Genomic DNA, 57,303 nt, shown 5'->3' with positions numbered 1-57,303 from the left:
CATAATAAAGAAAATAGATTTCAGGCATTAGTCCTACCTGCTCAACAACACTTCTTGAAAACATCATGGCAGCCCCATGTAAATAAGGAGTAACAACAATACTCTGAAATTCAGGGCCATCTGTGAGCTTGTTCCCTATTGCTCTATTTCTACCTGTTAAGGATAGAGGGGTATAACCTGCAAATTGAATCAAGTTAGTACCATAGTAAATAATTTTAGGTGAGACCGCCCCTACATTTGGCTTTAAATAAAATACAGAAATTAGATTTTCAATCAGTCCATTCTGGATTTCAGTATCATTATTCACGAAAAATAAGTAATCACCTTCTGATTTCTCAACGCCTAAATTATTCCCTCCTGCAAAGCCAAGGTTTTTGTCTGATCTTACTACTGTAACTTCTGGAAACTTAGAAATAATTAAATTCCGTGGATCTTCTTTTGAGGCATTATCTACTACAATAACCTCAATGTTTGGATAATTCAGATCAACAATTGATTTTAAAAGATCCAAAGTATATTGAAGAGAATTAAAATTAATTGTAATTATAGAAACTAATGGTGATTCATTTATTTTCATCAACTGAATAAATAGAGTTATCTATATCCTTTTTACTGTGCTTAGTATGTATAAAAGTCTTATCAGCTCCTTTTAGCTTAAAAAGTAGCAAAAACATGTTTAAAAATGCACCAGGAAGTGAGAGGATCGCTTTGGCAAATTTTCTATCAAAAAACTTAATAGGTAAAATTGTGACTAATGTTAGAAAATAAGCAATAAATAAAATCAATATATTTTGAAAGTTCAGTATCTCATTCCAATTCAAAAAGTAGGCTATAAAAGTAAGTATAAAAAGAACACCTAAATTTAGAACTCTTGGTAGGAATAAATTATGTAGAATTGCTATATTGAAATAATCAAAATTACCAGAAAACAAATTTTTTAATCCTTTACCAAAAAACTTTACAAGATATATATATTGGCTTGCCAACCATCTTTTACGTTGGTTTTTAAAATTGCCTGAATCGGATATTTTTTCATCAAATATTATTGCGTCATCCAAATATTGAATTTTGTTTCCACTTTCTATAACATTTAATTGAAGTACTTTATCAAATCCACCAATCGCTTTAATCTGATTTAGTGCATTTTTAATCTCAGTAGTTGAAAAAGCCATTCCAGAACCGATCAAAGAAGCAGATAGGTTCAATGCATTCGGACCTTTTCTGAAAATATGATTATTAATAATCTCACTTGCTGCATCTAAAACAGCATAGTTTGAGTCCATATTTTTAGCCACTCTTCTACCTTGAATTACCTTTAAACCATTTTGGAAGGCATTGTTTATTTTTACTAAAAAGTTTTTAGATAAAATATTGTCTGCATCACTTATTAATACTAGATCGTAATCATTTTCATCTATAAAACCCAAACAATAATTTAATGATTTTGCCTTAGTGCTTATCTTAAAAGTAACTGGAACAACTTCAACACCTAATTCTTTTAACATCTTATGAGTTCTTTCCTGAAGCTGATCTGCAATAACAAAAACCGTATATCTTTCAGAGGGGTAATTAAGTTGCTGCATTTCATGGCAAACACTAACAATAACATCATCTTCTTTATAGGCTGGAATTAAAATAGCAATTTTGGCGTTTAAATTGCTATTTTTAAAATTCTTCGATTTATAAAAATGACCTGCTATAGAAAATATTGCTGTATAAACTACTGTAACACTAAAAAAGGCTACAATTATATACGAAGTCACTAATAATATCATCCTAAACTCTGGCTTCTTGTACTAATGCGGGAAAGGTTTTGAATAATAAACCAAGATCACTTTTAAAAGAATTATTCTTTGCATAATCAATATCCAAAGAAATCCTTTCCTCCTCAGACATTTCAGCTTTTCCTCTCTTGGATACTTGCCACAATCCTGTTATCCCTGCTGCTGCCATAAATCTTAATGCACATTGGTCTTTTGTCAGCTGCTGAGCCTCATATAAAGGAAGAGGTCTATTTCCTACTATGGACATATCTCCCTTCAATACATTGATTAATTGCGGGAGCTCATCTAAGCTCGTGTCTCTAAGAAATTTTCCAAATTTAGTAATTCTGGGATCTCCTTTAATTTTAAAGAAAACAGGGTTTGTACCATTATCATCTTTATTTTCATATTGGTTTAAATGCATCAGCTTACTTAATTCTTGGTCTGCTCCAGCGGACATTGATCTAAATTTTAAAAAGTTGAATATTTTATATCCAACCCCAGCTCGTTTTGATATGTAAAAAACGGGGCCCTTTGATTCTAATTTTATTATTAAAGCTATCAAAATCATAAATGGACTAAGGAAAAATAATAAAATAGATGACACTAAAATGTCAAAAATCCGCTTTTCAGTTGATATTTTATATTCAATATTTTGTTCTTTATTGGAAGCATCGTCTTTTGTTAACTTTTTAAAAAGTTTTAAAAAATCAATCCAATAATTTAACTTTTCAGGATTAAACTCTTTGGGAAAACAATCATCAGCACCAAATCTTAATAGTTTTTTCTTATTATCAGCATCTATTTTACTAGAAACAATTATTAATGGAATAATACAGCCAGACTCCTTAATTAAATGAGCCAAAGAACCCAAATTTTCAAAGAAAATACCATCAATATACTCACTAAAAAAGACAATGGCATCTGGCGCCTCTGATGTATTAATATCTTCAAGTCTTTTAATTAAACTTAATACATTAAATCGCTCTACCTGGTTAAAAACTTCCAATGTCGAGGAATCAAAATCCTCAGTGCTTACACAAAATATCTTTTTATTGAAAAGGTTTGGCTTTTTTATCCACACTTCTTCAAAATTAGGGCTAAGAGCTTGATTGATAGGTTCCATATATTTAATTTTCAATCTTATTTTGTAAAACTTCGTCTAAAATTTGATATAATTGGGAAGGATCAAATGGTTTCTCTAAAAATCCTTTTGCTCCCGCATCTATACAACGTTTCTTAAATAATTTATCTGTCCTGCTACTTATTATTATGAAAGGAATTTCAGCAAAAATCCCACTTTGCGACAAACTACTTAGAAAGTCAAATCCATTCATTTTAGGTAATTTAAAATCAGATAAAATTACAGAAGGTATATTTCCTTCAGACAACCATTTCATCCCTGACAACCCATCTAATTTAAATACCAGATTATATTTATTTTTTAACAATACATCCAATAATAATCTCATTGGCTCATCATCTTCTGCAATCAAAATTGTATGTTTCATTGAATGTATCTTTTAAACTATACTATAATGACATTAAGTGATGGCATTTTAACTTCTTGGTAATCTATTAATATAAAATTGTTTTATTTTAAGAGTCTAAAAGTAAGAATTATTCGCATTTTATCACAAATATTAGCTTTATTTTTTTTATATAAATCGTTAAAACCATACATTAATTAGTTAAATAACTGAATATGAAGGACTAAATAAATTTAAAATATTCTAATTAATTAATTTACTTACATGGTTTCCAGCATATTTCTTAGTGGCGAAGCAATTTTAATTTGATCAGGGATTAACTATATTATTAATGTAAGAAAATCTATGGTTTTGAAAAACTTATGAAAATAGATGATAGATATAATTTTATAAAACGACTTATTATACTTCTAAACGGTTTTGATTAAATGAAGACAAAATTCTAAAATAACCATTGCAAACAATAAGGGTAGATTATTTTACCCGTTACTTAAAGTGCGAAATAGATCTAAATTATTTTATTTAATGACATTTAAACTATTAAGAAACCCTTTCTATTCCATGTTGAAAAAAGACATATTAAAAGAGGAATGAAATATATTGAAATACATGATTTGTTCAATACTATTGACGAGGAAAGTGCCAGGCAAATAGCACTCCAGATTTTGAAACAAAAAGAAAAAAAGATAAAAAAGAAATTGGAAGAAGCTAAATAGGTTTATTTATATCGTATTCTTCAAAGGGAGTGATCATTTTATGCATTGCGATGTCATAACGGTCAATAAACAAATCCCCCTCCAATAATGGCCCTAGGTTAATACCCACAAATTCAGTTTTAGGATTACATTTTGCCAAAAAACGATCATAATAACCCTTCCCATACCCAATCCTGTGACCGCTTTTGGTCCCTGCTATCATTGGCACTAAAACACATTCAATTTTATCAATCGGATAGATCTCTCCATCTTTTGGTTCTGGTATCCCCCATTTGTTCTCCAAAAACGTTGTGCTTTGAGTGATTTTCATATGTTGCATAATGGGATTATGCAAATCAGACACACCTGTTATTACATCTACTTCCGGCTTTTCAGTCCATAAGTACTGTACAAATGGAAAAACATCAGGCTCTTTGTTTTTTTTGATGGGAATAAAAGTATGGATGCTCTTTACAAGATTATTTTCTAAAAACTTAATCAAACGATGATATAACATCTGATTTCGCCTCTCGTATTCTGCCTGGCTTAAGAATTTCCTCTTCTCTAAATAGACTTTTCGTAAAGTATTTTTATCCATCCCATTTCATTATATGGAATTGTAAGTTAAATGGATCAAATGCTTTTATCAACTTCTTAATGAATTTCTCATCTGCTTGGTAAAAAGGTAAAAAGTTTTCTTTTCTCTCCTGCAATCCATTGCCAGGAAACAGAAAATCTTTAATCTCATCAATTTGACGCATTTTGTCTGCATGCTTTCTCTTCTCGGCCGACATCATCTTCTTTTCTATCTTATCAATAGAATTTTTGACCTTTTCTGTTTCGGCTTCGGTCATTTGCGATAGACTCTTATCTATGGCTCCAGCAGATTGCTTAATCTTGGAAAGCAATAATTTCAATTGTTGGCGCTCATCATTCAAATTCAGCTTTAGGGCTGTGATTTTTTTGGCAATTTGCTTTTTTAATTCCTCTCGCTCGGTAAATAAATCCGTCCCATTCAATTTTAACTTCTTGACTTTATGGCGAATCCTGTTGGGAATAATCATGCCAAAATTACGCGGTAATAGGATGGGGAAGGGTATTTTAAAAGTGTCAAAAACCGGTTTTAATTGCATCCAATACGCTACCTCGGCTGGGCCCCCAGTATAAGCTAAATTTGGCAATATGTATTCTTGATATAGCGGTCTTAAAATCACATTTGGACTGAATCGCTCAGGATGATTTTCAATTTCCGCTTTCATCTCCTCTTCTGTAAATTGAATACCTGTTTCTAAAACTTTAAAAATGTCATTTTCCTTTACAATTCTTTCTCTGATGTTATCTTTCAAATAAAAGAAATTGATTTCTCTTGGAAATGACTGTGTTTTATATCCGGTATTATCTAAAGACTTAGAACATTCTTCTACCAAGTCATTGGCAGTATGATTGAAAACATCGTCTTGGATAACCGCCTTAAATTCAGATTTCAGCTTAGGATTATCAGCATCCAAAACTATTAAACCTTTCTTTCCATAGAGCTCATTTACATATGTCCTTACGGCATCCGATAAATTCTCAGACTCATTATAAGCATTATAAAAAATACTGTTTTTACCACCTAACTCTTCCGTCAATGCCTCTAGCCCTTCGGTTTTCATTCTACCTACTGCTCCAGTTTGTTCAGTATTCCATTTATATTTCTGTCCATCAAGCTGTACAGACCTAATTTCGTCCAAATCATGATCTTCTGAAGCCATCCAATAAATAGGTACAAAATTATACTCAGGATACTTATCCTTTAACTGCTTACAAGCATTGATAACGGTAATAATCTTAAAATGAAAATAAAGCGGACCGGTAAATATATTGAGCTGGTGTCCTGTGGTGAGTGTAAAGGTTTTTTCATCTCCCAGTCTTTCAATATTCTTTTGAACTGCCTCTTCAATTTTGGAAACTTTAGCATATTGAGACTGCAAAACTTCCACAAGTTTCTCCCTATTAATTTTATGTTCTGCCTTTTCATTAATTTGTTCTTGAAAAGCTTCAAGATGGGGAAAGCGATGGTAGAATTTCTTTAGCTTTTCTTTTTGCTGAATAAAATCATTAAAAATAGGTGCAAAAAGACCTGTCTCAGAAAAATCAATACATTCTACCTTCATATTATTTAGGTTACAAAATTATATCTAACAAATATTGATGTTTGGTACTCACCATAAGGTCAATTATTCAGTATTCCCATTAATTAGTAATCATCACTATTATTTCAAATTACCATATAAGTCGAACTCTGTAGCATCTGTAATTTCCACCTCTACAAAATCACCAATTCTGGCATAGCTTTCTGTGGCATCAATCAAAACTTCATTATCCACTTCAGGAGAGTCCTGCTCAGTTCTGCCAATGAAAAAACCACCCTCTTTTCTATCTACCAAGACCTTAAAGGTTTTACCAATTTTTTTCTCATTTAATTCCTGAGAAATTTGAGTTTGTAATTCCATTACGGCATCCGCTCTTTCTTGTTTGATTTCATCCGGAACATCATCTTCAAAACTGAAGGCATGTGTATTTTCTTCATGGGAATATGGGAAAATCCCTAATCGGTCAAATCGAGTATTTCGAACAAAATCCATCATTTCCTGAAAATCCTCTTCAGTTTCACCTGGATGGCCAGCTATCAAGGTTGTTCTTAATGCAATGCCCGGAACTTTCGCTCGAATTTTTTCAATTAAAGCTTCTTGTTTCTCACGGGTGGTTCCTCTGCGCATCATTTTCAGCATTTTAGTTGAGCCGTGCTGAAGAGGCATATCCAAATAATTGCAAATATTATCTCGTTCTGCCATCACATCCAATATATCTTCAGGGAAACCTGTCGGAAAAGCATAATGCAATCGAATCCACTCTATACCTTCGACATCAGAAAGTTGTTTCAACAATTCGGCAAGATTTCTTTTTTTATAAATATCAAGTCCGTAATAGGTCGAATCTTGAGCTATAAGCAAGATTTCTTTAGTGCCATTTCTGGCCATATTTTTGGCTTCTTTCACCAATTCCTCGATTGGGCGGGAAACATGCTTTCCGCGCATTATGGGAATAGCACAAAATGAACATGGCCTATCACAACCCTCAGCAATTTTCATGTATGCAAAATGATTGGCCGTGGTGGTTATCCTTTCTCCTACTAATTCATGCTTATAATCAGCATTGAATTTTTTCAATAGCATAGGCAATTCCATAGTACCAAAAAAAGCATCTACCTGTGGAATTTCTTTTTCTAAGTCATCTTTATATCGTTGAGAAAGACAGCCCGTTACATACAGTTTTTCAATCAGACCTTCTTCCTTGGCATCAGCATATCTCAAAATAGTGTCTATTGATTCTTGCTTGGCATTATCAATAAATCCGCAAGTATTCACCACTATGATATTTGAATCATCTTTATCTGATTCATGCGTTACATCAATCTGATTTCCTCTCAACTGAGTGATCATCACTTCGGAATCCACCAAGTTTTTGGAACATCCCAAGGTTACTACATTAACTTTGTCCTTCTTTAATCCTTTCGTCTTCAAAATTTTCTCCTCTTTAAAAATTAATCTTTAAATAACTCACCCTGAATTATTGCTTTGGCATTAAAATTGAGATTGCCGTTATGTTAACTCAGCGTGAGACACTATTTAAAGACGCAAAGTTAATCAAATATTACAGGAATTGTTTCAGATGTGATGAATTACCATCAATTCTATGATAACTGGTTTAGCTTGTCAGAATATATAATATCTTTGCATCCCAATGGAATCAATGATTAAAAAAAGTATAGTATTAATTCTCTTAATAACTATTATTGCATGTGAAGTGGACAGCAATTGTGGAGCCAATAACGTTGACAATAATGTTAACTATGTAACATTTAGAACCCTAACTTTAAATGCTAATTTAGAGGAACAAAATGTTGGGGTTGTATTTGATAGCATTACGAGCCCACAGGCGAATGAATTCTTTTTTTTAGCAGACACTTTAAGCAGTTTTCAACTACCCCTAAGTCCTGCAGAAGACCAAACAGAATTCTATTTTTACTATGGCTCTAGAGCTGATACCATACACTTTAACTATACTAGAAGAAATAGAGTAGATTCACCTGAATGTGGATTTGAAATAAGCTACACAGGCTTAGATACTGCTTTTCAAACCTTTGATTCTTTAATTATTGTTAATGATACTTTAAAAAGGACAGTAAATGCGCCTAATATTAAGTTGTTTTTTCTTCAGTCTCCTTAGTTTTTCGCTCTTTGGGCAAGTTCCCGACAGCAGTGATGATGTTGATTCAGTTGAGCAAAGAGTGGTGGAACCAGAGCGCCCCAAAGTGCCTAAATCCTTTTTTATTCCAACTGGAATTAGGATAGGGACAGATTTGGTTGCCTTAGGCGTAAATGTATTTGGGAATAACCGACAGCGATATGAATTTCAAGGAGACATTGATTTCCACAGAATTTATTTGACCGGATCCTATGGTGTTAGTCAATATTTGATCAGAGCCAATAATTTTAATTATGGTAACTCAGGCAATTATTATAGAATAGGTTTAGAAGCCGACTTTCTGAAATTTGATCCTGATCATAACACTTTGACTTTTGGTTTAAGATACGCCAGGGCCAACTATTCTGAAACATTGTTAACTAGTATAATTGATCCGGTATATGGACAGTATGACCAAAACTTGAACAATGAAAATGCGAGTGCCCGTTGGTTTGAAATGACCACTGGCCTTAGAGTTATGGTCTTAAAAAATCTTTATATGGGCTATAATTTTCGAATTCAATTAAACAGGAAGCTATTCAATACCGATCAATTTAGTTCCTATGACATTCCGGGTTTTGGAAGAGCTGAGTTTAAGAACAGATGGACATTCAATTATTATATAGCCTACAGAATAGCTTGGAAAGAAAAGCAAGTGATGGAAAAAAGTCGTTAAACCCGCTTAAAGAAAGAATCCACAAATTCCATTTTGTTGAACACTTGTAAATCTTCCACTTTTTCGCCTACACCAATATATTTAACGGGTATTTTAAATTCCTCGGAAATACCTATTACCACTCCACCTTTGGCCGTACCATCTAATTTTGTGATGGCCAAGGCAGTCACTTCCGTGGCTTTTGTAAATTCCCTTGCTTGAATCATGGCATTTTGACCTGTGGAACCATCCAATACCAACAATACTTCATGAGGAGCTTCATTGACAAATTTTTGAATCACCCTTTTAATTTTGGATAACTCATTCATCAAATTCACCTTGGTATGTAATCTACCCGCTGTATCAATAATCACGATATCAGCTTCTTCTTCCACTCCTTGTTTTACGGCATCAAAAGCCACTGAAGCAGGGTCGGTATTCATACCATGAGAAACAACAGGCACATCAATTCGAGCTCCCCACATTTTCAACTGATCAACTGCCGCAGCACGGAAAGTATCGGCCGCTCCTAAAATCACTTTTTTGCCCTGCTTTTTATATTGTGCTGCCAATTTGCCAATTGTAGTGGTTTTCCCAACACCATTTACCCCCACTACCAATAATACATAAGGTTTTTTTATATTTTCAGGAAGGGAGAAATCTTTTAAATCCTCAGTATTATTTTCAGAAAGCAGTCCGGCTATTTCTTCTCTTAGGATTTTATCGAGTTCGCTTGTTCCCAAATATTTTTCGCGGGCCACTCTCTCTTCAATGCGATCAATAATTTTTACCGTAGTATTGACCCCCAAATCAGAACTGATGAGAATTTCCTCCAGTTCGTCCAGTACATCCTCATCAACTTGGGATTTACCTACAACTGTTCGCCCAAGTTTGGTAAAAAAACTTTCCTTGGTTTTTTCCAAGCCCTTATCGAGCGACTCTTTTTTTTCTTTAGAGAAAATCTTGAAAATACTCATTCTAATATGGTTTAAAGGTAATGGTAATTAGAGGCTTACAATAATACGAAATAAAAGCACTAAAGTCATTGAGAAACAGAAAGAAGAGAAGTGTATAAACAAAAAAAGTCCCAAAAGAGGGACTTAAATCAATTTAAACCTTAAAAACTACAAATTATTTTTTAAGTGCCTCTTTGGCCATATCCAAAGGTACCATCTCTTCACGGAAAGAATATCCTCCGTTTTTTGATTTCACTGCTTTGATTATTTTAGCATAACCTTTAGCGTCTTTATCTTTTAAACTTGCTACAACTTTCTTAGCCATGATTACTTAATTTCTTTGTGAACAGTATATTTCTTCAAAATTGGATTATACTTTTTCAACTCCAATCTTTCTGTTGTGTTTTTTCTGTTTTTGGTCGTGATATAACGAGAAGTACCCGGAGCGCCAGTTTCTTTGTGCTCTGTACATTCTAAAATCACCTGAACTCTATTTCCTTTCTTAGCCATTGTGCTTTATATTTTTAGCAATAGAAAATTATACTAATACATTACCGTTTTCACGTGCTTTCTTCAATACAGAAGTAAGACCATTTTTATTAATGGTTCTGATTGCGCTTGCAGATACTTTTAAAGTAATCCACTTGTCTTCCTCAGGAAGATAAAACCTTTTCTTTTGCAAATTTGGCAAAAACCTTCTTTTGGTTTTATTATTTGAGTGTGAAACATTGTTTCCCACCTGAGGTCTCTTTCCGGTAATTTGACAAACTCGTGCCATATCTATTTAAATTAATTTTGTTGTCGATTTCAAATTGGTCTGCAAATATCGGCAATATTTTGATAATCACAAACCTTAGTGGAAAAATACCGCCTTATTTTTTTGGTTTTCCAAGGGATTGCCGTCCTGTTTTGTTAGATTTACATTTTAAGAGAGTGCAATTTACTAATTTTTAAACATTAAAGCTATGATTGAAGAAATCAAAAACAGTCAACAAGCCATTGACATGGAAAATAAGCACGGAGCTCATAATTACCATCCGCTACCTGCCGTTTTGGCCAAAGGCGATGGGGTTTTCCTTTGGGATGTAGAAGGAAAAAAATATTATGACTTTTTATCTTCATACAGTGCAGTTAATCAAGGACACAGCCACCCTAGAATATTAGAAACCCTTAAAAAGCAAGCGGAAACACTGACTTTAACCTCTAGGGCTTTTTATAATAATATATTAGGGCCTTTTGAAAAATATATCACAGAGTACTTCGGTTTTGATAAAGTATTGCCCATGAACTCAGGCGCGGAGGCAGTAGAAACTGCCTTGAAGATTGCCAGAAAATGGGCTACTGAGAAAAATGGTGTTGCTCCAAATGCCGGTAAAGTAATAGTGGCAGAGCAAAATTTCCACGGAAGGACTACAACCATTATTTCTTTCTCAAGTGATGCCAATGCCAAAAAGAACTTTGGCCCTTATAACCCGGGTTTTATAAAAATCCCTTATAATGATACTGAGGCTTTGGATAAAATTTTAGAAGGAGAAGATGATGTGGTCGGATTCTTGGTTGAGCCAATTCAAGGAGAAGCCGGAGTCTATAGACCTGACAATGACTATTTAAGAAAATGTAAAGAAATTTGTCAAAAACACAATGTTTTATTTATAGCCGATGAAATTCAAACAGGTATTGCCAGAACAGGAAGTTTATTGGCTGTTTGTGGCGATTGTACTTGCGAAGGACATTGTGAAAAGCAATCTACTTATGTAGAACCTGATATTTTAATTTTAGGAAAAGCCTTATCTGGTGGTTTTTATCCTGTTTCAGCTGTGCTGGCCAATGATCATATTATGGAAGTCTTAACTCCAGGCACCCATGGTTCCACTTTTGGTGGAAACCCACTAGGTGCAGCTGTTGCACTAACTGCATTGGAGGTAGTAAAAGATGAGAAACTGGCACAGAATGCAAGGAAACTAGGACAGCTATTCAGAGATAGAATGCAAAAATTTGTTGATTCATCTGACATGGTCAATCTTGTGAGAGGTAAAGGCCTATTAAACGCCATCGTGATTAACGATTCGCCTGACAGTACTACTGCTTGGGATATCTGCATGGCATTAAAAGAAAATGGGTTATTGGCAAAACCGACTCATGGCAACATCATCCGATTCGCTCCTCCTTTGGTAATAACTGAAGAGCAGTTGAATGAATGCTGTGATATTATTGAGAAAACGATTACAGAGTTTAAGAAAAAGTAAACTTTAAAATTCATACTGATAAAAATGGCCCGGATGAAGATTCGGGCTTTTTTTTTGATCATGTCTAAATTAAGACCACTGATGTATATTTTTATACTTTCAAAAAAACTAAGATTATTATAATTCATTTCCGTTATTTCAAAAGCTAAATACCCCCTTTTTTTATTTAGAGAATTTAGATACTTACATAACAACCTAGTTAAGGTTAGGCCTGACACTAAAAATCCTTACGCTTTATACACTATTCCGTATTTTTTGTTGGTTCTAATCCAGTCATCTGCTGAAAAACCCAAATCTTGCTTAATACTTTTTGTCCCTATTTTTCTGAAGTAATCTTCAAATCCGGATGGAGCATAACCAAAAAGCATCACTACATCTTCATTAGTCTTATTCAAGAATCCATGCCAAGTTTTTTTTGGAACATAAATAAAATCACCTGATTGACCTATTCCTTTATTATCCCCTAAAGTGACTTCCACTTCCCCTTTTTGCACAAACAAAAACTCCTCTTCATTTAAATGCTTATGAATTGGAATTCCGTCACCTGGAGTTATGATTTCGGAAAGTAAGGAAATAGATGGATCGTATTCTGGCGATTTGGAGACTTTGATCATCACTTTGGCTTTTCGGTCATTGCCAATGTAGAACACCTCCCCTTCATTTGCTTTTATAATCATGCCATTAGGCATGTTTATATGCGATAAATTAGCAAAACCCTCATTGTTTCCAGCTAAACACAAAACTGAAAACATACTTAATTTTTTAAGGAATGCTCTCCGATTATTGATGCTTTCTGTTTCCATATAATCTTTAAGACATTTTTTTTTACAAAGTTAAAGGCACATACTTTACACCAAGACATTGTTTAATCTATTTTTTGTTCCTTTTCTCTGTTGTCATTTTCATTAAAGTTTCCTAAAAATAAGATTAATTAAACTGAAAGTAGTAATCATTTTTTTACTAAAGAACTGGTTAAATGAGTTTTTTGCAATGTTATTGCTACTTTTAGTTTTCCAGGTCAACCGTACTGTTCGCGGGTTCTGTTGACATGTATAGAATTGTAATTGGCTTTTTTGTGCTTCTAAGTTTCTTCAAGATACTCGCATATTTGGAAAGGCCTTCAATAGATTCTGTTCTGTTGTATATTTGTCCATCTACTGCATAGGAATAAGTGATTTTATATTCATCAATAACCACTTCTGTACCTAGTTTGGTTTGCTTAATAGTCTCAATAGGCTGGTATTTGATTAATTGTCCTTTTGTCTGAGCGTCAAAGCCAGAAAGTCGCTTATCGTCTGCTATTTTAGGATAAAAGAAAGTAAAGAATAAAAGAGCAGAAACTAATAGAATTACAATTATCCTTCCAATTACGTTTTTAAAGTCCCACAGATGATAAAATTTTACTTTCTTGGTCATTTGTACAATTTTGAAGAGCCTATTAGCTATAACACCTAGCTAAAATGCGTTTGCTACACTTAACTGACGAATCACTAAACTAGCGAAGCCAAACCATAACTACAATTATTGAAAAAGAAGAAGAAATCCATCCTGAATGTTTTACCTAATTCTAAATGAATTTATCAGTTTGGTTTTGTGACGCTATTCCTCTTCACCATGCTAGAAGCAGTAAGAATATGTATTTTTAGGTTATTATAAGTTTAGTTGTTAATCAACAAACGTTTCTTTAATAATTCCTTTAACTTCTTTTATCTCGGGTTTTGATAGCCTTCCTAAAGTTTTAAGAATTCTTTGTTTATATATAGTTCTTATCTGATCGAGTACAATCCAACCAATTTTGTTGTCGTGTTTTATTTCCACTCGTGTGGGATAGCTCTTCGAACTTGTAGTCATGGGAGCAATCACTATTGTCCTCAGGTATTTATTCATCTCATTTGGAGAAATTACTACGCAGGGCCTAGTCTTCTAAATTTCACTTCCGATTGTAGGATTCAAATTGACTAAAACAATCTCGTACTGATTTATTTCCATTCATTTAGATTTTCATCCTCGAACACATCATTAAATAGTAAATCGTCATACTTATTCTCAGACATTTCCTTAAATGCTTTCTCCCACCCTTTCCGAGGTGTTGAGAGAGGTTTTATAATAATTTGTCCTTTTTCTAATATCAGATCAACCTTATCTTTAATATTATATTTCTCTAAAATAGTTTTACTAAATCTTATTCCTTTGGAATTCCCTATCTGTACAACTGAAACCTCCATAATTTTTATTCTTTTTCGTAATTACGAAGTTAATACTTTAATCTAATGACAAGAAATTAAGAGTGGGTTATTTTTCTAATGTTAGGGTAGAATACGCAAGGACATTTGGCCTGACATGTATATAATCAAAATTCCGTTTAAATACCTTATGTTTTAAAATGCATTGAATTCAATGAACATTCAAAGAATTCTCAAGAGCCTTAATATCACTACAAAAACTCTTTTAAATCCGCCAATTTGATATTGCCTTCATAATATGCTTTACCAAATATTACGGCAAAAACGCCCATATCATTCAGTTTGCGTATGTCATCTATATTGCGCACACCTCCACTGGCCAAAACGCAGATATCAGGAAATTCATCCAATATACTTTGATATAAGTCAAATGCCGGCCCTGCTAAAGAGCCTTCCTTACTAATATCAGTGGTTTTCACATACTTTAATCCCCTATCGTAGAAATATCTGATATGCTCTATAATATCAATATCTGTATTTTGCATCCACCCTTTATAGGCAATTTTACCATTTAAAGCATCTGCTCCCAAAGTGATTTTTTCCCTGCCGTATGATACAATCCATGAGGCAAAAAGCTCTTTTCTTTCCACAGCAATACTTGCTGCGGTGATATAATCCGCTCCGTATTCATAGGCCTTGCTAATATCACCATCCGTATTGATACCACCCGTAAAATCCAACTCCAAATCAGTATAACCATGAATGGCCTCCAAAATATGATAGTTGACAGGTGAACCACGATGTGCACCGTCCAAATCTACAATATGCACCACCTTGATTCCATTATCTTCCAACTTGCGGGCAACATCTATGGGCGAATCATCATACACTTTTGCTCCTGCAATATTAGCGCCTTCTACCCTAATAATTTTACCGTCTCTAATGGCTATGGATGGAATAATTTGAATCATAGTTAAAATGTTTTTATGAGTGTGATATTATAAAAAGTTGGCGATTTTTCAAGCCTTTGCCCTATTATTATTGCATTAAGCTTTAAAGGGCTTTGAAATTACAGTTTAAAACGGAATTTACAAAAGAAACAGCAAGAGAAATATTCAGTCGTATTAATTTAAAATCTTACAATAGGCTGATTAAAAGCTAATTTTTTGATCATTTATTCTTAATTTTAAGCACTTTATGACCTATTACGAAAAACAAATACACCACAGAATTAGCCGTTTTGTGCCTGAAAATTCCGTTGATATGGCCTTCAACCTTTGGAAGGAAAAACCTTTTCGATTTGTGATAGCTAAAGCCAGAAATTCCAAACTTGGGGATTTTAGAAAAAAACCCAATGAAGATTGGGCTATCATTACCGTTAATGAAAACCTCAACCCTTATTCTTTTCTCATTACTTATGTGCACGAAGTGGCACATCACTGGGTTTATGAAAAACATAAAGGCAGGGTTTCACCACATGGCAAGGAATGGAAAAATGCCTTTAAGGATTTGATGTTGCCTTTTCAGATTCCTGAAATTTTTCCTGAGCCTATATTGAAAGCTTTGAATGTTTATATGCTTAACCCTAAAGCAGCCTCACTTTCTGATATTCGTTTGGCTAAAGCTTTAAAAACTTTTGATCCTGTGAATCCTGATGAAATAAGTCTTCTAGAGCTTAAACTTGGACAAAAATTCTTGCTTGAAAACCGCCTTTTTGAAAAACATGAAACGCGAAGAACTAGGGTTAGGTGTAAAGAGGTGAGGTCTGGCAAATACTATTTGGTGCATAAAATGGCCATGATTATTCCTGAATAAGATTTCAAAAATCTAGTCTCCTCATCACATGCTCTTCTACTCTTTCACAAAAAACCTGTGGTTTGAGTGTTCTCCAATTCAAATGCTCAAATTGTCCTCCGCAATTAATATAGGTATCCACATTGAATTGTGCCCACTCCTCTAAAACGAAATCACGGAAATTCACACCTACTATCCAGCCATCTTCCACTTCATCAAACCACTCTTCATAATATTCATCATCCGAACCATGAAAATTGAGAATATTTTCACCTATCAAAATGAATTTATTGATCCCCTGCAATATCATGTGCTCAATAATATTTCGTTTCAAATGCATTATGTCATTGTGCAAGGTATCATTCCATTCGCCTATCATTTCTATTACCGCAATTCCGTCATCATAATTAGCATAAAGAATTTTGATATAAAGTGTTTCCGAACCAATAGCATCCCAAGCAGGGTCAATATAATAGCCATAAATGGTATCGGTAAAAAGTTCATAATTGTACTCTTTCCCATAGAATGGCGATAGCTCATCAGCTGAGGAGTCATAATATTTTAGCCAGTTATAGTAAGGCTCAATGTGATGCATGCTAAATATTAAATTTTAAAGGTAAGTATTATGAATGCTATTCCAGTTCAAAAAGTTTTTGAAATCAGGATTTATTTTACTTTTCAATGATTAAGAACAAAATTAGGTATATACAATCTAAATAGTTTATCCAGTATCTGCAAGATTTTGTATATTGATGGAAATTTTTTTGACATGAACAGACTGATTTACTTTTTACCGCTCCTGCTTTTATTAAGCTGTGACTTTGAGTCCGAAGTGGCAGACAGAAGCAATGCCCAATGGCAGAATATCGAAAAAGATTTACAAACGGCTTTGATTATGGCCCATGATGGGGATACTATTGATATACCTGAAGGCTATTTTAAATTTACCAAAAGCTTATTGTTGGATGAAAAATCCAATATCGTTTTCAAAGGGGCTGGAATTGATAAAACTATTTTATCCTTCAAAAATCAGAAAGAAGGGGCCGAGGGGATTAAAATAGCAGATTGCCAAAATATTACACTGCTAGATTTCACAATAGAAGACGCTTCCGGAGATAACATAAAAGTAACCGATACGGACGGCATCACATTCAAAAGAATAAAGGCACAATGGACGGGGAAAGTGAGTGAGAAAAATGGAGCTTATGCCCTTTATCCTGTGCTTTGCAAAAACGTTTTGATTGAAAATTGTATCGCCATTGGCTCCTCCGATGCAGGGATTTATGTGGGGCAGTCAGATTCGGTTATTATCCGGAATAATGAAGCCTATCAAAATGTGGCGGGTATAGAAAGTGAGAACTCTAATTTTGTTGAGATATATGAGAATATCGCTATTAATAACACAGGTGGAATTTTAGTCTTTAATTTACCTGGATTGACCCAGTATGGAGAAGACATAAAGGTTTATAAAAATGTTGTAAAAGAAAACAACCACCGTAATTTCGCACCTGAAGGAAATATTGTGGGTGTAGTACCTCCGGGAACGGGCATAATGGTGCTGGCCACAAGAAATGTAGATATTTATGATAATGATATCATCGACAATCGTTCTGCTGGAGTGGCAGTAGTCAGCTATGAACTAGTGGCTACAATTAGTGAAGAAGAAACAGCAGAGGCCAAGGAAGAACAGGCAGGTTCCGCACAAAGAGTCAATAGCAATTATGATTTGGACGAAAATTACAATCCTTTTCCTTGGGGTGTGAAAATCAGACAAAATAATATCCGTAACGATAAATGGTTTGCTACTTTTCAGCATGATTTTGGTAAATTATTTAATTTTAAATATCCTTTCAATCCGCCCGATATCGTATTTGATGGTTTTATGGCAAAAGGAAAAACTGCTAAAGATATATTATGCATAGACCAAAAAGATGTGCATTTTGTCAATTTGGATGCTCCCAATGATTTGGAAAACATGAATGAAGACTTAGATGAATTTGCTTGTAATTAAAATGAAAGGTTCTTTCTATATTATACTCGGCATCTTCTTTCTGCTTTCTTGTAGTACTAAAGAAACGCAAAAACAAGATACCCAAGCAAGCACCCCGTCTTCATTTAGCTTTACTTCCAATAAAGACTTAGGGAAAGATAAGCTCTCTGATTATAATTTTTTCAAAGGAGATTTAGCTGATTTAGCAGCCAATGAAAATGTACACCCCTATAAATTGAATTCAGCGCTTTTCTCAGATTACGCACATAAAGCCCGATTTGTGCAAATCCCTAAAGGCAAAAGTGCTAATTATCACTCCACGGAAGTAATGGAATTTCCAGTCGGTAGTGTTTTAATCAAGAATTTCTATTACCCAAATGATTTTTCAAAGCCTGATAGCGAAAGAAGAATTCTGGAAACCAGGTTATTGATTCATGAAGAAAAAGGCTGGAAGGCCTTGCCTTATGTTTGGAATGATGAACAAACAGAGGCCTTTTTGGAAGTTGCCGGGGCTACCAAAAGCGTGAGTTGGAGAGATACTGATGGCAAGACACAAAAAATCAATTACAGCATTCCAAATATGAACCAATGCAGAAGCTGCCATTTAAAAGATGGGGAAATAATGCCTATAGGGCCTTCTGCTAGACAATTAAATGGGGATTATGAATATGCTGAAAAAGGTGAAATGAATCAATTGGAATATTGGAAAGCCCATGGTTTACTGTCAAATTTACCTAATGAAAATATACCTCAGTTAGTGAATTATAAAAATGAAAATGCCCCATTAGCAGATCGAGCTAGAGCATATCTTGAAATCAATTGTGGTCATTGTCACCGACCAGAAGGACCGGCCAAAAATTCAGCTTTGCATTTAATGGCATCAGTAAAAAATCCTGCCGCTTGGGGAGTAGGCAAAACACCCATTGCCGCGGGAAAAGGTTCTGGTGGATTGAAATATGATATAGTTCCAGGGAAAGCAGACCAATCAATCCTTACTTACAGAATGGAATCGACCGATCCGGGTATTATGATGCCAGAATTAGGCAGGAAAATGGTTCATAAAGAGGGTTTAGCTTTGGTGAAGGATTGGATTAATGAGATGGAATGATTAAGTGTTGACAAGACAATTAAAAATAGTGTAATCTTTTGTAGGTTATTGAATGGTCTAATGTTAAAACATTAAAAAGAGAAAAAGCATAAAAACTTAAATAAATTTCTATGCTTTTTTCTTAAAATAAGATATTCAAAATTTTATCTACAATAACTTTTACTCCACAGTTACAGACTTAGCTAAGTTCCTTGGCTGATCCACATTACATCCTCTCATGACTGCTATGTGGTATGAAAGCAATTGCAGAGGAATAGTAGAAACCATTGGCATTAATACTTCATGCGTGCCCGGCACCTCGATAGTGTGATCTACCATGCCTGGGATTAATGAGTCACCTTCTGAAACCACAGCAATCACTTTACCCTTTCTGGCTTTGACCTCCTGAATATTGGAGACAATTTTATCGTATGAGCTATCACGGGTTGCAATCACTACAACTGGCATCTCTTCGTCAATTAAGGCTATTGGGCCATGCTTCATTTCTGCCGCAGGATATCCTTCTGCATGAATGTATGAAATCTCTTTTAACTTTAAAGCCCCTTCTAGTGCAACTGGAAAATTGTACCCCCTTCCCAAGTATAAGAAATTACGGGCATCTTTATAAATCTCTGCTATCTTCTTGACTTGCTCATCAGTTTTTAAGGCTTTTTCTACTTTTTTAGGAATGTTTTCAAGATCTACTAATATTTCTCTATAGCGTTGTTCTGCAATTGTTCCTTTTCTCAGAGCGGTTTTTAAAGCAATCATGGTTAAAACCGTCAATTGAGCCGTAAAAGCTTTTGTGCTGGCAACCCCAATCTCTGGACCCGCATGTGTATAAACGCCTTCATGTGAAACTCTAGAAATTGAAGAACCAACCACATTACAAACCCCTAACACAATAGCTCCTTTAGATTTTGCCAATTCCATGGCCGCTAAAGTATCAGCTGTCTCTCCCGATTGGGAAATCGCAAAAACAATATCCCCTTCACGGATCACAGGGTTTCTATACCGGAACTCTGAAGCATACTCTACTTCAACTGGTATCCTGCAAAACTCTTCAAAAATATATTCTGCTACCAATCCGGCATGCCAAGAAGTACCACAGGCAACAATTACAATTCTTTCAGCATTAATCAGTGCATTTGAGTAATCTCTGATACCGCCTAAAACCAATTTAGCTTCATTCGCAATTAACCTACCCCTGAAACAGTCTTTTATTGATTTGGGCTGTTCAAATATCTCTTTCAACATAAAATGTTCAAAACCACCTTTCTCGATAGCTTCCAATTCCATATCTACTTTTTGTATATATGGAGTCATTTTTACGTCTTTTGTGTCTCTAATGCTAATTTTGTTGTCTTTGATTAGGGCAATTTCATAATCATTAACATAGATCACTTCATTGGTATATTCAACGATAGGTGTAGCATCAGAAGCTAAGAAAAATTCATCTTTCCCAACTCCAATAACAAGTGGACTTCCTTTTCTAGCGGCAATCAATTGATCAGGATGATTCACAGACATGATGACAATGGCATAGGCACCAATTACTTTTGTTAAAGCCAGTCTGACAGCCTCTTCCAATGTACCATCATTGTTTTTATATATATCCTCTATAAAATTAATGAAAACTTCAGAATCAGTCTCACTTTTGAAAGTATAGCCTTTATTCTCAAGTTCTGTCTTAAGAGATGAATAATTTTCGATTATACCATTATGAATAATCGCTAGATCTCCGCTTTGAGAGTAATGAGGATGTGCATTTTCATCACTAGGCGCACCATGCGTTGCCCATCTTGTATGACCAATACCTATAGTACTTTTAGTATTTTTGTCTTTCAAATGAGCTTCTAATTCTGAAACCTTACCTTGTTTTTTATAAACATTGAGCTTGTCATCATTCATCAGTGCAATACCTGCACTGTCATAACCTCTATATTCTAATCTCTTTAATCCCTTAATGATGATCTCAGATGCATTCTGATGACCTACATATGCTACAATTCCACACATATTGTAAATTATTTAAAAGTGGTATAATATATCTTTAATTTAACATTTTCCTTATCAACTAAGAAATTGTCGAAGTTGCCAATATTGATCTTGGGCACCTCATTAAAAGGTGTTTGATTTCTTCTTATGAATTGACCAGTAAATAAAAAGTCATAGTCTTCATTCCATAGATCAGGATTATTATAAATTTCCTGTAAGAAAAAACTTATGTCTGCCTTTATCTCTTTCTTATCTTCATCAAAGTTCATCACAACTGGTGAGCTAGCTTGATTAGGGTTTGCCGGTGCCCCATTAGAAGTAAAATTAGACTGAAAGGCCCAGAAATCTTCTCCTTTTTTAGCTATGTTGCCATCATTTTCCAATATATATGGAATTATGTTTCCGGCTGGTCTTATTTGAGAAGATTCATTCTCAGAAACATTAAATTCATTATTACTGATGACCAATTCTGCTTTATTAATCTGCAGGAATTCTACTGTGTCAATAAAATTCAGATAACTGTCTAAATTCAATCTTGGCGATATTCCCATTAAGTTGTTAAAATAGGCTTTTGAAGGATCCGACAATTCAAAAGATTTCTTACCCGAATAATCCGATGGCACTAATGACCCTGGGTTATAATCAACATGCGTATAACTAGAGCCAGATATATCAAACTTTACACTTTTTAATGTGTCCAAAGAAGGAGCACTATAGATAACCTCTATGAAAGATTCCCCACTAGCCAGACTAATCGCTTGTAAATTATTCACTCCCGATTCAACTTCAATCTTAAATCCTCTTAAAGCATTATAAATACCAACTGAATTTAAGTCTTCATTCCTAACCCTGTTGAGTATATTATTACCTAAACTATTATTTAGTTGCACATAATCAGGTATAGTATCAACAGGATTTACAATTATTTCTTGATCTAATGAAACCTTGCTTTGCACTGGTATTTCATCATAAATAGTGTAAAGCTCACCGTTGATAGTCAAGGTATCGCTAAGTTGAGATACAATAAAATTTTGAGGTTGATTAAAATCATCCCCATGATAATAATTGAATCCTAGCTTAAGCCTAGTTTCTACTGCTGTTGCATTAGCTGGCAAACTATCTCTAATAAAATCATTTTCAAGCAATGCCCCAAAATAAGCCTCGGCTGTAAACTCACCTATCTCAGGACTGTTTTGATGGCCAACAAAAATCTGGCCTCGTGAACCTTGAACTCCATTTGTGCTGACAATTAGAGAATCGAAAGCCGTATGATTCATCTCTAAAGGAATTTCCACATACCGGATTTCGGTATTGTTTCCTCCAGGTACTAAATCACCTTCTACTTCAATAGGCTCTTCACATGAGGCGAAAAAAAAGGCCAGCAGGAATGCTGGCCCTGATAATATTTTGACAGCGAAATTAGCCTGCCAATTCTGTATATAGGTTGAAATAGGATTCTTCAAAATCCTCTCCTTTTTCAATGGTGTCAACTTTCTTTTCTTTTTCGAATGTTGAAAATAATTCATCAAGGTTTCCTTTAAACTCATCACCTGCTTTAATAACTGCGTCTGCATATTCTGCACCGATTTTTATGAACCCTTCATAATCGGCTGATTCTAGATTGGACAACATGCTGTCATCAATATCGAGCATTTTTACCTTGTCCACCAAATCTGTCCCAAATTTATGAGAGAATTCTGTATTATACACAGTAAATACAGATTTTGCATCTTTAAATATTGGGTCGTTCTTATAAGTGGTCTTTAAGTACATTGGAATCAAGCTGGTCATCCAGTCATTACAATGCACTACATCAGGCGCCCAGCCTAGTTTCTTAACTGTTTCCAACGCTCCCTTGCAGAAAAATATTGCTCTTTCATCATTGTCAGGATAGAATTTATTCTCCTTATCATGAAAAACAAATTTGCGCTGGAAGTAATCTTCATTGTCGATAAAATACACCTGAAGTTTGGCATTTGGAATTGAAGCCACCTTAATAATTAAAGGTTTTTCTTCTTCTCCTACCGAGATATTGATACCTGAAAGGCGTACTACCTCGTGTAATCTGTTCTTCCGCTCGTTAATTAATCCGAAGCGGGGTACTAAAATACGAATCTCCATACCTCTTTCCTGCATGGCTTGAGGGAGCTTTCGTACAAATTCTGCTACTTCTGATGTTTTTAAAAATGGATTGATTTCATTGGCTACGTAAAGAATTCGAAGCTTTGACATATGCTTATTGGATTTGATTAATTCATAAACGAAGCACAAAAATACAAAAAAATACTCACTTTCCATTATTTTTTTGATTAAACAGCTAGATTTGTTCCAAAACTTTCTAATTTAGCGCATTTTTTATGATAACAACGGGCTCAATCGCTGAAATTCAAGCTATTATATCCGATTTTAAGTCAGCCAATAAAAAAATTGGATTTGTCCCCACCATGGGCGCCTTACACCAAGGGCATTTGAGCTTAGTTGCTGAAGCAAAAAAGAAGGCTGATATAGTAGTTTGTAGCATTTATGTCAACCCTACCCAATTTAATAACCCAGACGATCTTAAAAAATATCCTAGAAATATTGATACTGACAAAGGATTATTGGATAAAAATGGCTGTGATGTGCTTTTCTTTCCCTCAGATGAAGTGATGTATGCCGGTAGAAATACCATTAGTTTTGATTTTGGTAAATTAGATAAAGTGATGGAGGGGAAGTTTCGCCCCAATCATTTTAGCGGTGTGGCTTTGATTGTATCCAAACTCTTTAATATAATAATGCCAGACTTTGCGTTTTTTGGACAAAAGGATTTACAGCAATTGACCATTATTAAAAAATTGGTGGAAGAACTGTTTTTCAATCTGAAAGTTATCACAGTCCCTATTAAAAGAGAGCCTCATGGATTGGCTATGTCCTCAAGAAACGAACGCTTAAGTAAACAAGAAAGAGAAGATGCCAAAATATTTTATAATGCATTAACCGAAGCAAAAACTCTTCTATCAAAAAACCACTCTGCACAAGAAGTCCAATTAAAAGTAGAATCTCTTTTTAGTGACCATCCAGCACGATTAGAATACTTTGAAATCGTCAGTGACAAGGATTTACTTCCAAAAACGGAGAACTACTTAGCCCCGGATACCGTTCTGTGCATTGCAGGGTTTATAGGAAATGTGAGATTAATAGATAATATGTATTTAAATGTAAACTCATAATTAATTTCACAGCCATTTATTATTTGGCACTGAAAATCAACTAGATAAAAAATTATCTTATGCATTTGCCTAATAGGCTCTATTTAATTTCATAACTTTGCACCCAATTTTAAGAGTATAGTATGTTAATTGAAGTTTGTAAGTCTAAAATTCACAGAGTAAAGGTTACTCAAGCAGAATTACACTATGTTGGTAGCATCACCATTGATGAGGATTTAATGGAAGCCTCCAACCTAATAGAAAATGAGAAAGTACAAATCGTCAATATCAATAATGGTGAACGATTGGAAACTTATGTCATTAAAGGAGAACGTGGGTCTGGCATGGTATGTCTCAATGGACCTGCCGCAAGAAAAGTGCAAGTAGGCGATATCATCATCATCATTGGATATGCTTATATGGATTTTGAAGAAGCAAAATCTTTCAAACCATCTTTGATATTTCCAGATGCCCATAATAAACTTAGCTAATCATTGAGAAAAGGACTTCAATCATTTCTTAAATATACCATCTCGCTAGCCATAGCCATCTTTCTTTTTTGGTATCTATATAAAGACGTGGATTTCAGTGAAATGATGGCAAGTTTCAGAAAGGCCAATCTGAATTGGATATACCTATCTATTGCCCTCGCCATGTTTAGTCATTTTTTAAGAGCTTGGCGTTGGAATATGTTATTAGAACCATTGGGTTATCAACTCAAAACCTCAAGAACATTTTTAGCCGTTATGGTTGGCTACTTAGCTAATTTTGTGGTGCCCAGAATGGGTGAAGTATCTAGATGTGGCGTGCTCAAAAAAACAGATGAGGTATCTATGAGCCAAGGTTTTGGAAGTGTGGTGACCGAGCGCATTTTTGACATGATCTGCCTCCTAATTATAATCGCATTGACTTTGGCTATTGAATTCCGCAGACTAAATGATTTCTTCTTAAATCTGTTTTTAGATAAAGCCGATGGTTTAGAGAAAAATTTCTTAACACTTTTAGCGATTGGGATCACTTTTTTAATTGGAGGCATTATCATATTTATACTGCTAAAAAGAAATCAAGCATTTCTTAGAAGAAACAAGTACTACAATAAACTTACGGCATTTTTAAGACAGCTTGTAGAAGGAATTACCTCTGTCAAAAAATTAAAAAGTCCTGCCTTGTTTTGGGTAGCCACCATAGGAATATGGGTTTGTTATTTCTTCATGACCTATGTAGTCTTTTTTAGTATGGAACCCACCCACCATTTGGGCTTTTCGGCAGGATTAATATTGCTCGTTTTGGGCGGAATTGGAATGGCAACTCCTGTACAGGGTGGAATAGGTGCCTTTCATTATTTAATAAGTGCCGGCTTACTGTTATATGGAGTGGCAGAAAAGGACGGGATAATTTTTGCCTTTGTCTTACATACTACCAATTCTATAGCGATTATGGCCGTAGGTTCAATATCTTTGTTTTTAAGTATGATTATCCCTAAGAGAAATTCAAACCAAGCTTATGCCAACAGCTGATAAAATATATTCATTGGACTCCTTAATTGACAAAAGGAAAGAATGGAAGGACCAGAAAGTGGTCTTTACCAATGGATGTTTTGATATTTTGCATTTAGGGCATGTTGACTATTTAGAAAAAGCTGCTGCTAAGGGCGACAAACTTATTGTGGCACTGAATACTGATGCTTCAGTTAGCAAATTAAAAGGGCCAACTAGACCCGTAAATAATGAAAACGCTAGGGGCAGGATCATTGCAGCATTAGCTTTTGTAGATGCTGTTATTTTTTTCTCGGATGACATCCCATTATCCTTAATAAAACAACTTAAACCTGATATTTTAGTAAAGGGAAGCGACTACAAAATTAGCAACATTGTTGGAGCCAATATCGTAATTGAAAACGGTGGAAAAGTAGAAACTATCGACCTGGTGGAAGGATACTCAACCACTAATATTATTAATAAAATAAACCAATAATAAAATGTTCTTAATAGTAATAATCATTGGATTTGCCATCATTAGTTATGCTGTGCAATCCCGCTTGAAGAGTAAATTCAAGAAGTATTCAAAAATAGCTTTGAGTTCTGGAATATCAGGTAGAGAAGCCGCAGAAAAAATGTTGAAGGATAATGGAATCTATGATGTGAAGGTAATGTCTGTTGAAGGACAGCTGACCGATCACTACAATCCAGCCAATAAAACAGTGAATTTGAGCTCAGAAGTTTATAATAATCGTTCCGCAGCAGCGGTTGCAGTAGCTACCCACGAAGTAGGTCATGCTGTACAGCATGCAAAAGCTTATGCATTCTTAGAATTGCGTTCTGCGCTTGTGCCTTTGCAAAATGTTAGTGCTAAAATCATCAACTTTGTCTTTATTGCAATGTTCTTTGGAGCTGTGTTTTTTCAACAAATATTTAGTTATGAATTAGCAATGATGGTCATCATCGGATGCTATACAGTTTTTACTCTTTTCGCTTTTATCACTTTACCAGTAGAATATGATGCCAGTAAAAGAGGTTTAGCTTGGATGACAACTTCAGGTGTAACCACTCCACAAGAGCATGATATGGCAAAAGATTCGTTAAAATGGGCGGCACGAACTTATTTAGTGGCAGCAATAGCTTCATTAGTTACGTTGCTATACTATGTGATGATGTTCTTGGGTAGCAGAGATTAAATGGATTTTTCCTATATTTGCAAAACTTTTGCGGAAACATTCTGTTTTTGCACAGAAACGACTAAAACATAATTTATAGATGGATTTTCAACTCACGGAAGAGCAGTTGGCCGTTCAGGCCGCTGCAAGAGATTTTGCACAAAACGAATTATTACCTGGAGTTATCGAAAGAGATACTCACGAAAAATTTCCTGCCGAGCAGATCAAGAAAATGGGGGAACTAGGATTCATGGGAATGATGGTGGATCCTAAATACAATGGTGGCGGTATGGATACTATCTCCTATGTATTGGCCATGGAGGAAATTTCCAAGATTGATAGTTCTGCTTCTGTTGCCATGTCTGTAAATAATTCCCTAGTTTGCTGGGGATTAGAAAAATATGGAACCGAAGAACAAAAAGAGAAATATCTTAAAAGATTGGCCACTGGCGAAATATTAGGAGCTTTTTGCCTATCGGAACCAGAAGCAGGTTCTGATGCTACTTCTCAAAGAACAACTGCCGAAGACAAAGGTGATTATTATTTGGTGAATGGTACTAAAAACTGGATCACCAATGGAAATAGTGCTTCTGTATATTTGGTAATTGCTCAGACTGATAAAGAAAAAGGTCATAAAGGAATCAACGCTTTAATAGTTGAAAGAGAAACCGAAGGCTTTGTAGTAGGTAAGAAAGAGGAAAAATTGGGTATTAGAGGTTCTGATACGCATTCTTTGATGTTCCAAGATATGAAAGTGCCCAAAGAAAACAGAATTGGTGAAGATGGATTTGGGTTTAATTTCGCTATGTCAACATTAAATGGTGGAAGAATTGGAATTGCTGCTCAGGCCTTAGGAATCGCATCAGGCGCTTATGAATTGGCTTTAAAATATTCTAAAGAAAGGAAAGCATTTGGTAAAGAAATCAGCCAGCACCAAGCCATTGCCTTCAAATTAGCTGACATGGCTACTCAAATCGAAACTGCTAGGTTGTTGTGTTTGAAAGCGGCATGGCTTAAAGACCAAAAACAAGATTTCTCCCAAGCAAGTGCCATGGCAAAGTTATATGCTTCGCAAGTGGCAATGGACACGACTGTTGAAGCTGTTCAAGTTCATGGTGGTTATGGTTTCGTTAAGGAGTATCATGTTGAGCGTTTAATGAGAGATGCAAAAATTACTCAGATCTACGAAGGAACATCTGAAATACAGAAAATCGTGATCTCAAGAAATATACTTAAATAAGCAGATTGCTGTATAAAAGCAAGTCTTCTATTAAAGACTTAATCTTAAAATAATTCAATAATTTACTCGTTAATACGCACAACCTTACATCTTAAATAGGGTTGTGCGTTTTTTGTTTGTTTTGATATAAAGCTATTATTCATTAGATTTATACAATTATTCAATTACATACTTTTACTTTTTATAGTTAATCCATTCATAAAACAAGAAAATGGAAGATTACAACAAAATCATTGAGTCTTTAGGCGTTAAGTTCGTCAAAGCAAAGAATATTAAAATTCAAAAGCCTGTAACCGTTAATAACCTCTATGAAGTAGAGAACAAAGTTATTTGGGTCAACAAAGGGGAAGTGCTGTTAGGTGAAGAAAAATTATTGGCAAAGGAAGGTGATTTTGCTTTTATTCCCGGTGGAAAAGTACATCAAATCACTTACGGCAGGGGAAGCCAAATTGAATCTATTACCAATGATAAATTTATATCAGGTAAATCAGAATATTTCACTCCAATAACTTATGATGAATTAAAGGTAGAAGGTGGTGATAGCTTTAGCTATATATCATTTGAAGCTAAGGTTTTTGATTCTGTAAACTTTTTTGCCTCTTTGGACATCCCTCCATTCATTTTTAGTAATGATACCATTAAATCATTGCATGATAGGGTATTCAAAGAACTTAATACTGATGAGCCAGGAGCTGATCGTATGGTAAAAGTTCTTACTGAATATTTACTAGTAGAATTATTTAGACACATTGTTCGCAATAAGTTATTTGTTGAGCAATTGGCTACCAACAGTACCTATTTCAAGGATCCTCGCTTAATTGATATCTTCAATTACATTAATGAGCATTTAGGAGGTGATTTATCCAACAAAAAACTTGCTGAGGTTGCCAATGTATCAGAGGATTATGTAGGGCAATATTTCAAAATGTTGACGGGTATTAATCCACAAGATTATATTGAGTATCAACGAATGGAAGAGGCCGTTACCTTATTGAGAACTTCCAAAAAGAGCATCAGAGATATAGGACATGAAGTGGGTTACAAAGATACAGCATACTTCTGCCGAAGATTTAAAATGATGTTCGGAATTCCAGCAGGAAAAATGAGGAGAAGAGAATCTCTAATGAACGTTTAATTGCCGATTAAGCATAATCTTTGCTTCAGTCATTTCTATCAATAATTGTGGGTTTTGCTCTATGGCATTACCCACAACTACCACATCTGCGCCTGACTTCCAGGCGTTTTTTGCTTTAGAGACAGAATTAATTCCACCCCCAATTATTAGCGGAACATCAATGGCTCTTTTCACAGAAGCAATCATCTTTTCACTGATCATCTTATCGGCCCCACTACCGGCATCCATATAAATAAGCTGTAATCCTAGCAATTCACCCGCAATGGCTGTACTAACTGCAATATCATGCTTATCGTAAGGAATGGGGTTAGTATTACTCATATAGGAAACAGAAGTCCTATTTCCCCCATCAATCAGCATATAGCCTGTAGGCCAAACTTCCATATTGCTTCTTTTCAGAATAGGTGCAGATAAGACATGCTGGCCAATCAACAAATCAGGATTTCTTCCTGATATTAAAGATAAATACAAAATCGCATCTGACTGCAAATCGATATATTGATTATTGCCCGGAAAAAGAATAACGGGAATATCTGTAGCCGATTTAATATCAGTAATACAACTGCTTAAAAAATCTGATACAATCAAACTACCTCCCACAAAAAAGAAATCCACTTCGTTTTCGATGGCCATATTGACTAATCGTTGCAAAGAGGCTCTATCATGGACTTTATCGGGGTCAATTAATAAAGCAAAGCATTTTTGGCCATTTGCTTTATGATTTATCAGTTGATTAAGCTTCTCTTTCTTGATCATCAGATTTTTTATTTTCCAACTGACTTAAAAAGTCTAATATTTTCTCCCTGGCAATGGCTACTAAAATTCCGCCAACTTCTGCTTTAAGGGCATCCATTATACCACTATGGCTATCATCTCTTTTAATAATAATTCGTGGTGAATCCTCATAATCCCCTTCATCTTCACCCACCTCTTTATAAACTTTAGTATTTCGGCTTTTCTTACTGCCTGTTATTAATTTCACTGCCTGATATGCCAAAAATATCCCACCTGCTATCATTAAAGCATTCTTACCAAATTTTTCGGCTTTACCTGAATATTCACTTAACTGTTCTGATAAATCTTGTTCGTATTTTTTACTTTTCTCTAAAAGTTTTTCTTGATTGCTCATGAATCTTGAATTTTAAAATTAAAATTACTCTTCTTTAATGGGTTTGTTGATAGCTTTACCAAAAATCTTTTTTAGCGCTTTACTATCCTTCAATAAATAGAAAATAATAGTTAACAAAAAATAAAATAAAGCCACTATACCAAAACCATACACATGACTATCCAAAATCTCTGTCAGATAAAATGCTAAGGTTAAACTAGCAAATAGAATTAGCAAAGTTACGGACGCCACCACAAACAGAATTGGCAAAACTTTGGCTAATTTCTCCGCTACTTTTTCTTCGATTTCCTCTCTTATTATTGCTATGCGTACCTCTAGCAAATTTTGTAATGATTCTATAATTTTATCTAGTCCCAAAAGCTCTAATAGTTTACTTTTTTTCACAACTTTACCTATTAATTGATTCCTAAGTTATATAAATTTCAGTTCATGTTAAGTTTACACGGTAAAATAATTATAAAGATTAATGCAATTAATAGCAGATAGCGGTTCAAGTAAGACAGATTGGCGTTTGTTAAATGATGACAATTCTATTGAACAATTGAAAACAAGTGGGATAAATCCTTATTTGATAAGCAAAAAAGAGCTTTTATTAAGTCTAAAAGAAGATTTTGACGGGAAAACTTTTCAACCGATCAAAGAAATTCACTATTACGGGGCTGGTTGTGGAAATGCTAAGAACAAAGAAAAAATAAAATCGGTATTTTCAAAATTCTTTAACTGCAATAACGTTTTTGTGGAAGATGATATGTTGGCGGCCGCAAGGGCTAGTTGTGGAAATGAGCCTGGTATTGCCTGCATTTTAGGCACAGGCGCAAATGCTTGCCAATTTGATGGCCAAGAGATTGAGGATAGAATGATATCATTTGGTTATGCTTTGGGAGATGAAGGAAGTGGTAATTACATTGGTAAATTGACACTGAAAGCGTATTTGGAGGATGAAATGCCAGACATACTCGCTAAAAAATTTAAAGCAAACTATCCTGAAATCAATTTGGAATACGCTCTGGAACAAATTTATCAGAATCCTTATCCCAATAGGTTTTTCGCTCAATTTTTCCAATTTGCATTAAACCATCAAAAAGAGCGGTACTTTTTTGAGATGATATCCGAAGCCTTTCAGTTGTTTCTGGAAAAATCCGTGATGAAATTTAAGGACCATCAAGATTTGCCCATTCATTTTGTGGGTGGAGTAGGCTATAATGCCAACTCCATTATGAGAATGGTTTTAAGCAAAAATAATTTAAAGGCAGGGAATTTTATGGAAAATCCTATTGCAGGATTGACCCTTTATCATAAAAATCAGCATTCATGAGCATTACAGAATCAGAATCAAACTTTAATAATCTGGAAAATCTTTCTATAGCAGAATTGCTTCATGGTATCAATCAGGAAGATCAGTCTGTGGCCTTTTCAGTACAAAAAGCACTTCCACAGATTCAAAAAGCATTACAGGTAATTGTTCAAAAAATGCAGGCTGGCGGAAGATTATTTTATATTGGGGCAGGAACAAGTGGGAGGCTAGGCATATTGGATGCTTCCGAATGTCCGCCAACATTTGGGGTTAGTCATGATAAAGTAATTGGCTTAATTGCAGGTGGGGACAGTGCCATAAGAAAAGCAGTGGAATTTGCGGAGGATGACAAAACTCAGGCCTGGAAAGATTTACAGGAGTATAATATCTCTAATAAAGATTTTCTAATAGGAATAGCTGCTTCGGGAAGAACTCCATACGTTATTGGGGGATTGAAAACAGCACAGGAAAAAGGAATTAAAACTGCCTGCATCACATGCAATCCTAATTCTGAAGTGGTAAAAGTATCTGAATACCCGATTGAAGTTCCAGTTGGCCCCGAGTTTGTGACTGGAAGCACCAGAATGAAAGCAGGCACTGCACAAAAAATGGTGCTAAATATGATTTCCACCACTGCCATGATTCAATTAGGGCATGTTAAAGGAAATAGAATGGTGGATATGCAACTAAGCAATGATAAATTGGTAGAAAGAGGCACAAAAATGATTATGCATGAACTTCAGCTTGATTTTGATAAAGCTAAAAATTTATTGTTAAAATATGGTTCTGTAAGAAAAGCTGTGGAGGCAGGAAAAAAATGAATATATTGACATCTCAATTGAAGAGTTGAAAAAAACCAATAATTTGTCAGTTTCCAATAAAACCCAAGGTATGAAATCATTTATTATAACAATACTATTTTTAATCACATTCCATTTGTCACATGCTCAGGTCAAATTAAACCATATAGCAGTTTATGTGGAAAATTTATCTGAAAGCAAGTCTTTCTATTCCGATATTATTGGATTGGAAGAAATTGAAGAACCCTTTAAAGACGGATTGCATGTTTGGTATAAATTGGGAGTGTCGCAGCTGCATCTGATTGAAGGTGAGTGGAAAGAACCTACCATCAATAAAAATAACCATTTATGTTTTAGCATAGAGGATATGGAAGGTTTTATCAAAAATTTAAAGGCAAAGAAAATTCACTTTGAAAACTGGATTGGTGAAGCTGGTAAAATCACCCAAAGGGTAGATGGCGTGCAACAGATCTATTTCCAAGACCCTAATGGTTATTGGGTGGAAGTGAATGATGATTATTGAATAGCGCTAAAATTGACAGGAATGTAAAGTGAATTTTCAAAAATCCATTACCTCTTTTAGGTATTTTTACCTAAAAGCACTGGAGTTCTCAAGTATTTATAAAGTTTTGGTGAAAACACCAAAACAGGATTTTATATTACTGACTTTATGATAATTTTGAATGCATAAACCTTATAAGTATGAAAACTTTATGTTTAGTGATTTCAGTCTTTTTAATGACCGCATTCAACTCGCAAGAGTCCAATAAATTAAGTGGTGGTTGGCAAATCACTACAAATAAAGGCCTAAGCGGTCAATGGATAATGGCCGAAAAGCATTTTGCCGTAACCTTCTATAAGGGCAATGATTTCAAATACACTTACGGAGGAAGTTGGAAACTCACCAATAATAATCAAATCGAAATTACTTACGAATTCCATACCGATGACAAAGAGAAAGTTGGTCAAAAAGAAAAGTTTGATTACACTTTAAAAAGGAAGAAGCTAGAAATTGGAGATTTAACATGGAAAAGAACAGACGAAAACAAACCAGGAGAATTGGCGGGCGCATGGTTAATTACCGGTAGAGAACGTAATGGAGAAATGAACACGATGACCCCGGGAGCTAGAAAAACCATGAAAATCTTATCGGGTACTTATTTCCAATGGATAGCCTACAATAGTGAAACTGGTGATTTCATGGGAACAGGTGGAGGAGATTATACTACCAAGAATGGAAAATATACCGAAATTATCAAATTTTTCTCCAGAGACAACAGTAGAGTGGGTGCGGAATTAGCGTTCAATTATGAATTAAAAAATGAAGAATGGCATCACAGCAGAAAAAGCAGCAAAGGTGATCCTATTTATGAGATATGGAGTGATAGGGTGGATTTGGGAATTTGAAAACAGAAATATTTTAATAAATATAGAGAGGGGATGACTCAGGATATGATAGATGTTCGAAATTGAAAAAGAACATAGAAGGTTATTGGGAATTCTTGTCCGGTAATGATTTATCTGGTTCAGTTAGTGCCTTTTTAGCACGATGTCGAAGTTTGGCTCTTTCAATGGTCTTTTCTCGGTAATCAGCATCCAAATGATATTTTTCACGGGACATAGTTTTTCTCTTTTTTCTAAATTCTTCATTTTCCCTATACTTCTTTTCAAGCCTTTCAAGCACTTTTTCTTTATTTCTTTGATACCAAGTTTTCTTCATTACTATTATATTTTCTGTTTACATCTCAATTCAATATGCTGAAAATTCTTGAAAATTGTATGGAATGTAAAAATTTTTGAATACTTAGATTAAATTTTGTCTTAATATATTATGGTAATTAATTTAAAACCCAATCCCATTATTATTATGCAATTGATATTGGTGTTCTTCCAAATAATAGATTTCAGACAGGTTCATTGGGTTATGGACTTCTTTTTCGACTCCTAGATGAGCCAGTAAAGCTTTTGATTTTGGGATGCTTAATTTGTTGAATTCATACATTAATTTCAATCTTCCTTTTCGCATTAAAGCCGGGTCTATCTGGTGCAGTTCCGTATTAAAGGTGGCAATAATTTTAATGCCCAATCCATCTCCTAAAATTCCATCTGTTAGATTCAGTAACATGGAAATGGCTGACGTTCTAGCATTATTATCGGTTTTTAGTAATTCTTCCGAATCTTCAATCACCAATATGATATTTCTATTATCCAGAAGGAAATCAGTAAGGGCAAAATCATCTAAATTGAGCGCGACTTTTGGAGGCAGGAATACCATCCTTTTATTGACCTGATGTATAAGATATTTGATGTAGGAACTTTTTCCTGTTCCAGGGGCTCCATAAAGCAAATATAGGCCCGATCCATTCTCATCCGAGAGCTCTCTTTTCAATTGTTCATCTACGGCATCAAAACCATCATTATAATGTAAAGACAAATCGACTTCCTGTTTTTTAATTTCAAGATCTTTAGGCATTAGTCCCATTTTACTTTGAACAATCATGGAAATTCCCGATTTCTCCTTCTTTACAAATTTCTTCATCCCTTCAATTAGTGTAGCCTTCATTTTAGCTCCTTTACCATAAGCCATTTGCATCATGTCTGAAGCAATTTCCAAAACTATTTCATCTTTGAAAACATAAATAGCAGAAAGCATTTCCTCACTTTCCTTTTCAGAAAATTTTTCACGTTTATGCTTGCTGATAATCTCATCGGAAAAATCTGATTCCAGCCATTCGCTAATTTTATTGATGTCCACATCATACATTTCAAAAGTGCTGGGTACTTCTTCAAATCGACTGAAAAATATTTGTCCGGCATTAATATCACCCTGAAAATCAAATGGAGACAAAGTCCATTGAATAGATTGTTGGTTTTGATGGATGCTCTTCATTCTAAAAAAATTTTATAATTACTAAATGCCAAATTAGGGGTTATAGCCTAGTATTCAAACTAATTCATATTTCAATTGAGCTTCATTTCAAAAGCCATGAACGGTTGATTATGAAATAAATATTATATAATTTAATGGAATTATTATACTTAGTAAATCAAGACCTTACAAAATGAAAACACAAAAAGAACAACATCTAAATTATTTATCAAGCAAGAGTCCCTTTAAAATTGATTGTAAAGTCACCATTTTTAGTGAAGAAGAACTTAGTATTTTAAGAAATTTTGGACATTGGTTTAAAGCCTTAGCGGAAGGCGAATTAGAGCCATTTACTGAAAAACAAAAACTTTTTATTGAAGCAGCAAACGGACAAAGGGAGCCTTTTTCATTAGAGGAAAAAGCTTGGGTAAGATATACCAAAAGGAAAGAAATAGAAGAAAAATACGGTCATGTATTGAATTCAAGACCAGAATTGGAAACTGATCCTTTTTATTCCAGAGAGGGCGCCAAACATCTAAGAAGAAGCCAAATGAGCACCATGGGGAAAAATCATTGGGGTTGATCATTTGAAATATAACTTAGAATCTGTAATTCTTACTAAGAACTATACCTCTTAAAATTCTCAGCCTGTTCAAAAATCTCCTGATACACTTCATCACGATCTACAGGAGGGTAATCATTTTCACCAAGCAAGACCACTAAATTAGCTTTAAGCTCCGCTTTAATATCTTCCCTTTTGTTCCAGTCGGTGTACTTAGCTTTATCATCCACTAAGGCCTTTACGTTTTCTGATAGAGGGATAAGCTTTTCATCAGGATATTCAAAGTCATATTTGTTGGCCAGCTGCTTTAAGATGTCGTAGAATGCTTTGGCTTCAAAACTAATCCCTAATTCATCACCAGAAGCGAAGGCTGCTTTCATATCCATGATCATATTGGTGAATTGCTCCGCAATATCATCGTAAACCTGACCTTGATAGTCATTTAGCTCTTTACGTTCATTGTACTGATCTACTAGCGACTGGAATTTCTTACTAAAATCAATTCCCTTAGCACGATTAGTTTTCTTAAACTCTTCAATGGCTTTTTTAAGCAATTGCTGTAAAAGCTTTATCTTAGTATTCGGCAGTTTTACACCATTGATTTTATCTAAATAATCTTCGTCAAATAAATTTATTTGATGGGTCGGTTCATCTCCTAATTGGTAAATTTCCTCTACACCATCACTTTTGATCGCCTGCCTGATTAATTCCCTTACCTTTTCATTCATCTGAGCAGTATCAGGCGCATTTCCTTTGGTTAACTTATGGATGATGGAACGAACTGCTAAATAGAAATGAATTTGATCTCTTCTGTCTTCTCCCAATTCCTCAGAACCTACGCAAACATCATAAGCGGCTTTCAGTCTTTTGACCAATTCCATAAAGCGCTTTTCCTGCTGATTAGTTTGCATAGCAAAATCAGCTGCTCTCTTGAGGCAATCTAATCTTTCAGTAGGATTTCCCTGATAATATAAACTAGCATCAAAATGATGGAACATTTTTTCCAACACATTTAAATAATCCTTAACAGCTATGATACTTTGATCAATGTCCTCGAAACTATCTCCTTCTAATTTGGAATACATAGCTAAAGCCTGATTCATCTTGGATTTTATGCCAATATAATCTACTACCAAGCCTTTGTTTTTGTCTTCGTAATTGCGGTTTACTCGAGAGATAGTTTGTATTAAGGAATGCTTTTGTATGGGCTTATCAATATAAATAGTATCCAGAAAAGGAACATCAAATCCTGTTAACCACATATCCACCACTAAGGCAATCTTGAAATTCGATTTTGCTTCTTTGAATTGTCGGTCTAATTCTGATTTGTACTCTTTCGTTCCTAGCAAATCATAGAGATCATCATCGTCTTCCTTATTTCGAGTCATCACCATTTTTACTTTTTCAATGGCTTTAATCTCTTTTTCCTCTCCTTTTTCCAGTTCTGCTCCTGGGGCTGCTGTTCTGATTTCTCCCCAATCAGGTCGTAAGCTGATGAGTTCATTGTAAAAAGCATAGGCGATTTTCCGACTGCTGCAAACGAACATAGCTTTACCCAAGACAGTAGATCCTTCTTCCACTCGTTTTTCATAATGCTGTACAAAATCTTCCGCTACTGCTTTTATTCGGTCTGAATCCCCAATTATGGCATTCATTTTAGCATTCGCTTTTTTGGATTCCTCTACCTGATATTCATTGGCTCCTGCCTCTGCCGCTTCATCATAATACTTTTCAATCTCTTGGAGTTTTTCATTATCCAAAAGCACTTTGGCAGCTCGACCTTCATACACAATGCGAACTGTAATTTCATCGGTGACTGACTCCCTCATGGTGTAGGCATCCACCACAGGGCCAAATACATCGATTGTAGCATCGATTGGAGTTCCTGTGAAGCCAACATAAGTGGCATTCGGTAAAGAATCATGCAGGTACTTTGCAAAGCCATAGCTTTTTTTTGCTCCTTTTTCTGTAATCTTAATCTTTTGATCTAAGTTGACCTGAGAACGGTGTGCTTCATCTGAAATACAAATGACATTATCTCTTTCAGTAAGCAATTGGGTATCTTCTGTAAACTTGTGAATGGTAGTCAAAAACACGCCACCACTGCTTCGACCTTGCAATAATTCCCGCAAATGTGCTCTACTTGTGACGGATTCAATGCTATTATCACCTACAAAAGTTTTAGCTCCTGTAAATTGCTTGGACAATTGATCATCCAAATCCGTTCGGTCGGTAATCACTACTATGGTCGGACTGGAAAGAGCTGTACTTCGCATCAGCAAGCGAGTTAGAAAAAGCATAATATAGCTTTTACCACATCCAGTAGCGCCAAAGTAGGTGCCGCCTTTTCCATCACCTAGAGGTCGTTTTTGCTTTTTAATACTTTCAAAAAGTTTTCGAGCAGCATAGTATTGCGGATATCGGCATAATATCTTTTCCTGCTTATGGGATTGATCCGGAATGAGAATAAAATTTCTAATGATATCTTTAAGCCTATCCCTTTCAAACATCCCTAATATTAAAGATTTCATAGAATCAATCCCCTGCATTTCTTCCTGCTCTTCTCCTGTAATTTTACGCCAGGCATAAAAGAATTCTTCTTTAGCGAAAAAAGAACCAGCTTTTGAATTAACGCCATCACTAATGACACAAAAGGCATTGTATTTAAATAGCTCTGGAATATTTCTTCGATAGGTAACAGTCAGTTGCCTGTATGCATTATGAATGGTAACGTCTTCTTGAATGGCTGTTTTAAATTCAAAAACCACCAAAGGCAATCCGTTGATATAAAGAATCATATCAGGAATGCGCATTTCAGATCCCTGAATGGCTAATTGGTTGACTACTTTGTAGCTGTTATTTTCATCATCTTCATGATCAATGAATTCGATAAATAAGTCTTTCTGCTTGTAATCCTCTCTTTTAAAAATAAACCCATTACTCAGCTTTCGCATGAAAGTTTTATTACTTTCATAGAGGTCTGCAGCTGGCAATTTTTTTATTTCTCGAATGATACGCTCTATTTCAATAAGCGTAATACCCTCTTTTTCGTATCTCTTAGCTAAATACTGAGTCAAATCATCTCGAATGAGAACATCTTCTTCCACCACATGGCCATATTGAATCCTGGGCTCTTGAGCTAATTGCGTAGCTTTAGCCTGTCTTAGATCAGACCCATTATGATAGGCATAATCCAGCTTCTGGAATTCATCAATAAAACTTGCTTCAAGTTGGGCTTCGGTGAACTTCATATTTTATTGGTTAATACCCATTTACCTCTAGTTCCTCCTTGTCTTATAATCATGCCTTTTTCCTTTAAATTATCAATATGAGCCTGTGCAGCAGAAACATTGATCCCTAGTTTTTCAGCAAGAGCCCTTTTTGTCAATTTACTATCTTGTCTTATTAGTTCTAGCACTTCTTTCTGGCGATCTGTTAATTCTATTAGACCACTTATTGGACCACCACCAAGTGAGGACTCAGTTTTACCAATTTCTTTAGGGAATGACATTCTTATAAAGTTCTCACTAATTTTAAAACAATCTTTTGGATAAACCTGAAGTATTCTTGGTATTCCTGAACCAAGCTGTTCTACCATATCCAAATCCTTGAAAATCCGTATTTGACCATTTTGGAGTGGCATATAACTAGACATAAAAATTTTATAGAAGGAAATAGCTACTGACATTATCTTTTCTTTTTCAATTCATTAGTATTTTTATCAAGATGCTTTATAAAATCTTTCTCCACTTTAGAAAGTTCACCTTTAGTTCTCTCTTTAAATTTTTCATACTCCAGATGCGCTTTTTCCATTGCATCTTGATGGCTAATGGAATCAGCATGATCTAAAATATCATTTCCGGTCATTGTCAGAAAATCATCCAAGCGGGCAGTCCAATCTTTCATATACATTGGTTTTCTATTCAAGGCCTGAAGTTCTGCCAATTCCAAATAGGCCGTCACCATCCTATTGAGTATATCCAATTCTTTTTCCGTTAGATAGTTCTTCGCAATCTCGGTTTCTTGTTTAGTAGGCTTTTCTCCCTTAAAGTTGGTTAAGCCGAGATTATCTTTTTCAGCATCAATCCTTTTATATACAATCTCAGCAGCAGTTTGGCCATGGGCTGCCCAATGCATTTTGTTTTGAACTGTTTTAAAAAAAGCCTGTGAAGTTTCAGTTGATGGGTCATAATCAATACTGGTAGCATAAATATCAAGCACTTTCCGCCAAAACACCTTTTCTGAAGAACGGATATCGCGGATTCGGGCAAGTAGTTCATCAAAGTAATTACCTCCACCTGCTTCTTTTAGCAATTCATCATTCATGGTAAACCCTTTCACAATGTACTCTTTGATGCGAGCGGTTGCCCATTTACGAAACTGCACCCCTCTATGGGATTTCACCCTATAGCCAACCGAAATAATAACATCCAAATTGTAGAAATTGGTGGGTTTGGTAGAAAAATCGGAAATTCCGATTTTTCTCATTGATGTTTCCTGTTCTAGCTCTCCTTCTTTAAATATATTAAGGATATGTTCATTAATGGTCGACTTTCCTTTCTGGAATAGTTCCGCCATCTGATCAATAGTCAACCAAACAGTCTCATTTTCCAAACGGGTTTGTATTTTGGTTTGCCCGTCTTCTGTTTGATAAATGATGAGTTCGCTCTTAGTCATTTCTTAGCTGAAATCTATTTTATATATTTCACCTCCCTCCAAAATAAAGGACTGGTGTAATAGTTTAATAACTTAAATATGCTGTTTAAACTTCACTAAAGCAAAAGAAATAGACTTTTTGATTAAGCGAAATGTCCAGTTTTTTAATTAAAAAACTGGACATTTTATCAATGAAACGTTATATGAGATATGGTTGTTGAATTCTGGAATTCAACAACCAATACTATCTTTTAATTTTCTAATTCATCAATGGAAGAATTTTCAACTCCTTGCCTCTGTTCATTCAAAGTTTTCAATTTAATTTCCAACTCATCAAAAAGCTCAGCGAACTTATCATTCTTAATAAACCCTTCGACTGTATTTTGCAAATCAGTTATTTGATCATTATTTAAGTTATAGGTTTTTCCGCATAAAAAGACCCAACCTTCTTTTTCATTTCTTTTATTATAACCCTCTATTGAAGGGTATTGACGAATAATTTCAAGAATTTCTGAATGATTGTAAAAATCCATATATTCAGAAGTGAGGAAAATATTCACCCAAATTTCTTTTTGTCCAGCCAATAACTTATCAAAGTAAACGGAGAAGTATATTTTATCAACTCCTTCTTTCTGTATCTCCCTATACTTATAGAACTGTTTAGTATTTAATGTGGCAGACTTAACCTCCAAATTAGGTTGGTTATCCCACGCATTTACAATCTGAGTTTTGATATGATCTTTGGCCTGATCATTAAATTTGACGGTATCTAATATTTTGTCTTGATTTTCAATATAAAATTTAAAATCATCTGAGGAAAGCAATTTTGTACTCATATTTTCAATGTTTTGGTATAAGTCCTTAAGGAAAGTGAAATATTTTTCTGAAGCTTCCATGAGGTGGTTACCAATATTGGACATCACAGCTTTTAAAAAATCCAAGTGAAGAACATTTACAAAGTTTTGATGCAGATTCCCACTTTGTTTTCCTAAGGTCAACAATACACCTACTATATTTTTTGTCTTTACTTCTTTGGTAGCAGTATTCCAATAATCATCCAGATTATTGGCCAAGTGATGGTAAATCTTATTTTCGATTAAGATAGCTTGTTCATCATTATATAGAAACAGGTCTATTCTCCCTTTCTCTTCTGTCCCGTATTCCGTTTCAATCACAAATTCCTGAAAATCATCTAAAAAATTCTCCACTTGCTGCATTTGCTCTTTTATACATTCAATAAAAGAGTTGATAAACAAATGCCCTAAACCATACTCTTCATGTGGATCAAAATAAAAAGCATAGATATTAGAAATCACATTTTCGTAATGCGGCTGACGGGCTATTTCCAAAAAGGTTTTTGGTTGCTTTTTTACAGAAGGGATTTCGTTATTATTTAAGAACTCTTCTAATTCTGTTATTTTAAATTTATGAGGTTCGGCCATCTTATCTAATTATTTTCTAAAATATAGTCACGCATAACAATTATAGAATTTTTTAATTCTCTAGGGTCAGGTACACCATTATCAGCTCTATGATGAATTTGATTTCTAATAAAAGTATGAATTGAAACCTCATTTGGATACGTCAACCATGGAAACGTTTTACTTTCACCTAAAACATCTTGAAAAAAAATTTGATCAAACTGCTTTATTCCTGTATCTGGTGCTTGTTCATTTTTTAGATGCTCGTTTAATTCATTATGATACTCCTCAGTTATTTCTCCAAATGCACTGAAATTAACTTCATTTAAAGATGGATAGGACAAACACGTAGGTTCAATATCAGATATTTGTTTCTGTCCGTTATCACTTGAAATTAATCTTAAGTCACCAAATTGTAAGGACTTTACTATTATAGAACTGTGGCTGGTTAAAAATATTTGAGTATTCTCAGTATTTGACAACTCTAATAAGGCATTAACCAATTGACGTTGATGCTCATAATGTTGTGAAGTTTCGGGTTCTTCTATTGCATAAATAATACTAGGAATATCTGCTTGTTCTCTTCTGTGTTCTGCTTCTGCCCTAAAAAAGTTAATGAGAACTAGTCTCTTTACTCCACTACCTCTTTTGTTTATAGGGATATCATCATCCCCTGTAATAGAAACATTTTTAAAAACATCATTCCATTTTAATGCTTCATCATCTGGTATCTTAGGGTCTAAACTATCTGCAATCTCTGGGTTCATTTCTCTTAGCTTTTCCAGAGTTTTATTTGAGACTTCTGATAATTTCTCTTTAACTTCTTCGGATACCTCCCTTAATTTATTTTGTAATTGAGTATCTGAAAGGATTTGTTTAACCGCCTCTTTTAATGGGTCTTGGACTTCATTATCACCATCACTATTTTTTCGATCTGACTGAAATAACGAGTATAGAGGCAGTTTTAATCTAAGCTTATCCCATATTGTTTTTGTTTCACCTTTTGATACATCTAATAATATTTCTTCCAATGCTAGTTCATCCTGAAAATGTGTCCAGATTGCCGCTCTCATAATGGCATTTTTAGAGCGGTTTTCACACTCTATATTTTCTCCATCTAAGATTCGCCTTAAATCAGCTGGTTTAGCTGAAAACAAATCACTACATAAAGAATGAGTAGGGTGATTAACTTTAATGAATACCTTTTCTTTACCAGCATTTTTGTATCTCTTAATAATCTCTAAATCTCCATCATTATTAAGAAGATACTCATTAGCTAAGACAGTTGGGTTTGTTTCATCGATTATAATAGAAGCAGGTAAATTCTCAAAAATCGCTGTAAAAACAGTTTCATCATCTCCTCCATCCAATGCTGCTTTATTAACGTCATCCTTATCAAATTTTATGGTTCCTTTTGCCTCATTGAAAAAAATATCCATAGCTTTTAAAACGGTAGATTTTCCAATATCATTTTTTCCGACAAAAACTGTTAAATCATCCAAAGAAATCTCTACTTCGTCATTGTAGCCTCGAAAATTTTTGATTTTAAATTGCTTTAGTCTCATTTTTTAGGTTTTGATTAAAATACAACTTTTTAAATATATGAAAATTTTGAAAAGATCACCTCCTTTTATAAGTTTCTAATTCCCATTGGGCTAAATTTTGACCATTGGCTTCCTGCTTAGCTGCAGAAATGATGTGTAAGTATTCCTTTTTTGAATCTAGTTCTGTCCAATTTGTAAAAGGAACTATTTTGAGTGATTGGATGATGATTCTATCAACAGGAAAATGAGGTGGTTCTTTGATAAAACCAGCACACCAAAGGTATTTTAAGTACAGGTTTAATAATTTTTGAGCGATTCCAAATCGGAACTTGTTATCCGTTAGCTCTATTCCATGTTGATCCGCAATCGATTTAGCTTTGTTTCTTACTTTATCGATATAATCAATATGGTCATCTTCAATAATACTGCCATTTCGATATTGATCAGAAAGCTCATTTAGATACTCAAATAACTCTTTTCTAAAATGACTTTTCCGTCTGTCAGTAGCATGTTGGTAAACATTGGCTCTCTGAAAAGCTGCTCCTACCGACAGTATCCAGAATTCAGTTCTAAGATATTGTTCTTTTTCATCTATCATCTCTTAAATATCTTCAACTATTTCCTCAACTTCTGGAACTTTCAATTCTCCCGAAATCAGTTTTGGAAGCAAAGTATCCCTAATTTTAGAAAGACTTAATAACTCCCTTGAATTTAACTCGATTTTTTCGTCTTGACTTGAAGCTATTTTATGAAAAGCAGATATTATAGATTCAATATTTCCGAAAGCCTCAAGACTCTTTAACTGCTTTTGATTAATACTTCCAAATACAGTTCCTCCTGATTCATAGCTGTCCAAAATAGCTTTCTTATGCTTCATGAAGTAATAAGTATAAGATTTTGACGATGATTTATGTCGGATTGCACATAAGCCTCTTCCAATTGAACAATCATTCAAAGCAATATTTACATCACCCACAGGAGCACGAACACTCATTAAAGTATCGCCTTTACTTGCAAAGCGTTTTGGTTCAGAGCAATAGATTCGATCAGTAGGATATCGGAAACCAAAATCTGCTTTGCCTTGAAAAAACCTTATTCCTTCGCCATTTTCATTGTAAGTGGAACCTGGAGGCGATTGGCCCATCGTAACATTAAATTCATTTCCAATATTACTGATTTCCCACCCCTCAGGCACCCAACCCAACTCCTCAGTAAATACAAATCGATCTGGAAACAAATCAGCGATTTCTTGAGGCAGGGCTTTTCTTTTGTCACCCAAAGCTTTGCGCTTTTCTGCATTGGCTTGTAGAGGCTCTGGTATTTCATGACCAGCTGCTAAAGCTTTGTCGAGCACAGGATCAAAATCTACAAACCAACTTTTGAATAGAGCTTGAGCCATTTCCTCCAAAGTCTCATTCATTTTACGGTTAAGCTCGATTTTATCATCTAAAGTACCAAGGATATGGGCAATTGCTTTTTGTTCTTTAAACAGAGGTAATTTAATATTTAAAGATTTCAAATCATTAATAGTGATTTGAGATTGAGCTGAACCAGTGTCAAGATATTTTAAGTTATTTCTTAAAAATAGATAATAAAAATACTTCTTAGAAATATCAGATTTTTCAAAGTGTATCTTAATAGACAAATTTGTTAAATAGCTTTTTTCTTTTACTAATTTAACGTTTCCTGTACCACCCACGCCCCTTGCCACTACAATTACATCGCCTGATTTTACATTAAATTCAGGATATGTTGAATGGTATCTATAGCCAGAATAAATAGGATAGTCTCCTTTCCCAATTTTTTCTTTCTTTGGCATTTTCCCGTAGGATAACGAAGATATGTCACCCAGTTTATATATCTTCCTTTCACTCGCCATATCCCAACATCTTTAAATTCTCTCGAATAGCTTCATCCAGCTTTTCTCCTTCTTCCATTTGAGAAAACAGCTGTTTTGATAGGCTTTCCATTTTTTCTTCAAAGGGTACGCCATCATCTATCACATCTGCCATGCCTACATATCGACCAGGCGTTAAAACGTAATCGTTTTTGGCTATTTCTTTTAGAGTAGCGGATTTACAGTAGCCCGCTATGTCTTCATAGGCGAGAGATTCCGGATAATCTTCGTTCCTCAGATTTCCGGAATGACGAGGGGAAAGGGAACGCCACGCATGATAGGTTTGTGCGATTTTTTGAATATCCTCAGATGTCAGTTCTTTATGGACTCTATCCATCATAGTACCCATTTCCCTTGCATCGATAAAAAGGGTTTCTCCGCTGCGATCTCTAAAGCCTCTTTTGGTGTCAGCTTTTTTGTTTTTGGTCATAAACCATAAACATACGGGAATTTGAGTAGTGTAAAAGAGTTGTCCGGGCAAGGCGATCATACAATCCACCAAATCATTTTCAATCATGCTTTTTCGCAATTCACCTTCGCCAGAAGTATTGGAACTCATAGAGCCATTGGCCAATACAAAGCCTGCAGTTCCGTTTTCGGAAAGTTTAGAAAGCATATGCATAATCCATGCATAGTTGGCATTGCCAACAGGTGGCACTTCATAGCCTTTCCATCGGGCATCATCGGTCAATTCATTTTTATCACGCCATGCACTTTGGTTAAAAGGTGGATTGGCCATGATATAATCAGCTTTTAAATCAGGATGCTGATCATTGAAAAAAGTATCAGCTGGCACATCTCCCAAATTGGCAGAGATGCCACGAATGGCCAGGTTCATTTTTGCCAGTTTGTAGGTGGTAGCTGTATATTCCTGTCCATAAACAGAGATGTCTTTTTTATCACCATTATGGCTTTCCACAAATTTGATGGACTGCACAAACATCCCACCTGAACCACAGCATGGATCGTAAATCTTGCCTTTATAAGGTTCCAGCATTTCAGCAATCAGGTTTACAATGCTTTTAGGCGTATAAAACTCTCCGCCACCTTTTCCTTCTGCAGAAGCGAATTTCCCTAAGAAGTATTCGTAAATACGCCCAATTACATCTTCTTTTTCATCCAGTAGGGTATCAATATTATTGACCGTATCTAATAAGGCAGAAAGCTTAGCAGCATCCATTCCTAGCCGTGAGAAATAATTGTCGGGCAAAGCTCCTTTTAAGGAGGGGTTGTTGCGTTCCACATTATGCAAAGCGGAATCAATTTTCAAAGCAATATCATCCTGCTTGGCATTCTCCATAATATAAGACCAACGAGCTTCCTCAGATAGAAAGAAGACATTCTGCATATTGTAGAACTCCTTCATTTCGAGATATTTTTCTTTGCCTTCTGCTATGAGTTCTTGCTTTCTCTTCTCGAATTTATCAGAAGTAAATTTCAAGAAGATAAGTCCTAATACTACATGTTTGTATTCTGAGGATTCTACCTTTCCCCTTAATTTATTGGCAGATTCCCAAAGTGATTCTTCTATGGATTTTTGATTTTTTACTGCAGCTTTCTTAGCCATGGATTAGATTATTGTTTATTCAGCAAAGATGCCGAAAATTTTGATTTCAGTTGATTAAAAAAATAGATCAGTCAATGGTATTTGTGCCATTAACTGTTTGATACAATAATATTACTGTTTTAGGATATGAAATCAAAATTTTATCAGGAGAGGAAGGTGATGTAGGAAGCTTTTGTAGTCTCGGCAGGAATCGAATGCCGATTACCTCGGCACAGGCTCTGCATCTAAAATTTAGGAAACTTTGTGGTCTCGGCAGGAATCGAACCTGCATCTAAAGTTTAGGAAACTTCTATTCTATCCATTGAACTACGAGACCAATGTTGCTTAAAAATAAAGCTGTAAAGCTAAATTAGTAATAAGTGTTTTTCAAGTAATTTGGGAAAATTGTGAAATGCTTGGCCTCTACCAACTTTCTCAATTTATTCTTTAGCTCCTCAATATTATCCTTATTGGTGGCCGAAATGAAAACCACGTCATTTTGCTCTTTATTCCAATAAGTGTTTTTCAAGTTTTTGATTTTTTCCTCCACACTCAACTCTTCTTCCTCTTCCAATAAATCTACCTTATTAAAAACCAATAAGGTAGGCTTATCACTTGCGTCTATATCCGCTAAAGTTTGATTCACCACACTAATGTGGTCATCTAAAGTCGGATGGCTAACATCCACTACATGAATCAATATATCTGCCTCACTAATTTCATCCAAAGTAGATTTAAAAGATTCAATTAAGTGGGTAGGTAATTTTCTTATAAACCCTACTGTATCGGATAAAAGAAAAGGAATATCTTCAAAATTAACTTTACGGACAGTGGAATCCACAGTGGCAAACAATTTATTCTCAGCTAGAATATCAGATTTTGAAAGTCGGGTCATTAAAGTGGATTTCCCCACATTGGTATAGCCCACTATAGCTACCCTTACGATTTTCCCACGGGATTTCCTTTGAGTTCTACTTTGCTTTTCAATTTTGGCCAGCTTTTCCTTCAACTTGGTAATAGTGTTGCGGATCATCCTTTTATCAGTTTCGATCTCTTTCTCACCAGCACCACCACGTGTTGCAGTTCCACCTCGCTGTCTTTCCAAGTGAGTCCACATACGAGTTAAACGAGGCAATAAGTATTGATTTCTGGCTAATTCTACCTGGGTTTTAGCTTGTGCAGTTTGCGCTCTGCTCAAGAAGATATCTAAAATCAATAAACTTCTATCATAAATTTTAACGTCTAATTCCTTCTCTAAATTTCTGAGTTGAGAAGGGGTCAAATCATCATCAAATACCACCCAATCCGCATTTTCCGCTTTCACATAAGCACTGATCTCCTCTAATTTACCTTTCCCTACAAAGCTGCGCACATCAGGCTTTTCCAATCTTTGAGTAAACCTCTTGATGGTGTTGGCGCCTAAAGTAGAAGTCAGGAAAGCCAATTCATCTAGATACTCATTGACTTTCTCTTCGTTTTGATTTTGCGTGATAATGGCCACCAAAACGGCTTTTTTCTCATTATTTTCTTCTGCAGAATTATTTTGCATATATTTTTTTCGAGTTCTTATTTATGATTACGCATAAAATAAATTATTGATATTATTTTTAACGCACTCATTTTTGATGACCCTTTATTCTATTTTAATTCATCTAAATAAAGGGCGACTGCTTCTATTTCAGATGCTGAAAGTTCGTTTTCATAAGCCGGCATAACACCTTTTCCTTTTTTAATCCACGCTACCCTTTCAGATAAATTAAGTTTGCTTTCCGTTAAATCAGGAGATTTAAAAAGCCCTTTCTTACCATCTTTTCCATGACATTTTTTACATTCTGACAAATAAACCTCTTTTCCGGTCTTGAGTATATCGGAGGTTTCGCCCTCTATGACTACTTCCTGAGCATTTTGAGCCGGACTATCATCCGCCACAGCCACAGTTTCTTCTTTTGAGAAAGTTAAACTTCCCACCTCAGAAACTCCATAAATATAAAAAGTCAATAATAATGCGATTATAGCCATAGCTTTATTTTCTTTCTTAAACGCAACTATTCCTATGGGGATAATGATCAATACTATCACCAATTTCACCCATAAATAAGTGGGAGCTGCAGCCCCATATAATGATAATAAATAACCTCCGGTTGCCAACATTAAGACCCCAAGAATAGGATCTATCATTTTAAATTTCCTGACCTTGGCCAGAAGCTCATTTTTATTAATCAATAATAATACAGTCTTAAATAATAAGAATAATAAAAATAAAGTGACCACTAAAACGTGGGTGTGAAGCATTCCAATTTCCATATCTATTGTTTTTTGTACAAAAATAAGAAAGGCTATGGGAATAATTTAATTTTGTCCATTATATTTGAATTTTATAGGTATTTTAAAGTAAAATAGTGCAAACTAATCTGTATTAAACTATTACCTGTCGAAATCTCCCCACCTAAAAAGAACCATAACTGTTATTATTAGTAAATTTGTTAGAATGAAAGTTGCTATCACTTTAAATACCTCATGGAACATCTACAACTTCAGGATGTCACTCGTTCAAGCTTTAATTAAAGACGGACATGAGGTAGTGGCCATTGCTCCCCATGATGAATATACCGTGAAACTTGTAGAAGCAGGTTGTGAGTTTGAGGATGTGACCATGGACAGTCGTGGTGCAAACCCGGTTCGAGACACAGGATTAACATTCGAATTACTTAATATTTATAAAAGGGTCAGGCCCGATATCATTTTACATTATACTATTAAGCCAAATATCTATGGAACCCTTGCCGCTGCAATTTTAGGCATTCCGGTAATTAACAATGTAAGCGGTTTAGGTACTATATTTTTAAATGACGATTGGATTTCTAAAATTGCTTTAAGCCTTTATAGGTTCTCATTTAGATTTCCTAAAAAAGTATTTTTCCAGAATCATGAAGACTATCAACTTTTCATGGATAAGAGATTGATTCAAAGAAATATTTGTGAGGTAATACCTGGCTCAGGAATTGATTTAGATGAATTCACTCCTCACCCTCCTCAAGAAAAGATTGAAGGGGAAGCATTCGAATTCCTGATGATTTCCAGATTAATTATCGATAAAGGAATCAGGGAGTATGTTGCAGCCGCGGCTATTTTACAAGAAAGGGGAATGAATGCAAAATTCAATTTATTGGGGAAATTAGATGAATTACATTCAAGAGGAATCTCTTCAGAAGAATTGAATGACTGGATAGCCGAAGGCTATATCAATTATTTGGGCAGCACAGATGATGTTCGCCCATTTATCAATAAGGCAGATTGTGTGGTCTTGCCAAGTTATAGAGAAGGAACCCCAAGAACTTTATTGGAAGCGGCTGCCAGTGCTAAACCTATAGTGGCCTCTAATGTGCCGGGCTGTAACAATATAGTGGATCACAGATTAAACGGCATTCTTTGTAAAGTAAAGGACGAAGAAGATTTAGCTCTGAAAATGAAGGAAATATATTATATGGCTCCTGAACTTCGTCATGAAATGGGTTTAAGAGGAAGAGAAATAGTGGAAAGAAGGTTTGACCATAAATTAGTGATTGAGCGATATTTAAAGGCCATTGATCAAAATGGCAATCTAAAACCCGAACTTAAGCCTGTTTATGTAAATAATTAAGAAGCAATTCCATTATATTATTGTCTTTTGCTTAATTGGTTATATTTTTACACTTAGTGAATAAAACTATCAGAAATTTCTACCTGTACCCAATTTGTATTCTTGCACTTGCGCTTGTTATGAGCGGATGTAAGGTGTACAAACAGAATATTATTCTCCAATCTGAATCAGATATTAAATCCGAGAATTTCAAAGAAGAGGTCTCAAAAATTGAGGGCGCTTACAAAATCCAAGCCGGAGATAAAATCAATATTGAAGTATATACCAACAAAGGTGAAAGAGTAATTGACCCCAATTTAGAACTGAATGCTATTACTGGTGGAGGCGGAGCTGGCGGTGGCCGATTTATGCCAGACAAAGAATTCGAAGTGCTGCCGAATGGAACTGCCATTTTACCACTTCTAGGTGAAACCAAAATTGAAGGCTATTCAATTGCAGGGCTTCAAGAAAAATTAAAAGAAGAATATTCAGAATACTATATTCAGCCTTACGTGCGGGTCAGACCCTTAAATAGAAGGGTTGTGGTTTTAGGTGCAATGGGCGGACAGGTTATTCCACTTGAAAATGAAAAAATGACTGTTTTGGAAATACTGGCACTTTCGGGTGGATTAAATAGAGATTCCAAAGGAAGAAATATCCGTTTGATAAGAGGCCCTTTGGACGATCCTTCAGTTCAAGTAATCAATTTGGCCACCATTGAGGGTATGCAAAAAGCCAATCTTCAAGTTTTACCGAATGACATTATTTATGTGGAGCCAATTAGAAGGATATTTACTGAATCGGTAAGGGATATTGCACCAGTAATTGGGGTTGTCACCAATGTGGTGACATTATTTATTGTGATTGAAAACTTAAGGTAGGCAAGAGCAATGAGCGACCAAAAAACACGATATCAAAGAAATCTGGAAGGAAAGACTTCTCATAAACCCCAGAACCAAGAGACTGAAGTAGTAGATTTTTTCAAGTTAAAAACCATCCTCAAAAAGAATTTACCTTGGGCTTTTTTGCTCATTGCTATAGCTGTTTTCGTGGCTTTCCTATATGTTCGATACACCAATGTTAAATTTCAATCCTATGCCGAATTAAAACTTAATAAAAGAAGTGAAGCCAGTGTTTTTGGTTTTAATCCATTAAAAGAGGAAAGCTCCAATCTCAATACCTTATCAGGAGAAGTAGAATTGATACGTTCTAAACTCTTTTTAAAACAGGTTATTGACAAATTGCCATTGGACGTTTCTTACCATGTAATTGGCAGGTTCAAAAATGAAGAAAGGTACAGATTTACTCCTTTTACAGTAACCTATGAGGAATCATGCGCTGCTTATGGTCAGAAATTTTATGTGGATATAATCAATAAAGAAACTTTTAAAATATCGACTAGCCCAGATGGAGAGAATTGGACTACCCACAAATTTGGAAAATATTTCACGCTAAATGGATGTAGCTACAAGCTTGAAACTACCTCCCATTTTTTCAGTACGGAAAAATTATTTTTCAGTATTTCCACACCGGAAAGTTTGATTAATTATGTTGAATCCAACCTTTCGGTAGCGCCAGAGAATTTGAATGCAAACACTATAAAAATCACTTTTGCCGATTACAATCCCTACAAAGTGCAAGCCATAGTTGAAAAAATTAGTGAACTCTATACAGAATACAGCAAAGAACAAAAAAACAGGGCTAACCAGCTTAAAATTGAGTTTTTAAATAAGCAATTAGGTCAAACAGAAAATGAACTATCTAATTATGAAACTTATATCGAAGACTTTACAATAAAAAACAAAACGGTCAATCCATCTGAAGATGTTAACAGATTGATTTCAGAAATGGTGAAAATGGATTCCATTTTATATGGAATCAATTATCAATTAGGTGAGGTTAAAAATATCCAGTCCCAACTTGAAAAAGATACGCTAAGCTTTGATAAAATCAATCACTTAGTATTGCCTGCCAATATGCAACCCTTGTTCGAAGAATTCTCAGAACTCAATCAAGAATACCAATTAGCCAAAACCCGATATAAAATGGAAAGTCAGGTTTTGCAACAACGGAAAATAGAAATCAATACTTTAAAAGACAGGATCAATAATTACCTGAGCAATAAATTGGAAATCCTGCAAGAAAGAAAAGAGAATATTTTATATAGAAAACGTGAAATTGAAAGAAAATTCAGCGAACTACCTGCCAAAACAAATGAACTTAACCAGAAAATGAGATTTTACTCCTTATATGAGGAACTTTATCTCTCTTTAATGCAAAAGAAAACAGAATTTGAAATTGCACAAGCAGGTACACTTTCCGAAGTTGATATTTTAACACCGGCCAACTTACCCAAAAGTCCAATCGGACCTTCTACCAATTTGATATACATAGGTTCCTTTGCTGTTGGATTTATATTGAGCTTTATTTTTATTGGCTTTAGATACCTGATTTATGATGAAATCAATAGTATTCACGAACTTGAAAGGCTAACGAATATTCCAATTATTGCAAAAATTAGCAGGTTAAAGCGCTATGTGGCGAAGAAAAGTGGTGTAATCGTTTCTGAAAAACCAAGATCGCAAATTAGTGAGGCTTTTAGAACCCTTAGAACCAGCCTGGATTTTATTGGGATTAAAGATGGTAAAAAAGTAATCTCCATTAGCTCAACTACCAGCGGGGAAGGGAAAACATTTATTTCCGTTAATTTGGCCGCTATTCTTGCCATGTCTAGTAAAAAGGTAATTATTTTAGATTTGGACATGAGAAAGCCAAGGGCTCAATACGCTTTCAACCTAGATCAAAATGAAATGGGAGTCAGCTCTATTCTAAGTGGTGGTATTCATTGGAAAGAATGTATCAATAATACCAAAACGGAGAATTTACATTTCATCCCATCGGGGATAATCCCACCAAACCCGGCTGAATTATTGGAAAGCAATTATTTTGACCAATTACTAAAGGAATTAAAGGCAGAATATGATATTATTCTCTTAGATACTCCTCCTATTGGTTTGGTATCTGATGGAATTATTGCCCTTAAAAAATCTGACCATTCTTTATTTGTGATAAGAGCTGATTATTCCAAAAGATCATTTATTGATGATTTACATAGAAGTCTAAATCTCAACAATATCCAGAATATCTCTATCATATTTAATTCTGTAAGGAAAGAGAACAAAGGCTATGGATATTATCAAGATTACTATAACGACAATAACAGCAAATCCATCTCTACGCTGAAAAGGCTTTTCAATATTTGATGAGGCAAAAAACGGTTTTAATTACAGGTGCTACCGGTTTATTGGGGAAGCAAATTTTACTCGAATTATTAGCGCGAAACTATAAGATTTTCGCTATCAAAAGGGCTGCTTCGATTATTCCAATTAACTCAGAAAATATTCATTGGTTTGAAATAAAATCATTTGAAGACAACTTATTCCAACAAATTCCAGCGCAAATTGATTTTGTGATTCACGCTGGGGCTTTGGTTTCCTATAAAAAATCAGATAGAGAAAGAATTTTCGAAATCAATACCGATTGGACAACCCAATTAGCTTCCCATGCCATGGAAGCAGGAGTCAAAAAATTTATCTTTATAAGCAGTATTGCCGCTTTAGGGAAGAAATCCACTGACCATTTTATTGATGAATATACACCAATATCAGAAAGTGAATTTCTGACCAATTACGGAAAAAGCAAAAGGAAGGCAGAAGAGAGTCTATGGAAACTTTCGAAAGAAGGTTTGCCTATCATTATTTTTAATCCTTCGGTTATCATTGGCCCTGCAAAGCGCTACCAAAGCAGTGCGCAACTTTTTGCTTATGTCAGTGATCAAAAGCCTTTCTACACAAAAGGATTGATCAATTATATTGATGTAAGGGATGTAGCGAAAATTATAGTCGAAAGCATAGGGAATAAAATTATAAATGAGCAATATATTCTCAATAATTCAGCCATTAGTTATCATGAATTTTTTAAAACAATTGCTAAACAGCTAAATCTTAAAGCTCCAAGCATTGGAGTTCCTAAATTCCTGGTGATTTTTGGAGCCATAATGGAAAATATGATGAGTAAAATTAGCGGGAAACCGGTTACACTTACTATGGAAACCGCTAAAATGGCAGGGAATCAAAATATTTATAAGGCCGAAAAAGCTAAGCATACATTTAATATCACTTATAAGTCATTAGAAGAGTCTGTTGAATGGACGGTAAGTGAAATGCAAAAATTTCGGGAATTATAAACTTTAAAAATTAATTCAACGTTGCTTGATTTTCACTTATTAATAAGTAAATTTATTTAATACTACTTTGAAATATTTACCACATATGTCAAAGTTTGTGCATGCCTGAGTAGAAAGGTGTTCACAGATTTGAAAGCCCTAAAAATTTTAAAAGGGAAACAAAGCGGTAAATATTATGAGAAAGTAGCAAAAACCACTTATTCAGTATTTATGAGCGAATTTTTCAGAAACAGAAAAGACGAAGAAAAAGAGTTGATTAAAAAATTCGAGAATCATATTCAGGGCAAAGATTTCCACTTTTTTGATGTGGAGGAACTTGAAAAAGTGGTTGAATTGTATTTGGACAATGACAAATTCATGAAGGCGCTTAAAGCCAGTGAATTTGCTGTAGAACAATTTCCCTTTTCAGTTGAGCTTTTGATTCTCAATGCACATGTTTTGGCCAGTAACAGCAAATACGATAGCGCTTTGCAAATCTTGGAACGAGCCGAAAATATTCAACCCAATGATGTTGATTTATTGTTGACCAAAGCTAATGTACTCACCATTTCCAATCGAAATAAGGAAGCCATTGAATGTTTGGAAAAAGCTTTGACTTTTGCGGAAGAAAAAGATGAAGTTTTATTTCAAATGGGCATGGCTTATCAGCAATTGGGCAAATACGAAGAGGCTATTAAAAATTATAAAGGGGTTTTAGAGGAAAATATTGACCATGAAAGTGCCATTTATGAATTGGCCTACTGTTTGGATGTAACCGACCAACTGGAGGGAAGCATTGCCTACTATGAGAAATTCATTGATGCTGATCCTTATTCTTACCATGCTTGGTATAATTTGGGTGTAGTGCTCCATAAATTGGGCAAATACGAAAAAGCTATAGAAGCTTATGAATTTGCAGTCGCAATAGATGAGAATTTTGCTTCTGCTTATTTTAATATGGGGAATACCTATTCTGCTTTAGAGAAAAACAATAAATCTTTAGATGCATTTTCCCAAACTTTAAGAATTGAGGGGCCTAGTGCTGAAGTATTTTGCAGAATGGCGGAAATATATGATAAATTAGGTCAAGCTGATCTGGCCGTAAAATATTTTCATAAAGCTGTGAAATTTGATTCACTTTATGATGAAGCTTATTTTGGCATGGCACTTTGCCTTATTCAACAGGAAAAATGGATAGAAGCAGTACACTATTCCAAAAAAGCTATAAAAATTAATAAACATGAATCTAAATACTGGCAAGCACTTGCCAATGCGGAATATCAATTAGGAAATCAAAACTCAGCTGTAGATGCTTATGAAGAAGCAGTAGCCCTTGATCCAGAGGAAGTTAGTCTATTTTTAGATTGGTCTTTTATCTATTACGAATCAGGGGAATTAGAAGTAGCCATCAATATCATTAAGGAAGGAATGGAGGATAATCCTGATGCTCCAGAGCTTTATTATAGAATGACGGCTTACCTAATTGAATACGGTAAATACAAAGAAGCCTTTATCTTTCTGGAAAATGCATTAGTTTTGGACTTTGAAATGCATACGGTGCTTTATGAATTCTTCCCAAGGGTAGAAACTCAGAAAGCATTGTTCAAAATAATAGACCAATTCAGAAAAGATAACCATTAAAACATGAACTACGAATTAAAAGACATCCCTGAAAGACCAGCCAAACCAAGAGATGTAGGATTTACCATGGCCATGGACAAAGGCCTTAGCTTAAGAGAGGTGGAAGACTTTATCGATAGCAGTGGTGAATATACCGATATAGTGAAATTAGGATGGGCTACTTCTTATATAACCACCAACTTGAAAGATAAATTAGCGCTTTACAAAGAAGCCGGTATCCCTACCTACTTTGGCGGAACCTTATTTGAGGCTTTTGTAATCCGTGATCAATTTGAGGATTACCGCAAATTATTGGATAAATATGACATGCCATTTGCAGAAGTTTCAGATGGTTCTATTGAATTACCTCATGATTTGAAATGTGAATATATAAGCAAACTTTCAGATCAAGTGACGGTGCTTTCAGAGGTAGGCTCAAAGGATGCTGAGAAAATTATTCCACCATACCAATGGATAGAGCTCATGCAAACCGAATTGGATGCTGGCGCTTGGAAAGTGATAGGTGAATCAAGAGAAGCTGGGAATGTAGGCCTATTCCGTGCAAGCGGTGAGGTTCGCTCTGGTTTAGTACAGGAAATTTTGACTAAAATTCCTTTTGAAAAGATAATCTGGGAAGCACCTCAAAAAGCTCAGCAAGTTTATTTCATTAAATTAGTAGGTGCCAATGTAAACCTAGGAAATATTGCCCCTAATGAAATAATCCCTTTAGAAACCATTCGTTTAGGTTTGAGAGGTGA

Annotated in this window: 59 protein-coding genes, 1 tRNA gene and 1 pseudogene (2 of these 61 only partly in view); 25 read left to right on the top strand and 36 right to left on the bottom strand. The window is 34.9% G+C overall.

Going from position 1 to position 57,303, the window contains the following annotated elements; all coding sequences use genetic code 11:
• The 4 genes in view from ACFE0M_RS04420 to ACFE0M_RS04405 are tightly spaced (at most 4 nt apart) and all read right to left on the bottom strand, a layout consistent with a single transcriptional unit that may run on beyond the window.
• A protein-coding gene (locus ACFE0M_RS04420) for a glycosyltransferase family 2 protein (protein WP_434544533.1) crosses the window boundary here: on the bottom strand, positions 1-577 show its 5' portion. Its footprint begins 311 nt before the window's first position; only the first 577 of its 888 coding nucleotides appear in the window; the start codon lies at positions 575-577; its stop codon lies beyond the left edge, outside the window.
• Complete coding sequence (locus ACFE0M_RS04415) at positions 564-1,775, bottom strand: glycosyltransferase (RefSeq protein ID WP_434544532.1); 1,212 nt, start codon at positions 1,773-1,775, stop codon at positions 564-566. Before ACFE0M_RS04415 ends, ACFE0M_RS04420 begins: the two co-directional genes overlap by 14 nt.
• A gap of 1 nt (position 1,776) precedes the next feature.
• Positions 1,777-2,889 carry a sugar transferase gene (locus ACFE0M_RS04410; protein ID WP_434544531.1) on the bottom strand — a complete coding sequence of 371 codons (1,113 nt, stop codon included), beginning with the start codon at positions 2,887-2,889 and terminating at the stop codon, positions 1,777-1,779.
• Positions 2,890-2,893: 4 nt separating this feature from the next.
• The gene (locus ACFE0M_RS04405) at positions 2,894-3,274 is read right to left on the bottom strand and encodes a response regulator (protein ID WP_434544530.1); all 381 of its coding nucleotides are present in this window, start codon (positions 3,272-3,274) and stop codon (positions 2,894-2,896) included.
• A 569-nt stretch (positions 3,275-3,843) separates the two neighbouring features.
• On the opposite strand from ACFE0M_RS04405, the gene ACFE0M_RS04400 reads away from it, so the two are divergent.
• Positions 3,844-3,969 (top strand): hypothetical protein, encoded by a 126-nt coding sequence (locus ACFE0M_RS04400; RefSeq protein WP_434544529.1) that lies wholly within the window; start codon positions 3,844-3,846, stop codon positions 3,967-3,969.
• Here the strand turns inward: ACFE0M_RS04400 and ACFE0M_RS04395 are convergent.
• The 3 genes from ACFE0M_RS04395 to rimO all read right to left on the bottom strand — a co-directional run bounded on the left by ACFE0M_RS04395 (position 3,962) and on the right by rimO (position 7,514).
• Positions 3,962-4,546: a 5-formyltetrahydrofolate cyclo-ligase gene (locus tag ACFE0M_RS04395; RefSeq protein ID WP_434544528.1), complete on the bottom strand. Its 585-nt coding sequence runs from the start codon at positions 4,544-4,546 to the stop codon at positions 3,962-3,964. The two genes, ACFE0M_RS04400 and ACFE0M_RS04395, sit on opposite strands and share 8 nt — an antisense overlap.
• Positions 4,539-6,104, bottom strand: a complete 1,566-nt coding sequence (bshC, locus tag ACFE0M_RS04390) for a bacillithiol biosynthesis cysteine-adding enzyme BshC (RefSeq protein WP_434544526.1) — start codon at positions 6,102-6,104, stop codon at positions 4,539-4,541. The genes ACFE0M_RS04395 and bshC overlap by 8 nt, the downstream gene beginning before the upstream one ends.
• A 99-nt stretch (positions 6,105-6,203) precedes the next feature.
• Positions 6,204-7,514 carry a 30S ribosomal protein S12 methylthiotransferase RimO gene (gene rimO, locus ACFE0M_RS04385; RefSeq protein ID WP_434544525.1) on the bottom strand — a complete coding sequence of 437 codons (1,311 nt, stop codon included), beginning with the start codon at positions 7,512-7,514 and terminating at the stop codon, positions 6,204-6,206.
• Between the two features lie 229 nt (positions 7,515-7,743).
• On the opposite strand from rimO, the gene ACFE0M_RS04380 reads away from it, so the two are divergent.
• Complete coding sequence (locus ACFE0M_RS04380) at positions 7,744-8,220, top strand: DUF6452 family protein (RefSeq protein WP_434544524.1); 477 nt, start codon at positions 7,744-7,746, stop codon at positions 8,218-8,220.
• On the top strand, positions 8,180-8,914 hold the full coding sequence (locus tag ACFE0M_RS04375) for a DUF6048 family protein (RefSeq protein WP_434544523.1): 735 nt from the start codon (positions 8,180-8,182) through the stop codon (positions 8,912-8,914). The genes ACFE0M_RS04380 and ACFE0M_RS04375 overlap by 41 nt, the downstream gene beginning before the upstream one ends.
• On the opposite strand, the gene ftsY is transcribed toward ACFE0M_RS04375, so the two are convergent.
• From ftsY to rpmB, 4 genes are all read right to left on the bottom strand, one after another.
• Positions 8,911-9,870 (bottom strand): signal recognition particle-docking protein FtsY, encoded by a 960-nt coding sequence (ftsY, locus tag ACFE0M_RS04370; RefSeq protein WP_434544522.1) that lies wholly within the window; start codon positions 9,868-9,870, stop codon positions 8,911-8,913. The genes ACFE0M_RS04375 and ftsY overlap by 4 nt on opposite strands.
• 154 nt (positions 9,871-10,024) lie before the next feature.
• Positions 10,025-10,174 (bottom strand): DUF4295 domain-containing protein, encoded by a 150-nt coding sequence (locus tag ACFE0M_RS04365; RefSeq protein ID WP_340152615.1) that lies wholly within the window; start codon positions 10,172-10,174, stop codon positions 10,025-10,027.
• Between the two features lie 2 nt (positions 10,175-10,176).
• Positions 10,177-10,359, bottom strand: coding sequence for a 50S ribosomal protein L33 (rpmG, locus tag ACFE0M_RS04360; RefSeq protein WP_302103281.1), 183 nt, complete (start codon positions 10,357-10,359; stop codon positions 10,177-10,179).
• A 28-nt stretch (positions 10,360-10,387) separates the two neighbouring features.
• Positions 10,388-10,627 (bottom strand): 50S ribosomal protein L28, encoded by a 240-nt coding sequence (gene rpmB / locus ACFE0M_RS04355; RefSeq protein ID WP_303270886.1) that lies wholly within the window; start codon positions 10,625-10,627, stop codon positions 10,388-10,390.
• 187 nt (positions 10,628-10,814) lie between these two features.
• Here rpmB and rocD point away from each other — a divergent pair, with 187 nt between their 5' ends.
• Positions 10,815-12,095, top strand: coding sequence for an ornithine--oxo-acid transaminase (rocD, locus tag ACFE0M_RS04350; protein WP_434544521.1), 1,281 nt, complete (start codon positions 10,815-10,817; stop codon positions 12,093-12,095).
• 227 nt (positions 12,096-12,322) lie between these two features.
• On the opposite strand, the gene ACFE0M_RS04345 is transcribed toward rocD, so the two are convergent.
• From ACFE0M_RS04345 to ACFE0M_RS04325, 5 genes and pseudogenes are all read right to left on the bottom strand, one after another.
• Positions 12,323-12,898 carry a cupin domain-containing protein gene (locus ACFE0M_RS04345; RefSeq protein WP_434544520.1) on the bottom strand — a complete coding sequence of 192 codons (576 nt, stop codon included), beginning with the start codon at positions 12,896-12,898 and terminating at the stop codon, positions 12,323-12,325.
• Positions 12,899-13,100: 202 nt separating this feature from the next.
• Positions 13,101-13,511 carry a hypothetical protein gene (locus tag ACFE0M_RS04340; protein WP_434544519.1) on the bottom strand — a complete coding sequence of 137 codons (411 nt, stop codon included), beginning with the start codon at positions 13,509-13,511 and terminating at the stop codon, positions 13,101-13,103.
• 249 nt (positions 13,512-13,760) lie between these two features.
• A pseudogene (locus ACFE0M_RS04335) lies at positions 13,761-14,006 on the bottom strand (type II toxin-antitoxin system PemK/MazF family toxin); the annotation flags it as partial.
• A 68-nt stretch (positions 14,007-14,074) separates the two neighbouring features.
• Positions 14,075-14,320 (bottom strand): AbrB/MazE/SpoVT family DNA-binding domain-containing protein, encoded by a 246-nt coding sequence (locus ACFE0M_RS04330; protein ID WP_434544518.1) that lies wholly within the window; start codon positions 14,318-14,320, stop codon positions 14,075-14,077.
• Positions 14,321-14,529: 209 nt separating this feature from the next.
• Positions 14,530-15,249 (bottom strand): HisA/HisF-related TIM barrel protein, encoded by a 720-nt coding sequence (locus tag ACFE0M_RS04325; RefSeq protein ID WP_434544517.1) that lies wholly within the window; start codon positions 15,247-15,249, stop codon positions 14,530-14,532.
• A gap of 226 nt (positions 15,250-15,475) precedes the next feature.
• Between ACFE0M_RS04325 and ACFE0M_RS04320 the strand changes: the two genes are divergently transcribed.
• Positions 15,476-16,093 carry a transcription elongation protein SprT gene (locus ACFE0M_RS04320; protein WP_434544516.1) on the top strand — a complete coding sequence of 206 codons (618 nt, stop codon included), beginning with the start codon at positions 15,476-15,478 and terminating at the stop codon, positions 16,091-16,093.
• Between the two features lie 4 nt (positions 16,094-16,097).
• Here ACFE0M_RS04320 and ACFE0M_RS04315 read toward each other — a convergent pair whose 3' ends face one another.
• Positions 16,098-16,667: a hypothetical protein gene (locus tag ACFE0M_RS04315; protein WP_434544515.1), complete on the bottom strand. Its 570-nt coding sequence runs from the start codon at positions 16,665-16,667 to the stop codon at positions 16,098-16,100.
• A gap of 174 nt (positions 16,668-16,841) precedes the next feature.
• Here ACFE0M_RS04315 and ACFE0M_RS04310 point away from each other — a divergent pair, with 174 nt between their 5' ends.
• On the top strand, positions 16,842-18,083 hold the full coding sequence (locus ACFE0M_RS04310; protein WP_434544514.1) for a parallel beta-helix domain-containing protein: 1,242 nt from the start codon (positions 16,842-16,844) through the stop codon (positions 18,081-18,083).
• Complete coding sequence (locus ACFE0M_RS04305; protein ID WP_434544513.1) at positions 18,064-19,170, top strand: SO2930 family diheme c-type cytochrome; 1,107 nt, start codon at positions 18,064-18,066, stop codon at positions 19,168-19,170. The genes ACFE0M_RS04310 and ACFE0M_RS04305 overlap by 20 nt, the downstream gene beginning before the upstream one ends.
• A gap of 159 nt (positions 19,171-19,329) precedes the next feature.
• On the opposite strand, the gene glmS is transcribed toward ACFE0M_RS04305, so the two are convergent.
• The 3 genes from glmS to ACFE0M_RS04290 are packed head-to-tail and all read right to left on the bottom strand — an operon-like array spanning position 19,330 to position 23,379.
• Complete coding sequence (gene glmS, locus ACFE0M_RS04300; protein ID WP_434544512.1) at positions 19,330-21,168, bottom strand: glutamine--fructose-6-phosphate transaminase (isomerizing); 1,839 nt, start codon at positions 21,166-21,168, stop codon at positions 19,330-19,332.
• Positions 21,169-21,176: 8 nt separating this feature from the next.
• Positions 21,177-22,610 carry a DUF4270 family protein gene (locus tag ACFE0M_RS04295; RefSeq protein WP_434544511.1) on the bottom strand — a complete coding sequence of 478 codons (1,434 nt, stop codon included), beginning with the start codon at positions 22,608-22,610 and terminating at the stop codon, positions 21,177-21,179.
• A complete protein-coding gene (locus ACFE0M_RS04290; protein ID WP_434544510.1) occupies positions 22,567-23,379 on the bottom strand; it encodes a glycogen/starch synthase in 813 nt (270 codons plus the stop codon). The genes ACFE0M_RS04295 and ACFE0M_RS04290 overlap by 44 nt, the downstream gene beginning before the upstream one ends.
• A 125-nt stretch (positions 23,380-23,504) precedes the next feature.
• Here ACFE0M_RS04290 and panC point away from each other — a divergent pair, with 125 nt between their 5' ends.
• From panC to ACFE0M_RS04255, 7 genes are all read left to right on the top strand, one after another.
• On the top strand, positions 23,505-24,356 hold the full coding sequence (gene panC / locus ACFE0M_RS04285) for a pantoate--beta-alanine ligase (RefSeq protein WP_434544509.1): 852 nt from the start codon (positions 23,505-23,507) through the stop codon (positions 24,354-24,356).
• A 122-nt stretch (positions 24,357-24,478) separates the two neighbouring features.
• Positions 24,479-24,826 carry an aspartate 1-decarboxylase gene (gene panD, locus ACFE0M_RS04280; protein WP_434544508.1) on the top strand — a complete coding sequence of 116 codons (348 nt, stop codon included), beginning with the start codon at positions 24,479-24,481 and terminating at the stop codon, positions 24,824-24,826.
• Positions 24,827-24,829: 3 nt separating this feature from the next.
• Complete coding sequence (locus tag ACFE0M_RS04275; RefSeq protein WP_434544507.1) at positions 24,830-25,852, top strand: lysylphosphatidylglycerol synthase transmembrane domain-containing protein; 1,023 nt, start codon at positions 24,830-24,832, stop codon at positions 25,850-25,852.
• Positions 25,839-26,309 carry a D-glycero-beta-D-manno-heptose 1-phosphate adenylyltransferase gene (rfaE2, locus tag ACFE0M_RS04270; RefSeq protein ID WP_434544506.1) on the top strand — a complete coding sequence of 157 codons (471 nt, stop codon included), beginning with the start codon at positions 25,839-25,841 and terminating at the stop codon, positions 26,307-26,309. The genes ACFE0M_RS04275 and rfaE2 overlap by 14 nt, the downstream gene beginning before the upstream one ends.
• Positions 26,310-26,313: 4 nt before the next feature.
• A complete protein-coding gene (locus tag ACFE0M_RS04265) occupies positions 26,314-27,009 on the top strand; it encodes a zinc metallopeptidase (RefSeq protein WP_434544505.1) in 696 nt (231 codons plus the stop codon).
• 79 nt (positions 27,010-27,088) lie between these two features.
• Positions 27,089-28,228 (top strand): acyl-CoA dehydrogenase, encoded by a 1,140-nt coding sequence (locus ACFE0M_RS04260; RefSeq protein ID WP_434544503.1) that lies wholly within the window; start codon positions 27,089-27,091, stop codon positions 28,226-28,228.
• A gap of 211 nt (positions 28,229-28,439) precedes the next feature.
• Positions 28,440-29,363 (top strand): AraC family transcriptional regulator, encoded by a 924-nt coding sequence (locus ACFE0M_RS04255; protein WP_434544502.1) that lies wholly within the window; start codon positions 28,440-28,442, stop codon positions 29,361-29,363.
• On the opposite strand, the gene ACFE0M_RS04250 is transcribed toward ACFE0M_RS04255, so the two are convergent.
• From ACFE0M_RS04250 to ACFE0M_RS04240, 3 genes are read right to left on the bottom strand one after another with little or no spacing between them, the layout of a single operon-like run.
• The gene (locus ACFE0M_RS04250) at positions 29,349-30,119 is read right to left on the bottom strand and encodes a geranylgeranylglyceryl/heptaprenylglyceryl phosphate synthase (RefSeq protein ID WP_434544501.1); all 771 of its coding nucleotides are present in this window, start codon (positions 30,117-30,119) and stop codon (positions 29,349-29,351) included. The two genes, ACFE0M_RS04255 and ACFE0M_RS04250, sit on opposite strands and share 15 nt — an antisense overlap.
• A complete protein-coding gene (locus ACFE0M_RS04245; RefSeq protein ID WP_434544500.1) occupies positions 30,097-30,492 on the bottom strand; it encodes a hypothetical protein in 396 nt (131 codons plus the stop codon). The genes ACFE0M_RS04250 and ACFE0M_RS04245 overlap by 23 nt, the downstream gene beginning before the upstream one ends.
• A gap of 24 nt (positions 30,493-30,516) precedes the next feature.
• Positions 30,517-30,876, bottom strand: a complete 360-nt coding sequence (locus ACFE0M_RS04240; protein WP_434544499.1) for a phage holin family protein — start codon at positions 30,874-30,876, stop codon at positions 30,517-30,519.
• 82 nt (positions 30,877-30,958) lie between these two features.
• On the opposite strand from ACFE0M_RS04240, the gene ACFE0M_RS04235 reads away from it, so the two are divergent.
• From ACFE0M_RS04235 to ACFE0M_RS04220, 4 genes are all read left to right on the top strand, one after another.
• Positions 30,959-31,807, top strand: a complete 849-nt coding sequence (locus tag ACFE0M_RS04235; RefSeq protein WP_434544498.1) for a BadF/BadG/BcrA/BcrD ATPase family protein — start codon at positions 30,959-30,961, stop codon at positions 31,805-31,807.
• On the top strand, positions 31,804-32,607 hold the full coding sequence (gene murQ, locus ACFE0M_RS04230; RefSeq protein ID WP_434544497.1) for an N-acetylmuramic acid 6-phosphate etherase: 804 nt from the start codon (positions 31,804-31,806) through the stop codon (positions 32,605-32,607). Before ACFE0M_RS04235 ends, murQ begins: the two co-directional genes overlap by 4 nt.
• 70 nt (positions 32,608-32,677) lie before the next feature.
• Positions 32,678-33,109, top strand: coding sequence for a VOC family protein (locus ACFE0M_RS04225; RefSeq protein WP_434544496.1), 432 nt, complete (start codon positions 32,678-32,680; stop codon positions 33,107-33,109).
• Positions 33,110-33,288: 179 nt separating this feature from the next.
• Entirely contained in the window at positions 33,289-33,993 is a 705-nt protein-coding gene (locus ACFE0M_RS04220) for a membrane or secreted protein (RefSeq protein WP_434544495.1), read from the top strand.
• Positions 33,994-34,075: 82 nt separating this feature from the next.
• On the opposite strand, the gene ACFE0M_RS04215 is transcribed toward ACFE0M_RS04220, so the two are convergent.
• Both ACFE0M_RS04215 and ACFE0M_RS04210 read right to left on the bottom strand, forming a co-directional pair.
• Entirely contained in the window at positions 34,076-34,306 is a 231-nt protein-coding gene (locus tag ACFE0M_RS04215) for a hypothetical protein (RefSeq protein ID WP_434544494.1), read from the bottom strand.
• 123 nt (positions 34,307-34,429) lie between these two features.
• Positions 34,430-35,476 (bottom strand): AAA family ATPase, encoded by a 1,047-nt coding sequence (locus tag ACFE0M_RS04210; protein ID WP_434544493.1) that lies wholly within the window; start codon positions 35,474-35,476, stop codon positions 34,430-34,432.
• A gap of 172 nt (positions 35,477-35,648) precedes the next feature.
• On the opposite strand from ACFE0M_RS04210, the gene maoP reads away from it, so the two are divergent.
• Positions 35,649-36,038, top strand: a complete 390-nt coding sequence (gene maoP, locus ACFE0M_RS04205) for a DUF413 domain-containing protein (protein ID WP_434544492.1) — start codon at positions 35,649-35,651, stop codon at positions 36,036-36,038.
• 35 nt (positions 36,039-36,073) lie between these two features.
• On the opposite strand, the gene ACFE0M_RS04200 is transcribed toward maoP, so the two are convergent.
• The 11 genes from ACFE0M_RS04200 to ACFE0M_RS04150 all read right to left on the bottom strand — a co-directional run bounded on the left by ACFE0M_RS04200 (position 36,074) and on the right by ACFE0M_RS04150 (position 49,385).
• Positions 36,074-39,268 (bottom strand): type I restriction endonuclease subunit R, encoded by a 3,195-nt coding sequence (locus ACFE0M_RS04200; RefSeq protein WP_434544491.1) that lies wholly within the window; start codon positions 39,266-39,268, stop codon positions 36,074-36,076.
• Positions 39,265-39,705 carry a winged helix-turn-helix domain-containing protein gene (locus tag ACFE0M_RS04195; RefSeq protein WP_434544490.1) on the bottom strand — a complete coding sequence of 147 codons (441 nt, stop codon included), beginning with the start codon at positions 39,703-39,705 and terminating at the stop codon, positions 39,265-39,267. The genes ACFE0M_RS04200 and ACFE0M_RS04195 overlap by 4 nt, the downstream gene beginning before the upstream one ends.
• A complete protein-coding gene (locus ACFE0M_RS04190) occupies positions 39,705-40,694 on the bottom strand; it encodes a virulence RhuM family protein (protein ID WP_434544489.1) in 990 nt (329 codons plus the stop codon). The genes ACFE0M_RS04195 and ACFE0M_RS04190 overlap by 1 nt, the downstream gene beginning before the upstream one ends.
• Before the next feature lie 230 nt (positions 40,695-40,924).
• Entirely contained in the window at positions 40,925-42,115 is a 1,191-nt protein-coding gene (locus tag ACFE0M_RS04185; protein ID WP_434544488.1) for a PD-(D/E)XK nuclease family protein, read from the bottom strand.
• A gap of 5 nt (positions 42,116-42,120) precedes the next feature.
• The gene (locus tag ACFE0M_RS04180) at positions 42,121-43,659 is read right to left on the bottom strand and encodes an ATP-binding protein (protein ID WP_434544487.1); all 1,539 of its coding nucleotides are present in this window, start codon (positions 43,657-43,659) and stop codon (positions 42,121-42,123) included.
• Between the two features lie 55 nt (positions 43,660-43,714).
• Positions 43,715-44,236, bottom strand: coding sequence for a hypothetical protein (locus ACFE0M_RS04175; RefSeq protein WP_434544486.1), 522 nt, complete (start codon positions 44,234-44,236; stop codon positions 43,715-43,717).
• A gap of 3 nt (positions 44,237-44,239) precedes the next feature.
• Positions 44,240-45,517, bottom strand: coding sequence for a restriction endonuclease subunit S (locus tag ACFE0M_RS04170; RefSeq protein ID WP_434544485.1), 1,278 nt, complete (start codon positions 45,515-45,517; stop codon positions 44,240-44,242).
• Positions 45,507-47,102, bottom strand: coding sequence for an N-6 DNA methylase (locus tag ACFE0M_RS04165; RefSeq protein WP_434544484.1), 1,596 nt, complete (start codon positions 47,100-47,102; stop codon positions 45,507-45,509). Before ACFE0M_RS04165 ends, ACFE0M_RS04170 begins: the two co-directional genes overlap by 11 nt.
• Before the next feature lie 244 nt (positions 47,103-47,346).
• Positions 47,347-47,418: transfer RNA gene (locus ACFE0M_RS04160), tRNA-Arg, on the bottom strand.
• A 33-nt stretch (positions 47,419-47,451) separates the two neighbouring features.
• Positions 47,452-48,630 (bottom strand): GTPase HflX, encoded by a 1,179-nt coding sequence (gene hflX, locus ACFE0M_RS04155; RefSeq protein WP_434544483.1) that lies wholly within the window; start codon positions 48,628-48,630, stop codon positions 47,452-47,454.
• Positions 48,631-48,719: 89 nt separating this feature from the next.
• A complete protein-coding gene (locus ACFE0M_RS04150; protein ID WP_434544482.1) occupies positions 48,720-49,385 on the bottom strand; it encodes a c-type cytochrome in 666 nt (221 codons plus the stop codon).
• A 184-nt stretch (positions 49,386-49,569) separates the two neighbouring features.
• Here ACFE0M_RS04150 and ACFE0M_RS04145 point away from each other — a divergent pair, with 184 nt between their 5' ends.
• The 6 genes from ACFE0M_RS04145 to ACFE0M_RS04120 all read left to right on the top strand — a co-directional run.
• Positions 49,570-50,721: a glycosyltransferase family 4 protein gene (locus ACFE0M_RS04145; RefSeq protein ID WP_434544481.1), complete on the top strand. Its 1,152-nt coding sequence runs from the start codon at positions 49,570-49,572 to the stop codon at positions 50,719-50,721.
• Positions 50,722-50,840: 119 nt separating this feature from the next.
• Positions 50,841-51,581 (top strand): polysaccharide biosynthesis/export family protein, encoded by a 741-nt coding sequence (locus tag ACFE0M_RS04140; RefSeq protein ID WP_434544480.1) that lies wholly within the window; start codon positions 50,841-50,843, stop codon positions 51,579-51,581.
• Between the two features lie 9 nt (positions 51,582-51,590).
• Entirely contained in the window at positions 51,591-53,963 is a 2,373-nt protein-coding gene (locus tag ACFE0M_RS04135; protein ID WP_434544479.1) for a GumC family protein, read from the top strand.
• Entirely contained in the window at positions 53,963-54,946 is a 984-nt protein-coding gene (locus ACFE0M_RS04130; protein WP_434544478.1) for an NAD-dependent epimerase/dehydratase family protein, read from the top strand. Before ACFE0M_RS04135 ends, ACFE0M_RS04130 begins: the two co-directional genes overlap by 1 nt.
• 129 nt (positions 54,947-55,075) lie before the next feature.
• Complete coding sequence (locus ACFE0M_RS04125; protein ID WP_434544477.1) at positions 55,076-56,566, top strand: tetratricopeptide repeat protein; 1,491 nt, start codon at positions 55,076-55,078, stop codon at positions 56,564-56,566.
• 3 nt (positions 56,567-56,569) lie between these two features.
• On the top strand, positions 56,570-57,303 hold the 5' portion of the coding sequence (locus tag ACFE0M_RS04120; RefSeq protein ID WP_434544476.1) for a phosphosulfolactate synthase. 40 nt of this gene lie beyond the right edge of the window; 734 of the gene's 774 nt are visible here — the first part of the coding sequence; the start codon lies at positions 56,570-56,572; the stop codon falls past the right edge of the window.

The sequence above is a fragment of the Marivirga sp. genome (assembly GCF_051117495.1).
GTDB lineage: Bacteria > Bacteroidota > Bacteroidia > Cytophagales > Cyclobacteriaceae > Marivirga.
The sequence above is the reverse complement of the archived record's forward strand: the minus strand, read 5'-3'. Positions and strand labels throughout refer to the sequence as shown.

What these genes read in the sequence shown, in the direction of transcription:
- ACFE0M_RS04190 (WP_434544489.1), bottom strand. Translation starts at nt 40,694, where the DNA reads ATGACTAAGAGCGAACTCATCATTTATCAAACAGAAGACGGGCAAACC.
- ACFE0M_RS04290 (WP_434544510.1), bottom strand. Translation starts at nt 23,379, where the DNA reads ATGTCAAAGCTTCGAATTCTTTACGTAGCCAATGAAATCAATCCATTT.
- rocD (WP_434544521.1), top strand. Translation starts at nt 10,815, where the DNA reads ATGATTGAAGAAATCAAAAACAGTCAACAAGCCATTGACATGGAAAAT.
- ACFE0M_RS04150 (WP_434544482.1), bottom strand. Translation starts at nt 49,385, where the DNA reads ATGGAAATTGGAATGCTTCACACCCACGTTTTAGTGGTCACTTTATTT.
- ACFE0M_RS04145 (WP_434544481.1), top strand. Translation starts at nt 49,570, where the DNA reads ATGAAAGTTGCTATCACTTTAAATACCTCATGGAACATCTACAACTTC.
- ACFE0M_RS04340 (WP_434544519.1), bottom strand. Translation starts at nt 13,511, where the DNA reads ATGACCAAGAAAGTAAAATTTTATCATCTGTGGGACTTTAAAAACGTA.
- ACFE0M_RS04185 (WP_434544488.1), bottom strand. Translation starts at nt 42,115, where the DNA reads ATGGCCGAACCTCATAAATTTAAAATAACAGAATTAGAAGAGTTCTTA.
- ACFE0M_RS04410 (WP_434544531.1), bottom strand. Translation starts at nt 2,889, where the DNA reads ATGGAACCTATCAATCAAGCTCTTAGCCCTAATTTTGAAGAAGTGTGG.
- ACFE0M_RS04250 (WP_434544501.1), bottom strand. Translation starts at nt 30,119, where the DNA reads ATGATCAAGAAAGAGAAGCTTAATCAACTGATAAATCATAAAGCAAAT.
- ACFE0M_RS04180 (WP_434544487.1), bottom strand. Translation starts at nt 43,659, where the DNA reads ATGAGACTAAAGCAATTTAAAATCAAAAATTTTCGAGGCTACAATGAC.
- bshC (WP_434544526.1), bottom strand. Translation starts at nt 6,104, where the DNA reads ATGAAGGTAGAATGTATTGATTTTTCTGAGACAGGTCTTTTTGCACCT.
- ACFE0M_RS04380 (WP_434544524.1), top strand. Translation starts at nt 7,744, where the DNA reads ATGATTAAAAAAAGTATAGTATTAATTCTCTTAATAACTATTATTGCA.
- ACFE0M_RS04415 (WP_434544532.1), bottom strand. Translation starts at nt 1,775, where the DNA reads ATGATATTATTAGTGACTTCGTATATAATTGTAGCCTTTTTTAGTGTT.
- ACFE0M_RS04400 (WP_434544529.1), top strand. Translation starts at nt 3,844, where the DNA reads ATGAAATATATTGAAATACATGATTTGTTCAATACTATTGACGAGGAA.
- ACFE0M_RS04330 (WP_434544518.1), bottom strand. Translation starts at nt 14,320, where the DNA reads ATGGAGGTTTCAGTTGTACAGATAGGGAATTCCAAAGGAATAAGATTT.
- ACFE0M_RS04195 (WP_434544490.1), bottom strand. Translation starts at nt 39,705, where the DNA reads ATGTCAGTAGCTATTTCCTTCTATAAAATTTTTATGTCTAGTTATATG.
- ftsY (WP_434544522.1), bottom strand. Translation starts at nt 9,870, where the DNA reads ATGAGTATTTTCAAGATTTTCTCTAAAGAAAAAAAAGAGTCGCTCGAT.
- ACFE0M_RS04265 (WP_434544505.1), top strand. Translation starts at nt 26,314, where the DNA reads ATGTTCTTAATAGTAATAATCATTGGATTTGCCATCATTAGTTATGCT.
- ACFE0M_RS04315 (WP_434544515.1), bottom strand. Translation starts at nt 16,667, where the DNA reads ATGCATCACATTGAGCCTTACTATAACTGGCTAAAATATTATGACTCC.
- ACFE0M_RS04235 (WP_434544498.1), top strand. Translation starts at nt 30,959, where the DNA reads ATGCAATTAATAGCAGATAGCGGTTCAAGTAAGACAGATTGGCGTTTG.
- ACFE0M_RS04325 (WP_434544517.1), bottom strand. Translation starts at nt 15,249, where the DNA reads ATGATTCAAATTATTCCATCCATAGCCATTAGAGACGGTAAAATTATT.
- murQ (WP_434544497.1), top strand. Translation starts at nt 31,804, where the DNA reads ATGAGCATTACAGAATCAGAATCAAACTTTAATAATCTGGAAAATCTT.
- ACFE0M_RS04215 (WP_434544494.1), bottom strand. Translation starts at nt 34,306, where the DNA reads ATGAAGAAAACTTGGTATCAAAGAAATAAAGAAAAAGTGCTTGAAAGG.
- ACFE0M_RS04170 (WP_434544485.1), bottom strand. Translation starts at nt 45,517, where the DNA reads ATGGCGAGTGAAAGGAAGATATATAAACTGGGTGACATATCTTCGTTA.
- ACFE0M_RS04175 (WP_434544486.1), bottom strand. Translation starts at nt 44,236, where the DNA reads ATGATAGATGAAAAAGAACAATATCTTAGAACTGAATTCTGGATACTG.
- ACFE0M_RS04375 (WP_434544523.1), top strand. Translation starts at nt 8,180, where the DNA reads ATGCGCCTAATATTAAGTTGTTTTTTCTTCAGTCTCCTTAGTTTTTCG.
- ACFE0M_RS04395 (WP_434544528.1), bottom strand. Translation starts at nt 4,546, where the DNA reads ATGGATAAAAATACTTTACGAAAAGTCTATTTAGAGAAGAGGAAATTC.
- ACFE0M_RS04405 (WP_434544530.1), bottom strand. Translation starts at nt 3,274, where the DNA reads ATGAAACATACAATTTTGATTGCAGAAGATGATGAGCCAATGAGATTA.
- ACFE0M_RS04310 (WP_434544514.1), top strand. Translation starts at nt 16,842, where the DNA reads ATGAACAGACTGATTTACTTTTTACCGCTCCTGCTTTTATTAAGCTGT.
- ACFE0M_RS04140 (WP_434544480.1), top strand. Translation starts at nt 50,841, where the DNA reads ATGAGCGGATGTAAGGTGTACAAACAGAATATTATTCTCCAATCTGAA.
- ACFE0M_RS04255 (WP_434544502.1), top strand. Translation starts at nt 28,440, where the DNA reads ATGGAAGATTACAACAAAATCATTGAGTCTTTAGGCGTTAAGTTCGTC.
- ACFE0M_RS04345 (WP_434544520.1), bottom strand. Translation starts at nt 12,898, where the DNA reads ATGGAAACAGAAAGCATCAATAATCGGAGAGCATTCCTTAAAAAATTA.
- ACFE0M_RS04320 (WP_434544516.1), top strand. Translation starts at nt 15,476, where the DNA reads ATGACCTATTACGAAAAACAAATACACCACAGAATTAGCCGTTTTGTG.
- ACFE0M_RS04260 (WP_434544503.1), top strand. Translation starts at nt 27,089, where the DNA reads ATGGATTTTCAACTCACGGAAGAGCAGTTGGCCGTTCAGGCCGCTGCA.
- ACFE0M_RS04245 (WP_434544500.1), bottom strand. Translation starts at nt 30,492, where the DNA reads ATGAGCAATCAAGAAAAACTTTTAGAGAAAAGTAAAAAATACGAACAA.
- hflX (WP_434544483.1), bottom strand. Translation starts at nt 48,630, where the DNA reads ATGCAAAATAATTCTGCAGAAGAAAATAATGAGAAAAAAGCCGTTTTG.
- panC (WP_434544509.1), top strand. Translation starts at nt 23,505, where the DNA reads ATGATAACAACGGGCTCAATCGCTGAAATTCAAGCTATTATATCCGAT.
- glmS (WP_434544512.1), bottom strand. Translation starts at nt 21,168, where the DNA reads ATGTGTGGAATTGTAGCATATGTAGGTCATCAGAATGCATCTGAGATC.
- ACFE0M_RS04305 (WP_434544513.1), top strand. Translation starts at nt 18,064, where the DNA reads ATGAATTTGCTTGTAATTAAAATGAAAGGTTCTTTCTATATTATACTC.
- rpmG (WP_302103281.1), bottom strand. Translation starts at nt 10,359, where the DNA reads ATGGCTAAGAAAGGAAATAGAGTTCAGGTGATTTTAGAATGTACAGAG.
- rpmB (WP_303270886.1), bottom strand. Translation starts at nt 10,627, where the DNA reads ATGGCACGAGTTTGTCAAATTACCGGAAAGAGACCTCAGGTGGGAAAC.
- rfaE2 (WP_434544506.1), top strand. Translation starts at nt 25,839, where the DNA reads ATGCCAACAGCTGATAAAATATATTCATTGGACTCCTTAATTGACAAA.
- panD (WP_434544508.1), top strand. Translation starts at nt 24,479, where the DNA reads ATGTTAATTGAAGTTTGTAAGTCTAAAATTCACAGAGTAAAGGTTACT.
- ACFE0M_RS04130 (WP_434544478.1), top strand. Translation starts at nt 53,963, where the DNA reads ATGAGGCAAAAAACGGTTTTAATTACAGGTGCTACCGGTTTATTGGGG.
- ACFE0M_RS04220 (WP_434544495.1), top strand. Translation starts at nt 33,289, where the DNA reads ATGAAAACTTTATGTTTAGTGATTTCAGTCTTTTTAATGACCGCATTC.
- maoP (WP_434544492.1), top strand. Translation starts at nt 35,649, where the DNA reads ATGAAAACACAAAAAGAACAACATCTAAATTATTTATCAAGCAAGAGT.
- ACFE0M_RS04225 (WP_434544496.1), top strand. Translation starts at nt 32,678, where the DNA reads ATGAAATCATTTATTATAACAATACTATTTTTAATCACATTCCATTTG.
- ACFE0M_RS04165 (WP_434544484.1), bottom strand. Translation starts at nt 47,102, where the DNA reads ATGGCTAAGAAAGCTGCAGTAAAAAATCAAAAATCCATAGAAGAATCA.
- ACFE0M_RS04210 (WP_434544493.1), bottom strand. Translation starts at nt 35,476, where the DNA reads ATGAAGAGCATCCATCAAAACCAACAATCTATTCAATGGACTTTGTCT.
- ACFE0M_RS04200 (WP_434544491.1), bottom strand. Translation starts at nt 39,268, where the DNA reads ATGAAGTTCACCGAAGCCCAACTTGAAGCAAGTTTTATTGATGAATTC.
- ACFE0M_RS04135 (WP_434544479.1), top strand. Translation starts at nt 51,591, where the DNA reads ATGAGCGACCAAAAAACACGATATCAAAGAAATCTGGAAGGAAAGACT.
- ACFE0M_RS04365 (WP_340152615.1), bottom strand. Translation starts at nt 10,174, where the DNA reads ATGGCTAAGAAAGTTGTAGCAAGTTTAAAAGATAAAGACGCTAAAGGT.